Origin of the sequence: Streptomyces sp. IBSNAI002 (genome assembly GCF_052244475.1) — a bacterium.
GTDB lineage: Bacteria > Actinomycetota > Actinomycetes > Streptomycetales > Streptomycetaceae > Streptomyces.
Genome location: NZ_JBQPXG010000002.1, coordinates 8496940 through 8552351, shown reverse-complemented (window position 1 = coordinate 8552351; position 55412 = coordinate 8496940). Strand labels below are relative to the sequence as shown.

51 protein-coding genes and 15 pseudogenes (2 of these 66 only partly in view) are annotated in these 55412 nt (G+C 66.3%); 24 read left to right on the top strand and 42 right to left on the bottom strand.

Features of this window, described 5'->3' with window-relative positions; genetic code table 11:
- Window positions 1-1202, top strand: the 3' portion of a protein-coding gene (locus tag ACTVZO_RS39715; RefSeq protein ID WP_443297370.1) for an IS1634 family transposase. The gene continues 565 nt to the left of window position 1, outside the view; 1202 of the gene's 1767 nt are visible here — the last part of the coding sequence; its start codon lies off the left edge, out of view; it ends in the stop codon at window positions 1200-1202.
- 433 nt (window positions 1203-1635) lie between these two features.
- On the opposite strand, the gene ACTVZO_RS39710 is transcribed toward ACTVZO_RS39715, so the two are convergent.
- Together ACTVZO_RS39710 and ACTVZO_RS39705 are read right to left on the bottom strand one after the other, a co-directional pair.
- Window positions 1636-1854: a hypothetical protein gene (locus tag ACTVZO_RS39710; RefSeq protein ID WP_443302996.1), complete on the bottom strand. Its 219-nt coding sequence runs from the start codon at window positions 1852-1854 to the stop codon at window positions 1636-1638.
- 222 nt (window positions 1855-2076) lie between these two features.
- A complete protein-coding gene (locus ACTVZO_RS39705; RefSeq protein WP_443302995.1) occupies window positions 2077-2238 on the bottom strand; it encodes a hypothetical protein in 162 nt (53 codons plus the stop codon).
- 30 nt (window positions 2239-2268) lie between these two features.
- Here ACTVZO_RS39705 and ACTVZO_RS39700 point away from each other — a divergent pair, with 30 nt between their 5' ends.
- Complete coding sequence (locus tag ACTVZO_RS39700) at window positions 2269-2466, top strand: hypothetical protein (protein ID WP_443302994.1); 198 nt, start codon at window positions 2269-2271, stop codon at window positions 2464-2466.
- Between the two features lie 422 nt (window positions 2467-2888).
- Here the strand turns inward: ACTVZO_RS39700 and ACTVZO_RS39695 are convergent.
- From ACTVZO_RS39695 to ACTVZO_RS39670, 6 genes and pseudogenes are all read right to left on the bottom strand, one after another.
- Window positions 2889-3274 (bottom strand): annotated as a pseudogene (locus ACTVZO_RS39695) (IS6 family transposase); the annotation flags it as partial.
- A 667-nt stretch (window positions 3275-3941) separates the two neighbouring features.
- A complete protein-coding gene (locus ACTVZO_RS39690; protein WP_443302993.1) occupies window positions 3942-4685 on the bottom strand; it encodes a hypothetical protein in 744 nt (247 codons plus the stop codon).
- Between the two features lie 929 nt (window positions 4686-5614).
- Complete coding sequence (locus ACTVZO_RS39685; protein WP_443303421.1) at window positions 5615-6640, bottom strand: GNAT family N-acetyltransferase; 1026 nt, start codon at window positions 6638-6640, stop codon at window positions 5615-5617.
- On the bottom strand, window positions 6627-6797 hold the full coding sequence (locus ACTVZO_RS39680; RefSeq protein WP_443303420.1) for a DUF5133 domain-containing protein: 171 nt from the start codon (window positions 6795-6797) through the stop codon (window positions 6627-6629). Before ACTVZO_RS39680 ends, ACTVZO_RS39685 begins: the two co-directional genes overlap by 14 nt.
- Before the next feature lie 32 nt (window positions 6798-6829).
- Window positions 6830-7254 (bottom strand): annotated as a pseudogene (locus ACTVZO_RS39675) (IS6 family transposase); the annotation flags it as partial.
- 105 nt (window positions 7255-7359) lie between these two features.
- The gene (locus ACTVZO_RS39670) at window positions 7360-8502 is read right to left on the bottom strand and encodes a hypothetical protein (RefSeq protein WP_443302992.1); all 1143 of its coding nucleotides are present in this window, start codon (window positions 8500-8502) and stop codon (window positions 7360-7362) included.
- 388 nt (window positions 8503-8890) lie between these two features.
- Between ACTVZO_RS39670 and ACTVZO_RS39665 the strand changes: the two genes are divergently transcribed.
- The 5 genes from ACTVZO_RS39665 (at window position 8891) to ACTVZO_RS39645 (ending at window position 13626) form a co-directional block, all read left to right on the top strand.
- Window positions 8891-9613: an IS6 family transposase gene (locus ACTVZO_RS39665; protein ID WP_443302991.1), complete on the top strand. Its 723-nt coding sequence runs from the start codon at window positions 8891-8893 to the stop codon at window positions 9611-9613.
- A 471-nt stretch (window positions 9614-10084) separates the two neighbouring features.
- On the top strand, window positions 10085-10279 hold the full coding sequence (locus tag ACTVZO_RS39660) for a hypothetical protein (protein ID WP_443302990.1): 195 nt from the start codon (window positions 10085-10087) through the stop codon (window positions 10277-10279).
- A gap of 104 nt (window positions 10280-10383) precedes the next feature.
- Window positions 10384-11637: an IS21 family transposase gene (gene istA / locus ACTVZO_RS39655; RefSeq protein ID WP_443302989.1), complete on the top strand. Its 1254-nt coding sequence runs from the start codon at window positions 10384-10386 to the stop codon at window positions 11635-11637.
- A gap of 3 nt (window positions 11638-11640) precedes the next feature.
- Window positions 11641-12444, top strand: coding sequence for an IS21-like element helper ATPase IstB (gene istB / locus ACTVZO_RS39650; protein WP_443302988.1), 804 nt, complete (start codon window positions 11641-11643; stop codon window positions 12442-12444).
- A gap of 249 nt (window positions 12445-12693) precedes the next feature.
- Entirely contained in the window at window positions 12694-13626 is a 933-nt protein-coding gene (locus ACTVZO_RS39645; protein WP_443302987.1) for an ATP-grasp domain-containing protein, read from the top strand.
- A gap of 8 nt (window positions 13627-13634) precedes the next feature.
- On the opposite strand, the gene ACTVZO_RS39640 is transcribed toward ACTVZO_RS39645, so the two are convergent.
- A protein-coding gene (locus ACTVZO_RS39640) for an IS5 family transposase (RefSeq protein ID WP_443302986.1) occupies window positions 13635-14440 on the bottom strand; the annotation gives its coding sequence in 2 pieces (ribosomal slippage) (window positions 13635-14096 and window positions 14099-14440; 804 coding nt in all).
- Between the two features lie 12 nt (window positions 14441-14452).
- Window positions 14453-14920, bottom strand: coding sequence for a hypothetical protein (locus ACTVZO_RS39635; RefSeq protein WP_443302985.1), 468 nt, complete (start codon window positions 14918-14920; stop codon window positions 14453-14455).
- A gap of 113 nt (window positions 14921-15033) precedes the next feature.
- Here ACTVZO_RS39635 and ACTVZO_RS39630 point away from each other — a divergent pair, with 113 nt between their 5' ends.
- On the top strand, window positions 15034-15798 hold the full coding sequence (locus ACTVZO_RS39630; protein WP_443302984.1) for a DUF998 domain-containing protein: 765 nt from the start codon (window positions 15034-15036) through the stop codon (window positions 15796-15798).
- Window positions 15799-15899: 101 nt separating this feature from the next.
- On the opposite strand, the pseudogene ACTVZO_RS39625 reads toward ACTVZO_RS39630, so the two are convergent.
- The 3 genes and pseudogenes from ACTVZO_RS39625 to ACTVZO_RS39615 all read right to left on the bottom strand — a co-directional run.
- Window positions 15900-16668 (bottom strand): annotated as a pseudogene (locus ACTVZO_RS39625) (transposase family protein).
- A 66-nt stretch (window positions 16669-16734) separates the two neighbouring features.
- Entirely contained in the window at window positions 16735-18129 is a 1395-nt protein-coding gene (locus ACTVZO_RS39620; RefSeq protein WP_443302983.1) for an IS30 family transposase, read from the bottom strand.
- 49 nt (window positions 18130-18178) lie between these two features.
- A pseudogene (locus ACTVZO_RS39615) lies at window positions 18179-19082 on the bottom strand (IS3 family transposase); the annotation flags it as partial.
- Window positions 19083-19361: 279 nt separating this feature from the next.
- Between ACTVZO_RS39615 and ACTVZO_RS39610 the strand changes: the two are divergent.
- The 4 genes and pseudogenes from ACTVZO_RS39610 to ACTVZO_RS39595 all read left to right on the top strand — a co-directional run bounded on the left by ACTVZO_RS39610 (window position 19362) and on the right by ACTVZO_RS39595 (window position 21617).
- Window positions 19362-19658, top strand: coding sequence for a hypothetical protein (locus ACTVZO_RS39610; RefSeq protein WP_443302982.1), 297 nt, complete (start codon window positions 19362-19364; stop codon window positions 19656-19658).
- 156 nt (window positions 19659-19814) lie between these two features.
- Window positions 19815-20039: pseudogene (locus tag ACTVZO_RS39605) on the top strand (integrase core domain-containing protein); the annotation flags it as partial.
- 25 nt (window positions 20040-20064) lie between these two features.
- Window positions 20065-20214 (top strand): annotated as a pseudogene (locus ACTVZO_RS39600) (IS5/IS1182 family transposase); the annotation flags it as partial.
- 242 nt (window positions 20215-20456) lie between these two features.
- Window positions 20457-21617, top strand: coding sequence for a low temperature requirement protein A (locus ACTVZO_RS39595; RefSeq protein WP_443302981.1), 1161 nt, complete (start codon window positions 20457-20459; stop codon window positions 21615-21617).
- A 168-nt stretch (window positions 21618-21785) separates the two neighbouring features.
- Here the strand turns inward: ACTVZO_RS39595 and ACTVZO_RS39590 are convergent, their stop codons facing one another.
- A complete protein-coding gene (locus tag ACTVZO_RS39590) occupies window positions 21786-22460 on the bottom strand; it encodes an IS6 family transposase (RefSeq protein WP_443302980.1) in 675 nt (224 codons plus the stop codon).
- Between the two features lie 160 nt (window positions 22461-22620).
- Between ACTVZO_RS39590 and ACTVZO_RS39585 the strand changes: the two genes are divergently transcribed.
- Both ACTVZO_RS39585 and ACTVZO_RS39580 read left to right on the top strand, forming a co-directional pair.
- The gene (locus ACTVZO_RS39585; protein ID WP_443302979.1) at window positions 22621-23115 is read left to right on the top strand and encodes a hypothetical protein; all 495 of its coding nucleotides are present in this window, start codon (window positions 22621-22623) and stop codon (window positions 23113-23115) included.
- 156 nt (window positions 23116-23271) lie between these two features.
- Window positions 23272-23808 (top strand): annotated as a pseudogene (locus ACTVZO_RS39580) (transposase family protein); the annotation flags it as partial.
- Here ACTVZO_RS39580 and ACTVZO_RS39575 read toward each other — a convergent pair.
- A pseudogene (locus tag ACTVZO_RS39575) lies at window positions 23785-24948 on the bottom strand (IS110 family transposase); the annotation flags it as partial. The pseudogenes ACTVZO_RS39580 and ACTVZO_RS39575 overlap by 24 nt on opposite strands.
- A 133-nt stretch (window positions 24949-25081) precedes the next feature.
- On the opposite strand from ACTVZO_RS39575, the gene ACTVZO_RS39570 reads away from it, so the two are divergent.
- Both ACTVZO_RS39570 and ACTVZO_RS39565 read left to right on the top strand, forming a co-directional pair.
- Entirely contained in the window at window positions 25082-25381 is a 300-nt protein-coding gene (locus tag ACTVZO_RS39570; RefSeq protein WP_443296350.1) for a transposase, read from the top strand.
- Window positions 25357-26307, top strand: a complete 951-nt coding sequence (locus tag ACTVZO_RS39565; protein ID WP_443297474.1) for an IS3 family transposase — start codon at window positions 25357-25359, stop codon at window positions 26305-26307. The genes ACTVZO_RS39570 and ACTVZO_RS39565 overlap by 25 nt, the downstream gene beginning before the upstream one ends.
- 383 nt (window positions 26308-26690) lie before the next feature.
- Here the strand turns inward: ACTVZO_RS39565 and ACTVZO_RS39560 are convergent, their stop codons facing one another.
- From ACTVZO_RS39560 to ACTVZO_RS39550, 3 genes are all read right to left on the bottom strand, one after another.
- Window positions 26691-27113 (bottom strand): transposase, encoded by a 423-nt coding sequence (locus ACTVZO_RS39560; RefSeq protein ID WP_443303419.1) that lies wholly within the window; start codon window positions 27111-27113, stop codon window positions 26691-26693.
- Window positions 27050-27898 carry a transposase gene (locus ACTVZO_RS39555; protein ID WP_443303418.1) on the bottom strand — a complete coding sequence of 283 codons (849 nt, stop codon included), beginning with the start codon at window positions 27896-27898 and terminating at the stop codon, window positions 27050-27052. Before ACTVZO_RS39555 ends, ACTVZO_RS39560 begins: the two co-directional genes overlap by 64 nt.
- Before the next feature lie 150 nt (window positions 27899-28048).
- Complete coding sequence (locus ACTVZO_RS39550; RefSeq protein ID WP_443303417.1) at window positions 28049-28315, bottom strand: transposase family protein; 267 nt, start codon at window positions 28313-28315, stop codon at window positions 28049-28051.
- Window positions 28316-28609: 294 nt separating this feature from the next.
- On the opposite strand from ACTVZO_RS39550, the gene ACTVZO_RS39545 reads away from it, so the two are divergent.
- Window positions 28610-29086 (top strand): allene oxide cyclase barrel-like domain-containing protein, encoded by a 477-nt coding sequence (locus tag ACTVZO_RS39545; RefSeq protein ID WP_443302978.1) that lies wholly within the window; start codon window positions 28610-28612, stop codon window positions 29084-29086.
- Between the two features lie 560 nt (window positions 29087-29646).
- On the opposite strand, the gene ACTVZO_RS39540 is transcribed toward ACTVZO_RS39545, so the two are convergent.
- Both ACTVZO_RS39540 and ACTVZO_RS39535 read right to left on the bottom strand, forming a co-directional pair.
- The gene (locus ACTVZO_RS39540) at window positions 29647-32817 is read right to left on the bottom strand and encodes a hypothetical protein (protein WP_443302977.1); all 3171 of its coding nucleotides are present in this window, start codon (window positions 32815-32817) and stop codon (window positions 29647-29649) included.
- Window positions 32818-32997: 180 nt separating this feature from the next.
- Window positions 32998-33189 (bottom strand): hypothetical protein, encoded by a 192-nt coding sequence (locus tag ACTVZO_RS39535; RefSeq protein WP_443302976.1) that lies wholly within the window; start codon window positions 33187-33189, stop codon window positions 32998-33000.
- Here ACTVZO_RS39535 and ACTVZO_RS39530 point away from each other — a divergent pair.
- A pseudogene (locus ACTVZO_RS39530) lies at window positions 33188-33717 on the top strand (IS6 family transposase); the annotation flags it as partial. The gene ACTVZO_RS39535 and the pseudogene ACTVZO_RS39530 overlap by 2 nt on opposite strands.
- 31 nt (window positions 33718-33748) lie before the next feature.
- Here the strand turns inward: ACTVZO_RS39530 and ACTVZO_RS39525 are convergent.
- Genes ACTVZO_RS39525 through ACTVZO_RS39510 form a run of 4 tightly spaced genes read right to left on the bottom strand, consistent with a single transcriptional unit; the run spans window position 33749 to window position 35603 of the window.
- Window positions 33749-34015, bottom strand: coding sequence for a hypothetical protein (locus ACTVZO_RS39525; protein WP_443302975.1), 267 nt, complete (start codon window positions 34013-34015; stop codon window positions 33749-33751).
- 25 nt (window positions 34016-34040) lie between these two features.
- Entirely contained in the window at window positions 34041-34991 is a 951-nt protein-coding gene (locus tag ACTVZO_RS39520; protein WP_443297474.1) for an IS3 family transposase, read from the bottom strand.
- Window positions 34967-35266, bottom strand: a complete 300-nt coding sequence (locus ACTVZO_RS39515; protein WP_443296350.1) for a transposase — start codon at window positions 35264-35266, stop codon at window positions 34967-34969. The genes ACTVZO_RS39520 and ACTVZO_RS39515 overlap by 25 nt, the downstream gene beginning before the upstream one ends.
- 31 nt (window positions 35267-35297) lie before the next feature.
- Window positions 35298-35603 (bottom strand): hypothetical protein, encoded by a 306-nt coding sequence (locus tag ACTVZO_RS39510; protein WP_443302973.1) that lies wholly within the window; start codon window positions 35601-35603, stop codon window positions 35298-35300.
- Window positions 35604-35660: 57 nt separating this feature from the next.
- On the opposite strand from ACTVZO_RS39510, the gene ACTVZO_RS39505 reads away from it, so the two are divergent.
- Window positions 35661-36014 (top strand): hypothetical protein, encoded by a 354-nt coding sequence (locus ACTVZO_RS39505; protein WP_443303440.1) that lies wholly within the window; start codon window positions 35661-35663, stop codon window positions 36012-36014.
- Between the two features lie 56 nt (window positions 36015-36070).
- On the opposite strand, the pseudogene ACTVZO_RS39500 reads toward ACTVZO_RS39505, so the two are convergent.
- Together ACTVZO_RS39500 and ACTVZO_RS39495 are read right to left on the bottom strand one after the other, a co-directional pair.
- A pseudogene (locus ACTVZO_RS39500) lies at window positions 36071-36370 on the bottom strand (transposase family protein); the annotation flags it as partial.
- Between the two features lie 374 nt (window positions 36371-36744).
- Window positions 36745-38586 carry a hypothetical protein gene (locus ACTVZO_RS39495; protein ID WP_443302972.1) on the bottom strand — a complete coding sequence of 614 codons (1842 nt, stop codon included), beginning with the start codon at window positions 38584-38586 and terminating at the stop codon, window positions 36745-36747.
- Between the two features lie 393 nt (window positions 38587-38979).
- Here ACTVZO_RS39495 and ACTVZO_RS39490 point away from each other — a divergent pair, with 393 nt between their 5' ends.
- Window positions 38980-39747, top strand: a complete 768-nt coding sequence (locus tag ACTVZO_RS39490; protein ID WP_443302971.1) for an ISAs1 family transposase — start codon at window positions 38980-38982, stop codon at window positions 39745-39747.
- 19 nt (window positions 39748-39766) lie between these two features.
- On the opposite strand, the pseudogene ACTVZO_RS39485 reads toward ACTVZO_RS39490, so the two are convergent.
- From ACTVZO_RS39485 to ACTVZO_RS39460, 6 genes and pseudogenes are all read right to left on the bottom strand, one after another.
- Window positions 39767-40024, bottom strand: a pseudogene (locus ACTVZO_RS39485) (helix-turn-helix domain-containing protein); the annotation flags it as partial.
- A gap of 6 nt (window positions 40025-40030) precedes the next feature.
- Complete coding sequence (locus ACTVZO_RS39480) at window positions 40031-40429, bottom strand: hypothetical protein (protein ID WP_443298644.1); 399 nt, start codon at window positions 40427-40429, stop codon at window positions 40031-40033.
- The gene (locus ACTVZO_RS39475; protein ID WP_443298645.1) at window positions 40426-41280 is read right to left on the bottom strand and encodes an IS5 family transposase; all 855 of its coding nucleotides are present in this window, start codon (window positions 41278-41280) and stop codon (window positions 40426-40428) included. The genes ACTVZO_RS39480 and ACTVZO_RS39475 overlap by 4 nt, the downstream gene beginning before the upstream one ends.
- Window positions 41281-41374: 94 nt before the next feature.
- Window positions 41375-41653: pseudogene (locus ACTVZO_RS39470) on the bottom strand (IS30 family transposase); the annotation flags it as partial.
- A gap of 49 nt (window positions 41654-41702) precedes the next feature.
- Window positions 41703-42564: pseudogene (locus ACTVZO_RS39465) on the bottom strand (IS3 family transposase); the annotation flags it as partial.
- A 216-nt stretch (window positions 42565-42780) separates the two neighbouring features.
- On the bottom strand, window positions 42781-44070 hold the full coding sequence (locus ACTVZO_RS39460) for a hypothetical protein (protein ID WP_443302970.1): 1290 nt from the start codon (window positions 44068-44070) through the stop codon (window positions 42781-42783).
- Window positions 44071-44893: 823 nt separating this feature from the next.
- Here ACTVZO_RS39460 and ACTVZO_RS39455 point away from each other — a divergent pair.
- A complete protein-coding gene (locus tag ACTVZO_RS39455; protein WP_443302969.1) occupies window positions 44894-45082 on the top strand; it encodes a hypothetical protein in 189 nt (62 codons plus the stop codon).
- Window positions 45083-46301: 1219 nt separating this feature from the next.
- Here the strand turns inward: ACTVZO_RS39455 and ACTVZO_RS39450 are convergent.
- The 6 genes and pseudogenes from ACTVZO_RS39450 to ACTVZO_RS39425 all read right to left on the bottom strand — a co-directional run bounded on the left by ACTVZO_RS39450 (window position 46302) and on the right by ACTVZO_RS39425 (window position 49539).
- Window positions 46302-47033 (bottom strand): hypothetical protein, encoded by a 732-nt coding sequence (locus tag ACTVZO_RS39450; RefSeq protein WP_443303439.1) that lies wholly within the window; start codon window positions 47031-47033, stop codon window positions 46302-46304.
- Window positions 47034-47226: 193 nt separating this feature from the next.
- A pseudogene (locus tag ACTVZO_RS39445) lies at window positions 47227-47373 on the bottom strand (hypothetical protein); the annotation flags it as partial.
- An 81-nt stretch (window positions 47374-47454) separates the two neighbouring features.
- A complete protein-coding gene (locus tag ACTVZO_RS39440; protein ID WP_443302968.1) occupies window positions 47455-47961 on the bottom strand; it encodes a GNAT family N-acetyltransferase in 507 nt (168 codons plus the stop codon).
- The gene (locus ACTVZO_RS39435; protein ID WP_443302967.1) at window positions 47958-48377 is read right to left on the bottom strand and encodes an arsenate reductase ArsC; all 420 of its coding nucleotides are present in this window, start codon (window positions 48375-48377) and stop codon (window positions 47958-47960) included. The genes ACTVZO_RS39440 and ACTVZO_RS39435 overlap by 4 nt, the downstream gene beginning before the upstream one ends.
- Window positions 48377-49153 carry an aquaporin gene (locus ACTVZO_RS39430; RefSeq protein WP_443302966.1) on the bottom strand — a complete coding sequence of 259 codons (777 nt, stop codon included), beginning with the start codon at window positions 49151-49153 and terminating at the stop codon, window positions 48377-48379. Before ACTVZO_RS39430 ends, ACTVZO_RS39435 begins: the two co-directional genes overlap by 1 nt.
- Complete coding sequence (locus ACTVZO_RS39425) at window positions 49150-49539, bottom strand: ArsR/SmtB family transcription factor (RefSeq protein ID WP_443302965.1); 390 nt, start codon at window positions 49537-49539, stop codon at window positions 49150-49152. Before ACTVZO_RS39425 ends, ACTVZO_RS39430 begins: the two co-directional genes overlap by 4 nt.
- Window positions 49540-49621: 82 nt before the next feature.
- Between ACTVZO_RS39425 and ACTVZO_RS39420 the strand changes: the two genes are divergently transcribed.
- Together ACTVZO_RS39420 and ACTVZO_RS39415 are read left to right on the top strand one after the other, a co-directional pair.
- A complete protein-coding gene (locus ACTVZO_RS39420) occupies window positions 49622-50131 on the top strand; it encodes an ArsI/CadI family heavy metal resistance metalloenzyme (RefSeq protein WP_443302964.1) in 510 nt (169 codons plus the stop codon).
- Window positions 50132-50228: 97 nt separating this feature from the next.
- A pseudogene (locus ACTVZO_RS39415) lies at window positions 50229-50363 on the top strand (IS110 family transposase); the annotation flags it as partial.
- Window positions 50364-50457: 94 nt separating this feature from the next.
- Here the strand turns inward: ACTVZO_RS39415 and ACTVZO_RS39410 are convergent.
- From ACTVZO_RS39410 to ACTVZO_RS39395, 4 genes are all read right to left on the bottom strand, one after another.
- The gene (locus ACTVZO_RS39410; RefSeq protein WP_443302963.1) at window positions 50458-51258 is read right to left on the bottom strand and encodes a maleylpyruvate isomerase family mycothiol-dependent enzyme; all 801 of its coding nucleotides are present in this window, start codon (window positions 51256-51258) and stop codon (window positions 50458-50460) included.
- Window positions 51259-51504: 246 nt separating this feature from the next.
- Window positions 51505-51705: a hypothetical protein gene (locus ACTVZO_RS39405; protein ID WP_443302962.1), complete on the bottom strand. Its 201-nt coding sequence runs from the start codon at window positions 51703-51705 to the stop codon at window positions 51505-51507.
- A gap of 583 nt (window positions 51706-52288) precedes the next feature.
- Complete coding sequence (locus tag ACTVZO_RS39400) at window positions 52289-53632, bottom strand: putative adhesin (RefSeq protein ID WP_443302961.1); 1344 nt, start codon at window positions 53630-53632, stop codon at window positions 52289-52291.
- A gap of 321 nt (window positions 53633-53953) precedes the next feature.
- The gene (locus ACTVZO_RS39395; protein ID WP_443302960.1) at window positions 53954-54442 is read right to left on the bottom strand and encodes a hypothetical protein; all 489 of its coding nucleotides are present in this window, start codon (window positions 54440-54442) and stop codon (window positions 53954-53956) included.
- Between the two features lie 958 nt (window positions 54443-55400).
- On the opposite strand from ACTVZO_RS39395, the gene ACTVZO_RS39390 reads away from it, so the two are divergent.
- A protein-coding gene (locus ACTVZO_RS39390) for a hypothetical protein (protein ID WP_443302959.1) crosses the window boundary here: on the top strand, window positions 55401-55412 show its start. 492 nt of this gene lie beyond the right edge of the window; 12 of the gene's 504 nt are visible here — the first part of the coding sequence; its start codon is at window positions 55401-55403; its stop codon lies off the right edge, out of view.

The window sequence follows — 55412 nt, the reverse complement described above, 5'->3', positions numbered from 1 at the left end:
TGCTCAACCTCGAAGTCGACCTGCTGTTCTTCGACACCACCAGCACCTACTTCGAACTCGAGGACGCCGACCTGCCCGTCGCCCGCGACGAAAACGGCCTCCCCCTCCCCGAAACCGGCGACGGCGACGGCGACAGCGACAGCGACGGCGACGGCGACGGCGACGGCGACGGCGACGGCGTGAGCATGGGAGGGTTCCGGACCTGGGGGAAGTCGAAGGACTCCCGCGACGACCTGCCGCAGATCGTGATCGGGATGGCGGTCACACGTGACGGGATCCCGGTGCGGGTGTGGTGCTGGCCGGGCAACACCGGCGATTCCGCGTTGATACGCCAGGTCAAGGACGAGATGCGGGACTGGACCCTGTCCAAGATCGTGTGGGTCGCCGACCGGGGCTTCGCCTCCGCGGCCAACCGCCGCTACCTCCGCTCGGGCGACCACCACTACATCATCGGCGAGAAGCTCCGCTCCAACTCGCCCGAGATCAAGGCCGCCCTCTCCCGGCAGGGCCGATACCAGGACATCTCACACAACATGCGCGTCAAGGAAGTGAAGGTCTCCGAGAACGAACGCTTCGTGATCTGCCACAACCCCGAAGCCGCCACCCGGGACGCAGCGATCCGTACCCAGCTGACCGCCCAGCTCACCGAGCTGATCGAAGACAGCGACGCACTCTCGGACTACAAACGCGGCGAACTGCGCGGGAGAATCGCCGCGAAGCCCGGCCTGAACCGCTATCTGCGGACCACCCCGGCCGGCAAACTCCGCATCGATGCCACCAAGGCCAAGGCCGAGGCCAACCTGGACGGCAAGTACCTCCTGCGCTGCAGCGACCCGAAACTCTCGGCCGAGGACATCGCGCTGGGCTACAAGCAGCTCCTGGAAGTCGAGCGCGGCTGGCGCGACATGAAGCAGATCCTCGACCTCCGCCCGGTCTACCACCGCCTCGAAGAACGCATCCGTGCCCACGTCATCCTGTGCTGGCTCGCCCTGCTGCTGATCCGCATCGCCGAGACCACCACCGAGACGACCTGGCCCACCATCCGCCGCGAACTCGACCGGCTCCACCTGGGCACCTTCACCGGCCCCGCCGGCACCTTCCGCCAGCTCACCGACCCCACCAAGGCGCAACGCGACCTCCTGGCCAAGCTCCGCATCCCCACCCCGAAGAAGATCATCGAGGCCAGCACCACACCCCGCTGACCAGCAGCGATACCCCCGCCTAGAGAAACGCCTCACCGGCATGCTCAGGCACGTTTCCCCAGCTCAGACCCACAATCAAGCCTCTAGCCACGCTGAATTATGCGGAACGCAGGTCTTGCGGTGTGGGTGTACGCGACGCGTCGCAGCCTGACCCAACCCCGCCCCGGCTGCCACGAGACTCGCGCAGACCCCTCACGATCAGACCACCCCGTCACCCGCCCGGGCCCCACAGATCCTCAGAAGCCCGATGGTGAGCTGGCCCCGGTCGCAACGGCCGCCCCTGCGGCGGGAGCGCGAGCAGCAGCGTGGGAGCGCGGCCAGCACCATAGGAGCGGGGCTAACCGGTGACGATCACCTGGGTATCTGCCCGGTGATGGTGAGGACCCGGCAGGAGAGAGCCTGCCGGCTGCGGCATTGCGGGTGGCGCGGTTGTTCACCACTTGTGTCGTCTGCCGTGGACGGCCCTGGTCATGTGCCGCCCCGTCCCCGTCTCGATCCACGTGGTCGGTGAGAATCCGAAGCGGGTGAGTTCGGTGGTTGCTTCGGTGGGGTCGAATCCGGCAGTGGCGTACGTGACGGTGAGGGTGATGAGGCGGTCGGCAGTTTGGATGACCGTGAGGTCGATGCCTTCGGGCACGGGCTCGGCCAGCACCACATATACGGCACTCCAGCCGCCTGTGTCTGTGCTAGATCGTCCGCGGCTCAGTGACCCGCATACATGCGTTTCATACTGGCACATGAGACACGAACCAGCGGATTCTAGGCGCAGAGCCCACAGAGGGTGTGATTGCGGCTGACGGTTGTCGGAGCAGCTGCTGGCACATCGGCGGCTATCAAGGACTGCCAGCGGCCGGGCCCGGCGCCATGAAGTCCGTCAGCTGTGGTGCTGGTGTGCCTTCTCCTTCAGGAGGCGGCGGAAGCCGGGCAGGGCGTAGCGTTCGCCGGTCATGGTTCTGGGGCCGGGGATGCCGACGATGGTGGCCATGCACTGCTGGGGCTGGGTCTGCCAGCCTGCGACGCGGACACGCAAGCGCATCTGCTCAGCGTGTCGGTGAAGGTCCAGGAGGTGGAGCAGGCCCTCGACATCCATGGTGACGGCGTGCAAGTCCACCAGGAGATCGCGTTCCTGGATCGTCACGCGCCCCAACGCGCGCCGCAAAACCTCTCCCGCACCATCGTCGAGCTGCCCGATGACGCTGAGCAGCATCGAGCTACCACAGTGCTGGACATCCACCTCGATCAAAGTACCGCTCCCGCCATGTGAGGCTCCGAACCCAGGAGGACATACTGGCGCGGTACGGCGCGCGGGCACGTGCGCGGCACGCTGCAACCACAGATCCTCGGTCACCTCGGTGATCTGACGAGCCTGATCCGAGGCTGGCAAGGCAGCCGGAGCACACGAGAGCCCCGTACACGATGACATACGGGGCTCTCGCCGTGGGCGGCGATCTAGTTCGGTCCGCTGGCCGGGCACCGGAGGAAGAAGCCTTTCACGTTACGGCTTCCCTCAAGCACCGCCCCACGCCCGCAGCTCCCGCCCCGCCCGGCCCCGCACACGAACGACACCACCCCACCAGCCCCCGCCCAAGCCTGAGCCGTCAACACAGACGAGGGCGTTGTCACATTGTTGGCAGCAGATCGTTTGATGGTGCGTCAGGGCCTGATGGGGTATCGCCGACCCGTTGCTCAGGCCGTGGCGAGCACGCCGGTGGTGCCAGTGATCTGGTTCCAGATGGTGAAGCGGATGCTCATTTCGAAGCGGTACCGTCCGGCGGTCACGAGGTGGCGGTGGGGGTGGAAGTGGGGTGAGATCCCGGTGAACGCGGACAGGAACCGTTGCGCCCCGCCGACGCTGCGGAATCCTTTCATCGCCCGTTCCCGCTGCCTCGTCGGCTGATGAGAGTTCTCCGCCCGGTTGTTCAACCCCTTGTGGGAACGTGTTCCACCGAGGGCGTCACCTCACGGTGCGCAGCCCCGTACGACTTCAGCTTGTCGGTGACGATCACCCGGGGCACCTGCCCGGTGGTGGTGAGGAGTCGGCGGAAGAACCTGCTGGCCGCGGCCTTGTCCCGCGGATCCGCCTGCCGGTTGAGCACGGGCTGGTACAGGACGCTTGAGCCTGCGGCGCGACGTTTCCGGTCCAACTGCTCTTCGGTCCCATGCCCGTTGCGCGCTACGAGCGGGACGGGGCTCAAGGGGTCCCGCGGTCAAGGGTGCCGAGAACAGCCACGGCCTACGCACCCGTCAGACGGCGCGTTGAGGTTGCAGAACCCGCAGGCAGTGGGGTGGTGCCAGCGCTTCTCAGCGCCGCAGCGCTCGCAGGCCTTTCACATGGCGACAGGGGCCGGGTGCGCCCCCGGACACCGCCTTGGCGTCCTCGGCGGCCGCGGCGCTGGTGGAGCAGTCGGGCTTGCTGATGTGCTCGGATCCCGTCGGCGGCACTGGCGGTGTACATACAAGTGGGAGCCGCGAGGCGGGGCGGGCGCATGTCGTGTCCTTCCCGAGCCAGCTGACGGGAACTTAGACTGAGAAAGCGCGTGAGAGCGCGCAGCGCTCGGTCCGGGCGCAGCGAAGCGGAGCCCGGCACGCGGGGTTGGGGTGGCGCAGCGCAGCGGAGCCGCCCCAACCCTGGGCGGCACCGGGCCCGCAACGCCCGCCACCCACCGGGCTGAAATGCTTTGAGGGGACCGCAACCGGACGGGCTGCGGCCCCTCGGGGCAAGTTCGGCGCCCAGGGGCGCTAGGAAGCGTCGAAGAGCTCCTGAGCAGCCTTCAGTACCGTCCGACGGACCGCCAACGGATAGCCGAGACGGTCCGCCGCTCCTTCGGCGCCGAGCCCCGGCTCCGTGCGCATCAGCGCAACGATGCGCACGGCGCGCTCCTGCTGCAGATGCTTCTGAGCCGCAGAAGTCGAGACTCCCAAGACATCGACCGTGTGGGCGGAGGTCACCGCGGGGTCGGCGTCGAGGAGTTCGGCGATGCGGCCGGGGAGCAGGTCGCGGGGAACCATGTCGCCCGACCCCTTCGGCCGTCCTCTGGGGGCGGTCATGGTGCCGCGGCCGGCCGCGTAGGCGAGCACTGCGCACCTCGGCCAGTGCTCGACGCCGCCAACGACCACGGCATGGTCGGCGAGGCGGGGGTCGGTCCTATATGTGTCCACGCTGCGCGGCTTCACATCGAGCAGGACGGCCGCCTCGCGGCGGTCAAGCAGATCCTCCCCGTGCTCTACGTCCGGGAGGGCCGGCTGCGGCCGGCCGTCGCGGTACGCCTCCACCTGCTCCAGATCCCACAGCAGGACCTTGGCGCCCACGGAACTCACAGGCTCGGGAAAGCCCTCCGCGCTGTAGGGCTTGGCACGGCGGAAGGCGGCCCACTTCATGCCCAGGACAACGGCGACTTCCTCCCGGCCGACGGCTGTTCGTCCAGCGCGGATCACGGAGCCGACCTCCCGGTAGATGTGGCGCGCCGGCGAACTCCAGCGCACGGAGAAAAAATATACCGCACTATGGGAGCAGTGTGTGATGTGCGTGCCGTCGGATCAGCCGAGGGCTATGCTCTCCCTGATGACGCAGGCGAATTCTCTCGCAGTGTGTTCTTCGGTCGGCCGGCGCCCTTGCCACCCGCCTTCGGCGGAAGTGGGCGTCGGCCACATCTCCTTCACCCACACCCGCCCCTCTCCCTGCCTCCCCTTCTCTTTCCCTCTTTCCCTCGTGGCGCCTCCACTCCAGCCCAACTCTCAGACCTCCACAGCAACCCTCATCAACACCCCGCCACCAAGTCGACCCCAAACAGTCGCCCGACCAACCTCTCTGATCCCCTCTCCCCACGCCCATACCTAAAGTCTGAACTGTCACCAGAGCCGAAAGGCCTGGCTACCAGGGCAAATGCAGAATCGCCGGCGCTGCACCTTCCCCCCATGAATCCCCTCCTAGGGTCCCCCCACGCATCCCCCTTGGGCATCCCCCGATACTTCCCCCATGTTCGGAAAGCGCTTCCGGCAGGCGACACATCCACCAAAGCCAGTACGCAAGCAACGCTCGGGGCATCCAACACATCCCCCAACCCGGACCACCGAGGTCCGTTCCAGGGCAGGGGCAGCTTGAGCGCGCCCCGCCCCGCCGATGTAGTGGGGCTCCGAGGGCCGGCGGCGTTGCCGCTCCGGCAGGCTTGGATTCGGGCGCAGCACCGTGTCGGCGACGGCTCGGCGTCGCGGTATCTCCGGAGGGCGAGCGCGCAGCGCGATATCTGCCACAGCACCGTCGGAACGGCCGTCCAGACCGGGGGCTGGGCGAGGAGACCACTGCGGAGCTGGCAGCCGTCGGTCAAGCGGGGCCTGGTTGGTCTGAGCCCGAACGTACGCGGCCCTGGGAGTACCGCGCAGTGGCGGTGCTCCCAGGGCAGGGTTCGTTCCAACTAGAACTGGTCGGGCAGCCAGGGTTCGAGGGCTGTCGTGCTGCTGATGAGGGTGGTGAGGGCCTTCTCTGACAGGGACTGGAGTCCGGCCAGGCGGGCGGAGGTGGCGGTGCGGTAGCCGCCGGCGTACCAGACCGCGAGCTGCCGCTGGGTGAGGGTGACCTGACCGTGGATGGTGGTAGGGGTGATGTCAGCGCTGCCGTCCTTGATGTGGAGCATCCAGCGGTCCCAGCCGTCGTGCGTGGTGTTCTCGATCTCTATGGGGACTGTGGCGGTGAGGTCGTTGGGCCAGCCTCGGAGTCGGATGGCGTCGGGGATGTCGAGGATGCGGAGCATCCAGGGGTGCCAGGCTTCGGCAGTGGTGCGGTGGTGGCGGAGGCCTTGGAGGAGGGTGTGGTAGGGCGGGAGGGCGCCGCGTCGGAAGGTGATGGTGCGGGCGCGGGTGTTGTGGCGGCCGAGAAGGGCGAGCATGGCGGCCGCGGTGGGCTGGCTGGCGGCCCAGAAGTCGTGGACGACCAGGCTCATGCCGTGGCGTTCGTGTCGCTTCGTAGCGAGGGTGAGCAGGCCGGCGGTGGGGTGGCCGGGCCGGGCGAAACGGTACGTGGTGAGTGTGCTCTTGTCCTGCTTCCATTTGGTCCACCAGGTGGGCCGGTGGACGGGGCCGTTCCACTGGCGTGCGAGGTCGCGTTGGAGGGCTTCGGCTTCGTCGGTCAGGCCATGCTCGATCTCGAAGTCCTCGCTGATGAAGGACTGCTTGAGGTCGTCGGTGCTTACCGTCCAGGCGAAGACGTCAACGGGGGCTTCCCAGCCGAGGCGGCGGGCATAGCCTGTGGAGGAGGTGGTGATGGTGGAGATCACCGCTCCGCGTTCGATGAGGGGGCGCAGGCGTTCGATGGCCATGGTGGTGGCCAGGTGCTCTCCGCGTTCTTCGGGGGCGACGCAGCCGTCGCCGCCTCGTGCCTCGTCGCTGCCTGCGTCGGGGCGCGGTGGTGCCTGCTGACGGCTGATCCGATCAGCGAGTGGCAAGCACGGAGTCATCGAGGGGGCCCGTGCCAGGCAGGTAATGACGGGCGGCGATGAGGGCGGCGTGCACATCGGTCGTGCCGGTGGACACGCAGAGCGCTCGCTCGACGTCCTGGATCTCCCTGCGCACAGGGGAGCCGCCTGCCGCGGCGTCGAGCACGGACAGCGCCCAGTACCGGTCGACGAGGCCGGGGATCGGAGCTTGTCCGTGATGATCACCCTGGGCACCTGCCTGGTCGTGTTCATCAGCCGGCGGAAGAAACGCCTGGCCGCAGCCTTGTCACGACGGCTCTGTACCAGGATGTCGAGGACGTTGCCGTCGGCGTCGACAGCCCGCCACAAATACTTCCGCATCCCGCTGATCTTGATGAAGACCTCGTCGAGGTGCCATTTGTCACCCGGCCTCGGCCGTCGCCGGCGCAGAGCGTTCGCATACGCCTGCCCGAACTTCAGGCACCACCGCCGGACCGTCTCGTACGAGACGACCACGCCTCGCTCGAGCATCATCTCCTCCACCTCACGGAAGGAGAGGGGAAGCGGAAGTACAGCCACACGCAGTGCGCGATGATCTCGGCGGGGTAGCGGTAATTCGCGTACGACGGCGTGCTCGACGACACGAACAGACCCCTCCCCGGACGGACAACCCGAAGATCATCCCACCCCACCACCGACAACGTGACAAGGCCGACGCGGAGTCCTCGGGGCGTCTCCTTGGGGTGGCCTCAGGATTCATTCGATGTTTCATCGCTGTCAGAGAGCTTCTGCGGAGGGACGTAGCCCAGTGTTCGCATAAAGGTCTGCACTTCATCGCCATAATCTTTCCAGGTTTCCAGCTTTGTGTCCTCGGAGAGGCTTGAAAAATCCCCGTTCAGCCAGAATGCCAGCTTGAGATCTTCCTGCAGACTGCTGTACTGCATGGTGGCCGCATTGTCGTCCGGGAGCGGGGAGAACAGAAAGCTTCTGCAGGTTTCGGACAGGGTCTCGGGATTCGCGTGCCCAAAACTGCACAACAGCCCCTTCAGCCCGAATTCCTTCTGTGCGCGAATTGCGCCGTCCGCTGCGAGCCGTGTATGGCGGCCCACATAGTCTCTGACGATGGGCTGATTGAGAATATAGTCTTTGATGTCACCGTCCAGTCGGTCGACGGCGTCGGAGAACAGAATTACTTCGGATACGAGCGGAGTCTTCAGGTGCTCGATGATGAGAGGGGTCACCTCCATGATCGCATCGATGTCCAAGTCCGTACGAAGGAGCTGCCGGTACTTTTTGTTCGTATTCTGATAGAGGTCGCGTACCTGTAGGGCGTCAGGGGTCTGAGAGCTGATCCAGGATCGGAATTTCTCTTTATCATCAGTCAGTAGCGAGTTCAGAGCAGCAAAGGGATTCACGGCTGCCTGGTCCATGGTGACCGTGGGCTTAACGCTCTTTCCCGTCTGCTGCGAGCAGGCCAAAAGCAGCCATTCCTTCCCTTGCATTTTTGACAGTATGCCATCGCAAAAATGCATGTTTGCGCCCGGTGGACACTGCTGAGGCGAACTGCAGAACGAACTGGAGGGGAAGTTGCTATTCCACTCGGGCGAACCAACGAGTAGAATGCGCGCACCCGCTGGGGTGAACCGTTTGAGCTTCTTTCTTATCTGCTCCTGGAGGGGTGAGAGCGTGTAGTTTTCGACGATGCGGTCTTCATGCTTTCCAGCACCCAGGGTTCTCACCGCACCTTCGCCGCCCGTTTCCATGGCGATCAGCAGATTTTGGAGCGGGAGTAGCGCACCGCGATGCGTTTGAAGGAGCAGCTTCTGAGGCAGCGGATGGAGGGGAACGAATGTTTCCCCACTAAACCCACCATGGCCAATGATGATGATCATTGATTATTTCTCCATACCGGTGAAACGTTGAGCAGCTTTCGAGTCCCAATAATGCTGGCTCGCTCGGACATCAGGACCAATCCCGGCAGGTCAACCGAACGGGAACGACATGTGCGCCACCGACCCTGACGGCAGGCACGGCCGAAAGAACCGGGCGGGGTTCGTATCGCCTGTGGTGCCGTCGTATGCGAATCACCGTTACCTGGTGACGCTTGAGCGCGGCGTCATCGTCTCCTGCGAGACGTTTACTGGACAGACCCAAGGGACGAAGGCGTCGTGGAGTTCGGTGCGGCGTTCTCAGCGGACGAGTCGTTTGAACGGTGCTGTCACGTTGCCGGTGGCGGGGTGGGATGATCTTCGGACTGTCCGTCCGGGGAGGGGGCCGCTCGTGTCGTCGAGCACGCCGTCGCAGAAAAGCCACCGCTACTCGGCCGAGATCATCTCCCATTGCGTCTGGCTGTACTTCCGGTTCCCGCTCTCCTTCCGTGAGGTGGAGGAGATGATGCTCGGGCGCGGCATCGTCGTCTCGTATGAGACGGTCCGGCGGTGGTGTCTCAAGTTCGGTCAGGCGTACGCCAACAGCCTGCGCCGCAGGCGCCCGCAGCCGGGCGACAAATGGCACCTGGACGAGGTCTTCGTCAAGATCGGCGGGGTGCAGAGGTACTTGTGGCGGGCCGTCGACGCCGACGGCAACGTGCTCGACATCCTGGTCCAGAACCGGCTCGACAAGGCTGCGGCCAGGCGTTTCTTCCGCCGGCTCCTCACCACGACCGGGCAGGTGCCCCGGGTGGTCGTCACGGACAAGCTGAAGTCGTACGGGGCTGCGCACCGTGAGGTGATGCCCTCGGTCGAGCACCGCTCTCACACGGGATTGAACAACCGGGCGGAGAACTCCCACCAGCCCACCAGGCAGCGCGAACGCGCAATGAAAAGCTTCCGCACCGTCGGCGGAGCGCAACGCTTCCTGTCCGCGTTCACCGGGATCTCACCCCACTTCCGCCCCCACCGCCACCTCATGACCGCCGGCCGGTACCGCCTCGAAATGAGCATCCGCTTCACCATCTGGAACCACATCACCGGCGCCGCCGCCCGCGTGCTCGCCACGGCCTGAGCAACGGGTCGGCGATACCCCACCAGGCCCTGACGCGCCACCAAACGATCATGCTGCCAACAATGTGACAACGCCTGGAAGCGGCGATCAAGCTGGGGAAGTCCGCCTGCGGACTGGCCGACTACGAGGTGTGCGGTCCTTCCATGGCTGGTAGCGGCACATCAGCCTCGCGCAGCTGGCGGCGGCGTCTTGGCCCGTCAGTGATGCGCAGGCCGCGCGGGAGGAGGGCCCCTTGTCCGTCAGCCGGTTCGGCGGCGACCAGCCTGTCGGCCCCACGGAGCAGAGAGGGGGCTCCGGCTGACCCCACCAGCCCCGTTGACCCCATACGGTTCACCGCGTTCGAGATCCAACGGCTGGTCGTGCTGGTACAGCCCCTGCTCCCACATGAGGAACGGATCCGGCGCGGGCTGGCCTGGTACCTGTGGCGACGGCTCCACCAGGCTGTTGCGCGGGCCTGCCACCGGCGCCAGCGTGCCGCTACCCGAGCGGCCTCGCGTCCACCGCCACACGGACCCGAAACCGAACCACAGCAGGCCTCCTGATCTACAGCTGAAGGGACGGATCGCCCGCCTCGCCGCGGACCCCCGCATCCGGCGCTCCGTCGGCCTCACCGGCGTCTACTGGGACAACGCGCTCGCCAAATCCTTCTTCGCCGCTCTGAAGTAGGAACTCGGCGCCCAGCACGCCCCGCCCGCCCGCCCTGTCGTTGCTCCCGTAAGAATGACCCCCAGGTGCTCCCGCAGAATTAACCCCCCTTGATCATTTGGAGGGTGCTGAAAGTGGAGGACTGGGCCGAGATACGCCGTCTGCACCGGGCGGAGGGTGTGCCCATCAAGGAGATCGCGCGGCGGTTGGGGGTGGCCCGGAACACGGTGCGGGCCGCGTTGAACTCAGACCGTCCGCCTGTGTTCGAGCGGGCCCCGCGGGGTCATGTCGCGGACAGGTTCGAGCCTCAGATGAGGGCTCTGCTGCAGGAGTGGCCGACGATGCCGGCGCTGGTGATCGCCGAGCGGATCGGCTGGCCGTATTCCTCGGCGCCACTGCGTAAGCGGCTGGCGCTGATCCGGCCGGAATACCTCGGGATCGACCCGGTCGACCGGGTCACCTATGAGCCCGGCGAGGTTGCCGAGTGCGATCTGTGGTTCCCGGAGACGAAGGTTCGGGTCGGCGCCGGTCAGGAGCGGGTGCTGCCGGTGCTGGTCATGACCTTGGGGTTCTCCCGCCATATGTCCGCGGTGATGATCCCCTCGAGGCAGGCCGGCGACATCCTCTCGGGCATGTGGCAGCTGATCCACGAGATCGGCCGGGTCCCGAAAACGCTGGTCTGGGACCGGGAAGCGGCGATCGGCGGAAGCGGGAAACTCACCTCACCAGCTGCGGCGTTCGCCGGAACTCTGGCCGCCAGGATCAAGCTCGCGCCGCCCCGCGACCCTGAATACAAGGGGATGGTCGAGCGGAGCAACGGCTACCTGGAGACCTCGTTCCTGCCCGGCCGGCAGTTCGCCTCCCCGGCGAACTTCAACCAGCAGCTGCAGGAGTGGCTGGTCAAGGCGAACTCCCGCACCGTCCGCTCGATCCAGGGCCGCCCGGTCGACTTCCTCGAGCGGGACTACCTGTCGATGACGCCCCTGCCTCCGGTCGAGCCGCCGGCCGGTCTGAGCTCGAGGATCCGGCTCGCCCGTGATTACTACGTCCGGGTCGACACCGGCGACTACTCGGTCGATCCGCAGGTCATCGGCCGGTTCGTCGACGTCACGGCCTCTCTCGAGGAGGTGGTGGTGTTCTGCGACGGCCAGGTCGTCGCCCGGCATGAACGGTCCTGGGCCAAGCAGGCCGTGGTCACCGATCCCGCCCATGCCGCCACGGCCAAGCGGATGCGCCAGGCACTGGCCGAGGACCGGAAACGACGCCAGACGTCAACCCGCCGGCATCCCGACGGCCATGCCGTTGCCCTTCGTGCCCTGCCCGACTACGACGCCCTGTTCGGCGTCGACTTCGATCAGCCGTCAACGAAAGCAGAGTGACACGTGAGCTCGACTGCCCTCACCACGGCGACGAAGGACGGCCTTCCGTCCATGATCGCCTACCTGACCCGGGTCCTGAAGACCCCGACGATCGGCGCTTGCTGGGAGGACCTGGCCGCCCAGGCGAGGGATGAGAACTGGTCCCACGAGGAGTATCTGGCGGCCCTGCTTCAGCGGCAGGTCGCCGACCGGGAGTCCAAGGGCACCGTGATGCGGATCCGCACCGCCCACTTTCCGCAGGTCAAGACGCTCGAGGACTTCAACCTGGACCACCTGCCCTCACTCCGCAGGGACGTCCTCGCGCACCTGGCCACCGGGACGTTCGTCTCGAAGGCGGAGAACGTGGTCCTGCTCGGGCCGCCCGGGATCGGCAAGACGCACTTGGCGATCGGCCTCGGGGTCAAGGCCGCTCACGCCGGGCACTCGGTCCTGTTCGACACCGCGAGCAACTGGATCACCCGCCTCGCCACCGCCCATCAGGCAGGCCGCCTCAAGGCCGAGTTGAAGAAGATCCGCCGCTACCGGCTGATCATCATCGACGAGGTCGGATACATCCCGTTCGACCAGGGCGCCGCGAACCTGTTCTTCCAGCTGATCGCGTCCCGATACGAGCAGGGCTCGGTGATGGTGACCTCGAACCTGCCCTTCGGACGTTGGGGAGAGACCTTCTCCGACGACGTCGTCGCAGCCGCCATGATCGACCGACTCGTCCACCATGCAGAGGTCCTCACCCTCACCGGCGACTCCTACCGCACCCGCCAACGACGCGAACTCCTCGCCAAGGAGAACCGCACACACCGCGACTGAACCAACCCCAGGGGGTCAATTCTGCGGGAGCAGAGCGTGCTCAATTCTGCGGGAGCATTGACACGCCCACGCCGCCGCCGCCGCCGGAAGGACGATCTTCGACGCCATCGAAGGCCGGTGCAAACACTCGTCGACGCTCGGCGAGGGCCCGGGAGCCTGGCCCCGCGAGCTGCCCGAATGTCCCTGGGCAGCTGTCCAGGGACATCTGAGAATGGAACTACAAAGTCGGGCAGGGTGCAGGAGGTCAACATGGTGAGCATCTCCGGAACCAAGGGCGTCCGCCCTGACGTGTGGCTGCTGCTCGGGCCGAGCCGCTACAGATGCGGCTACCCGGATCGCGATGTAGCTGCCTTCCGTGCCGCGTTCGGGTCCGAGTGCGTTGTGACGTGCGACCGGCTGGTGATGGGCGTCGAGGGAGGGCGGCTCGTGCTCCGGGACGTGGAGGGGCGGCCGTTGCTGCCCCCCAAGGTGGTCTACCCTAGGATCCGCGCGGACCTGGACGGCGGGCTGGCCCTCGTATCCCATCTGCAGGCCATGGGCAGTGTCATTTTCAATTCGGTCGAGGCCCGGCTGAACTGCGTCAACAAGTTCCGCCAGCTGCGGCTGCTGACGCTCGCGGGGATCCCAGTCCCGGACACCTACGGCAGCGTGCACGCCCCGTTCACAGACATCCTGGGCGCGGGAGTCCCCGACCCGTGCGTGGTCAAGGCGGTGCGTGGTAGCAAGGGCAGCCGCGTCTTCCGGGCGACACACGACATGCTGGAAGACCTCCACGGCAGTCTCCGGGACGACGTCCCCTACATCTTCCAGCGCTTCCATGCCTTCCGTGCCGGCCAAGACCTGCGCGTGGTCGTCGTCGACGGCCGGGCGGTCGCTGCGAAGGTCCGGTCCAGCGTTACGGGGTTCAAGTCCAACATCGCACTGGGCGGGACATCGCAGCCGTGCCTCGGCCTCTATCCGGAAGGGGAACGGCTGGCATGCCGTGCGGCCGAGGCCGTCGGAGCGGGCCTGGCCGGCGTCGACCTGCTTTTCGAGCCCGATGGCACCTTCACTGTCTGTGAAGTCAACACCAGCCCGGGCACGAAGGAGCTGCCCGAAGTCACGCCTGCGATCATCGAGGCCTGCAGGGCACGCATCGAGACGCCGGCCGACCGGCCTACAGCCCTGCGCATCGCCGCTTAGGCGACATCTCATTTGGTGAGCCTGCGGTAGCAGATGAGGGTGCAGGCGATGCTGGTGAAGGCGAGGAAGTGGTCGGCTTTGCGTGCGTAGCGTCGGTGGAGTCGGCGGCAGCCCGCGAGCCAGGCCATGGTGCGTTCGATGGTCCAACGGTGGCGGCCCAGTCGTTGGGAGGACTCGACGCCCCTGCGGGCGATGCGGTGGGTGATGCCGCGTCCACGTAACCATCGCCGCAGGTGCGGGTAGTCGTAGCCCTTGTCCGCGTGGAGCTTTCCCGGCTTGCGCCGTCGGCGTCCACGGCGGGAGCGGACCGGAGGGATGCCCTTGACCAAGGGGATCAGGGCCTGGCTGTCGTGCAGGTTCACGCCCGAGATTCCGACGGAAATGGGCAGACCGGTCCGCTCAGTGATCAAGTGGATCTTCGAGCCGTACTTGCCCCGGTCGACAGGATTCGGACCTGTCAGGTCCCCCTTTTCAGGGCCCGCATGTTCACCGAGTCGATCGCGCAGCGGGACCAGTCCAGCTCACCGCGGGCACCGAGCTCGTCGAGCACCACGCGGTGGAGCTCGGCCCATACTCGCGCCTTCGACCACTCGCTGAACCGCCGGTGGGCTGTTGCCCCGGACAGTCCGAACGACGCTGTCGGCAGCTGCTGCCACGTGCAGCCCGACGTGGCCACGAACACGATCGCCGCCAGAACCTCCCGGTCACCATGCCGCCGCCGACCACCACCCTGAGGCCGCGACGGCGCCTCCGGCACCACCCGCTGGAACAGCTCCCACAGCTCATCCGGCGCCAGCCGCTCAACGATCCCCATGACCCGTCGCGCTTACGACTCGCTTGAGGAGTCGGCCTCGGTCCAGGTCGCCTGGAGGTCACGGCAGACAACCGTGAGTGTGCCCTCCCAGCAGGCGATCTCGTGGCTGCAGCCGTCTCTGTGCGGCAGGATCTCGTCGAGAATCACAGCCCCGAGGTCCGTCCCCCGGCCCTCATCGGCCGGGTCGATGAAGAAGCCGGACACCCCTACGTAGCGGATCAGCAAGTCCTGGTCGTGCTTCCAGCAGTTGTGCTGGAACTCGACCTCCATCTCCTCGCCGCCGGCTCCCCGGACGACCCGAAGCGTCAGGTCCTTCACGCATCGCAAGCTGCGGAAGTCGTAGTGGTCCGCGTCCGTTGCGAAAGCCCTGGCGCCTGGCGGCAGGTCACCGGAGATCGAGGGCAGGTGGCTCAGGTAGCGAGACGGGTCCAGGGTCCCTGGCAGGTCGCCGACCTGCGCATCAAGATTGACGTACTCCATCGGCCTTCGCCCCCGCCCCTGGATTCCTACTAGCCGATGAATCGTCGCACAGACTCGCCAAATGAGATGACGTCTAAACAGGCGTCAGAGGGACTGACTTGCGACGATTCAGGATGAAGATGCTCAGTGGGAGACTCTCCCTCGTGCGTCGACCGGCTGTGGCGGTCGCCGGTGGCATGCCCTACCGCGACTTGGAGGAAAGGCTTCTCGTGCAACGCAGAGTATGGCTTTCGGGCGCGATCATTTTGATAGTCAACGCTCTACAGTGGGTGATTGCCGAGGCAGTCACCGCCGCCGCCTGGGATAGCCCACCGCACAGCTATGCCACGAACTACATCAACGACCTTGGTGTGACCGAGTGTGGAGCTAGGTTCCAGGGGCGTGAGCTGTGCTCGCCCATGCACACGCTGATGAACGTGTCGTTCGTGGCAGAGGGCATCCTGTTTGCGACCGGTGTGGTGCTGCTCGCTCAGCTGCTGGACGGGATTGCGCGCCGGGTAGTGATCATTCTCGGGATCGCTCACGGTGCCGGGATGGCCGTCGTCGGCTTCTTCCCCAGCACACCCGACCCCAGTTCAGGGGCTGTGTTTCAAGCCGGGGCCGCCGGAGTAGCCATTCTGTGTTCCAACCTCGTCGTGATACTGGCCGGCGCACTGAAAAACCTGCGGTTGCCCGCCGCGTACCGCATCTTCAGCATTGCGGTCGGCGTGCTCGGCATCATCAGCGTGCTCCTTGTGGGAGTGTCCGAGCGCACGGTTGGGACGTTCGAACGGGGCAGCGTCTATGCGTGGCTGCTGTGGAGTGTGGTCACCGGCATGCTCTTGCTCGTTCGGGGGGCGCCACAGCCTGCCGTGTTGGGTCACGTCCGCGTCAGCTGACCGGCGGCGGCGTACGCGAACCACCTCCAGGGCACTGTGACGTGAACGATGCATGGCGTGTACACGCCATGCATCGTTCACGTCACAGTGAGCCTTTTACATCATCGTTCTGAGCTGGCCAGATGGAGGGTGAGAGCGGCCTGGACGATGCTGGTGATGCGGGTGGTCGAGCATCGCACTTTGCGGAGGAGCCGCCAGGCTTTGAGGGTGGCGACGGCCGGCTCGACGAGGGCCCGGATCTTCGCGTGGGACCGCTTCACCGCCTGCTGGCCTGCGGAGAGGGTCTCCCATCGTCCCCGGCACGGGATGCGGACCGGGTCGCCGGCTCCTCGGTAGCCCATGTCGGCCCAGCACCGCATGCCGGCCTGTGCGAGGGCGTCGATGATGCCGTGGTCGCAGGCTGCGCGGATGTCGTGGACAGCGCCGGGCAGGGCCGGTGAGGCCCACAGCAGCCGGCCGAAGGGATCGGCGAGGATCTGCACGTTCGTCCCGTGCTTCTTGTGTTTGCCGGAGTAGAACGGCCGGTCCGCGGCGATGCGGTCGATGGCCAGCAGCGTGCAGTCCAGGAGCAGGTACGCCTTCGCCGACGCGGTCCGCACCGCGTCCGCCAGACTCGGGGCGAGAGCGGCCAGGAGATTGACCGCCTCGGTGATGTACCGGTAGGCCGTCGTGGTTCCGATGCCGAAACCGGCCGCGAGCTGGGGCGTAGGTATGTCTTATCCGCAGATGGGCGAGGGTGAGCAGGGCCTGGCGGCCGGCGGTCAGACGTCGCCACCGGGAGCCGATGGCGCGGCGGTGGCGCCGCAGCTGCTGCGTGAGGAAGCCGAGGGCGGAGCCGGACACGTCGACGCCCGACGGGTAGACAAGCATGCGAAGCCTGTGGTGGAGCCGGTTCCCTTGGTCGAAAACCCATCTACCAGGGGCTTCACCACGTTGTCAGCCCAACGGCCGCACACCAGAGGCAGGTTGGAAAAGGCTCAGTAGCTGCTGGTTGAGTGCCTCGGCCGGGGTTTTCCAGCCGAGTGTCTTGCGCGGCCTGGTATTCGGTGCGTGGGCGACGGCCTCGATGTGTTCGGCGGACCACCGCGAGAGGTTGGTGCCCTTCGGAGAATACTGGCGCAGGCGTCCGTTCGTGTTCTCGTTCGTGCCTCGCTGCCATGGGCTGTGGGGACCGGCGAAGAACACGGGAATACCGGTCTCGACGCGGAATTGCGTGTGTGCCGACATCTCCTTGCCCCGGTCCCATGTCACGGATCGCCTCAGCTGCTCGGCCCGTTTCGACATGGTGTTGGCGAATGCCTTCTTCATGGAGATCGCGCCGTAGCCGGCCAGTGCGGGGCCGTTCTTCGTGCGAGGGATTGTTCCGTATCCCTCTTCGCGGGGCAGGTGGACCAGCATCGTGAACCGGGTCGACCGCTCGACTACGGTGCCGATCGCGGAACGCTCCAGCCCGATGATCAGGTCCTCTTCCCAGTGGCCGGGAACAGCGCGGTCTCCGGCCTCGGCGGGCCTCTCGCTGATCAGTGCTTCTGGTGTGACGTGAGCCCAGGTCTTGCGTCGTGAACGCGCTCGCGGCGCACGCAGAGCGCGACGAAGGCACAGGATGAGCTCGCGTTTCAGCGCTCCGCGGCCCTGAATGTAGAGGGCCTGGTAGATCGCCTCGTGGCTGATGCGCATGGACTCATCATCCGGGAAATCCAGCTTGATCCGGTTCGCGATCTGCTCCGGACTCCATGCCTGGACCCATGCCCGATCCTGGCGATGAGGCTTGTTCCGCCCCGTCCACGCGCCTGTCACGGGTCCTGCGATCGTCTTGCCCCCGGGCGGGCTGATCTGACCGGACAGTCGCTCTTGGACGTAGGCGTACAACCGCGGATCGGCGACCAGCTTCGACGTCTTCGGCCGACGTGCGGCCACGTCCGATTTCCATTGCGCGACCGATGCCCGATAGTCGAGCTTCCCACCCCGGGTGGCCGCGTTGCGCCGCAATTCACGGGAAACCGTCCCCGGATCACGGCCGACCTGCCGAGCGATTTCACGAACGCCCTCACCCCGGGCATTGAGGAGCGCGATCTCCTCCCGCTCAGAGAACGACAAGTACCTGCCCGAATGCGGCTTCGGATCGAACGGTCGCATTCCGCGACACTGCCGAAACCAGCGCGTGGCCACCGCCGGCGCCACGCCGATAACCCCAGCTGCTTCCTCCGCGAGGAGACCCTTGGCTATTTCATCCCAGAACGCCGCTTCGATAGGACGCTGGTACTGCGGGTGCCCCGGAGACCTCAACCTCGGCCGCACCGCCCGATCGGCTGCCTGCTGACGACGAACCATCCCACACCTCGCTGATCATGAGGTGTTGCGGCGACCGATTGAATCCGCCCTGCGAGCCCCTGTCGGTGTGGAACACGACGCCGTCCACCCGGCTGCCGCGGGCTGACACCGCCATCTCGATCGCGTCGGTGACCAGCGAGGTCCGCATGTGATAGGCGATCGACCAGCCCACCACCCTCCGTGAGCAGATGTCGATCACGGTGGCGAGGTAGAACCAGCTCCCGCCGACGGCTATGTAGGTGTTGTGGCCGCACCACCTGGTGTTCAGGGTGTCCGCGGTGAATTCGCGCATCACCAGGTCCGGCACGGGCGGCGCGGCCTTGTCCGCTTCTTCTTCCGCAGGTGCCGGCTGACGATGTGGTTGACCCGCATCAGGCGGGTCACGCGCTTGCAGTTGATCCGCCGTCCCCTCGCCCGCAGCTCGGCATGGACGCGCGGGGCACCATAGGCACCATCGTGCTCGGCGTGGATGGTTCGGATCTCGGCCACGGTCCGCTTCTCCTCGGCCTGGCGCTCGGCGCGGGCCTGCCCGGTGGCCAGACGGCGGCAGAAGCCGGCCCGGGACACACCGAGCACCTTGCAGATCCGCTTGACGCCGAAGTCGGCGCGGTGGTCAGAGGTGAAGTCCCAGCGGCGGGGGATCACTTCACCTCCCGTGCGAAATCGGCGGCTGCCCGGCGCAGGATCTCACGCTCGAGGTGCCACTCCTTCTCAGCCTTCAGCAGCCGGACGTTCTCGGCCCGCAGCCTGGCCAGCTCTTCCGCCTCGCCGCCCGTGTCACGGCGGCCGGGCACGGCCTGATTCTCGTCCTCGCGTACCCACGTCCGCAGCGACTCCGCGGTGATGCCGAGATCCGCGGCCATTGCCGCGTACGTCCGCTTCCCGGCCGCGGCACGGTAGAGCGCGACCGCGTCCTTCCTGAACTCCTCCGGATACGGAGACCTGCGTCCCACGTGGACGTCCCTCCCTGAATCATCAAGATCCATTGACAGGATGTCCACTCCAAAGGATCAACCTCAGTCATCGATTCGACCTGCCCGATGGACTGCGCCTTCGGACGAGCGGTCCGATTGGTGCAGGTACGAGCATAGGGAGACGATGAAGAAGAGATTCATGACCATTTCCGCGCTGGCGGCCCTCTTGGCGGCTACGGCGACCCCCGCGCATGCCGCGGAAGAGACCACGCGCTCCAAGGAGACCGAGGTGGTGATCTTCTCAAGCACCGCCGGTTGGTGGAGCTCGGGAAGTTCAGCGGCCACTGCCCGAACGGCACGTACCTGGACGCACGAAGCGACTACGCTCCCGGGCGGAAGAACCCCGGCGGGGTGAAAGTGTTCGAGCCTGGGGGCGTGGGCGTAACCACGTTCGGAACCCAATACGACTACCGGTCGGAGGGCCCCTTTACCTATCGGAGTACCCGGGTAGTACACGGAACGTACACGAACTGGACTGTCTACAACCACCCTCTCGAAGTACGACTCGTGTGCACCGACGACTACCAGCGCGCCAAGCAGCGGGTCTATCCCTGATCCTGGCCTCCTACAGAGCATTGTCACGTTTGTCCGCGGCGTGATCGTCTGATGGCGGGTCAGGGCGCGCCGACGCCCGGTGGTGGTCCGGGCACAGGCCATGGCGGGCAGGGCCGGTACTGCCTGTGATCTGGGGCCTTGACCCCTGATACCAATAGCGCGGACAACGCACTCGCCGAATCCTTCAACGCGACCTTCAAACGCGAAACCCTGCAGGGACGAAAGAGCTGGCCAGGCGAACACGAGGCCCGGCTCGACGCCTTCCGATGGCTCCACCGCTACAACACCCGGCGCCGGCACTCCCGCCTCGGACAACGATCACCGATCGCCTTCGAGAACACCTTCCACCCCACACCAGCTACGCTGGCACCAGCCGCATAACCCGTGTTCAGGATTCGGGGTCAAGGCCCCCCACGCACGCATCCGAGCCTTCGTCCAACGGGCCATCGCCACCCTCAAAGCCCGGCGCCTCCTACGCAAGCTCCGGTGCTCGACCGCCCGCATCACCAGCCTCGTCCAAGCCATCCTGACCCTGCATCTGGCCAGCTCAGACTGAGGATGGAAAAGGCTCAGTATCCGCTTCACCATCTGGAACCACGTCACGGGTGCCGCCGGCATGCCCGCCATAGCTTGAACCGGGGCCAGACCGGGCCCTGCCATGCCCTGACGCTCCATCAGGCAGCCGCATCACCGACAACGTGACAAGGCCCTGACAGTCGAGGTCCTTCCCTAACAAGCAACCCGAAATCCCATTACGCTGCCGAGAACGTAACATTCACCCACTTTGGAGAAGTTGCCATGACTGAACCGCCTGGAGCGACCTCGAGATCTCACCACCGACGCGTTAGATGGCTAGAACTATTTTTCGACCTGGCATTTGTCGCCTTTGCCTCACAACTATCTCACACGCTGCACGGGAATCCGGACTTTTTAGACTTTACACTGTTTCTCGCGCTATTCTTCCCTCCCTGGTGGTTGTGGATCAGTTACACGGTCTCTTCGAATATCGTTGAAGACGATAGCCCTAAGCGTCGGCTAATTATGCTGGCGGCGATGACATGTCTAGTCTTCATGGCTGCTGCCGTTCCTATGGCATCCTCGAGCACGGGGGCTGCTTATGCTCTTGGGTACGCAGGGACAAGGTTTTTGCTGCTTGGCATGTGGTGGCCAGCAACTCGTGCAACCTCACCCCTTAGGGTTCCGAAGTGGCAGCCATTGGTCTACTGCCTTTCCTTTGGATCCCTATGGGCGACGTCCGCTTTCGTCCCCGAGCCGTGGCGCTATCTTTTGTGGATATCCCTCATGGTGGCCGAGGTCACGTTGGTGCTATTCGACCAGGGCGGCAGAATTACGAAGCGACTTCACATAGGCCACCTCGTGGAACGAGTCGGACTATTTGTGATTATTATGCTTGGCGAGTCTATCCTGTCTTTGGTTAAATCCATGGGAGTATCTTGGTCGTTCACGTCTGGCGTGGTCGCCGGAGTTGGTTTCGTACTACTGGCCTCCCTCTGGTGGTCCTATTTCGATTTCGGCTCGGCATCTCTGGAAACAGTTCTTGGAGCTTCAGGCGGGCGGTCTTCCTACCCCCTTGCTCGAGACGTAACCGGACTATTGCATTTTTTTGTAACCGCTGCAGTTATGTGCATCGCCGCAGGCCTCGCTACTGCAGTGGAGGAATCAGAGCACGCGCATCTACCCGGTGGTGCAGTTATTGCGCTTGCGGGCGGCCTAGCGCTCTACCATCTAGCCCATGCTGGAATCGCGCTGAGGATAGGCATACCGCTGAAAAAAGTCGCCCCTTGGGTGCTACCGGGCGTTGCAATACCTGTCCTCATCATCGCGTTCAATGAGCACTTCTCGCCCTCGATGGTCGTATTGATACTCGCAGCCGAATCAATTCTTCACCTGCTCTACGCACAATACAGTGTACGCAAAAATAGGGTAGTTGAACCTTGATGTCGACATCCTGATGCTATTGATCAGAAACTCCAAGGGTCCCGTCGAGGACGTAGCGGACGTGGGGCTGTGTCTTGAATTTGGGTGTAGCCGGGCGTTGTCACATTGTTGGCAGCATGATCGTTTGGTGGCGCGTCAGGGCCTGGTGGGGTATCGCCGACCCGTTGCTCAGGCCGTGGCGAGCACGCGGGCGGCGGCGCCGGTGATGTGGTTCCAGATGGTGAAGCGGATGCTCATTTCGAGGCGGTACCGGCCGGCGGTCATGAGGTGGCGGTGGGGGCGGAAGTGGGGTGAGATCCCGGTGAACGCGGACAGGAAGCGTTGTGCTCCGCCGACGGTGCGGAAGCTTTTCATTGCGCGTTCGCGCTGCCTGGTGGGCTGGTGGGAGTTCTCCGCCCGGTTGTTCAATCCCGTGTGAGAGCGGTGCTCGACCGAGGGCATCACCTCACGGTGCGCAGCCCCGTACGACTTCAGCTTGTCCGTGACGACCACCCGGGGCACCTGCCCGGTCGTGGTGAGGAGCCGGCGGAAGAAACGCCTGGCCGCAGCCTTGTCGAGCCGGTTCTGGACCAGGATGTCGAGCACGTTGCCGTCGGCGTCGACGGCCCGCCACAAGTACCTCTGCACCCCGCCGATCTTGACGAAGACCTCGTCCAGGTGCCATTTGTCGCCCGGCTGCGGGCGCCTGCGGCGCAGGCTGTTGGCGTACGCCTGACCGAACTTGAGACACCACCGCCGGACCGTCTCATACGAGACGACGATGCCGCGCCCGAGCATCATCTCCTCCACCTCACGGAAGGAGAGCGGGAACCGCAAGTACAGCCACACACAGTGCGAGATCACCTCGACCGGGTACGCAGCTCCTCTATTCGGGCGACCATGCGGAGCGGCGCAGTGTCACTCCTTCTCCTGTCCGAGAAAGTGGTGGAAACTGAGGATGGGACAATACGCAATGAAGCGACATGTAGCCGTTGGTGCCGCGAGTGTTCTGGTGGCTCTGAGTGTGCTGACCACACCGGCCGCCGCGGCTTCCGGAAGCACCGGATCGTCAGGATGTGCTCGCGAGGCTGCAGACTTCATCCACGCCCCCAAGGGCCACGGCAACGCCGCGTTCACGATCTCAAGCCCGGTGACGAATGACGGGTCGAAGGTGGCGACCGTGCGTTTCCTGAAGGACAACAAGCTCGAGATCACTACGGTGAAGTCCAACGAAACCACCTACACCCCCGTCCCGGGGAATCCAGAGGCCCCGGAGTGGGAGTTTGAGCCTGCGGGACGGCCAGGGAACCCGTCCCCTGGGACCATGAACTTCGCCACCGTGGTCCAGGACAGTGAAGGAAACCTTTATGTCACCGCGTTCGCGGTGACCATTCCGGTATGCCAGAAGGGCAGTAGCCGAGTGGCTGAACTGCGCGGGACCCGAACCACCCTGTTCGTGACGGCCAATGGCGGCCAGGAGTTCGAGGGCCTGCCTGGCGCGTACTCCGCCAGCAGATAGACAGGGCTTGACGAGCGAACACTGAGCTTCACTCTGAAGCTTCTATAGATCGTCAAGCTGTAGGAGACGGCCCGATAGCGCGGGTGTGTCCAGTTAACGGCTCTCTCTCACATTCGGTGGCAATGCTGAGTGGCGGAGGTCGTTGTTGTTGATGTGATGGATGTCAACGAGCTTGTGCAGATGGCGCTTTCGGGGACATCGCCGCTGGTCATCGAGGATGTAGCCGATGAGGGCGGGCGGGTCGTGGTGAGGGCGCGGGCTCCGAGAGAGCCCGCGCCCTGCCCGGTGTGCAGGGTGCTGTCGGGGCAGGTGCACGGGTATCACTGGCGGACGGTGGCCGATGTGCCGGTCGACGGCCGGCGGGTGGTGCTCCGAGTACGGGTGCGGCGCTTGGTGTGTCCCACGCGCGGGTGCCGCCAGACCTTCCGCGAGCAGGTGCCCGGGGTGTTGGAGCGCTGTCAGCGGCGCACTCCCCGTCTGGCCAGGCAGGTCAAGGCGGTGGTGAAGGAGTTGGCGGGAGTACGGTTGCTGGCGGCACTGGCCATTGGCCTGTCCCGTAACACGGCCCTCCGCGTTCTGCTGGGCATCCCGCTGCCGGACGGACGGGTGCCGAGAGTGGTTGGTGTCGACGACTTCGCTCTGCGCCGGCGGCACCGCTACGCCACCGTCGTAGCACCGTCGGTCACGGATCAGAGCCCATAGGACGCTGACGCGTCGGCGGGCAAGGGCGAGTACCGCCTGGACGTGTTTCTTCCCTTCAGCTCGTTTGCGATCGTAGAACTTCCGGGAGTTCGGATCGCATCGGACGCTGACCAGCGCGGACGTGTAGAAGACACGCTGAAGCCGCCGGTGGTAGGTGACTGGTCGGTGGAGGTTGCCGCTGACCTTGCCGGAGTCGCGAGGCGCCGGTGCGACGCCGGCGAAGGCCGCCAGGGCGTCCGGGGAGTCGAACTCGTCCAGGCTGCCGCCGACGGCGGCGAGGAACTCCGCGCCCAGCACGGTGCCGATGCCGGGGACGCTCAGGACGATGTCGGCGAGCTCGTGCTCGCGAGACCGGCCCTCTATGAGCTTGTCCATCTCGGAAACCTGCTCGTTGAGGGCCATCACCTCCTCGGCCAGGGTATGGACCAGCTTCGCGATGGTCTTCTCCCCGGGGACAGCGGTGTGCTGCCGCTCGGCGGCTTCGACGGCCGCTTCAGCCAGGGCCCTGGCGTTTCGGACCTTGCGGTTGGCCAGCCACTTCGCCAGCCTCGTGACTCCGGCGCGCCGGATCGCGGCCGGGGCCTGGTAGCCCGTCAGGAGTCGGAGCGGACCGGTGTTGGTGACCTCCAGGGCCCGCTCCAGAGCCGGGAACATGCTCAGCAGGGTGCCGCGCAGGCGGTTGACACTGCGAGTACGGTCCTCGACCAGGTCGGGCCGACGGCCGGTCAGCATCTTCAGCTCGATGGCAGCCTCGTCGCCGGGGCGGATGGGCCGCAGGTCACGGCGCATTCTGGCCTGGCCGGCGATCACATAGGCATCGCGGGCATCGGTCTTGCCCTCACCGCGGTAGCCGTCGGACGCCCGGTTGACCAGCCGGCCGGGCACGTAGAGGACTTCCTGGCCATGGCTGATCAGCAGAGCCAGCAACAGCGCGGGCTCGCCGCCGGTCATGTCGATGGCCCAGGTGACCTCGCGACCATTGGCCAGCTCAAGGACGTCGCCGATCAGCTGCAGCAGCTCGGGCTCGTCGTTGGCGACCCGCCGCGACAGGAGTGTCTTCCCGTTCACGTCCAGTGCAAGGCCGTGGTGGTGCCCCTTGCCACTGTCGACCCCCGCCCATATCCGGCTCATCGTTCTCCTGAGGTGCGTGCTCGTTCTGTTCGTACCACGGACGACCTCGCCGGCATTGCTCTACTCAGCGACTTGTTCGCACTTCTGTGCTTCCCCTCGTAGCGTGGAGTCGTGACCCGATAAGGAGTTGAGGGTGGGGAAGCGACGTAGCTACGACGCGGAGTTCCGTGAGGGGGCCGTGCGGATCGTGCTGGAGACGGGCAAGCCGGCTGCGGAGGTCGCGCGGGATCTGGGTGTGCACGAGGGCACGCTGCAGACCTGGGTGAGCCGGGCCCGCGGGGCCGCGGAGACGGGTACCGGCCCTCTGGAGGAATCCGAGCGGGAGGAACTGGCCCGGCTCCGGGCGGAGAATCAGCGGTTGCGCAAGGAGACCGTCGAGCTCGGGATGGAGCGTGATGTCCTCAAGCGATGCATGGTCCTGTGGGTGAAGTAGCTGATTGGGACCCGGCGGTACTCGTCGGGGTGATCAGCGACTGCAGGACCGAGGAGAAGATCCCGCACACCGTGGCCTGCCGCGCGCTCGGTGTGTCACCGGCCTGGTACTACAAATGGCGTGGCAGGCCTGCAAATTTGACGAAGCGTGAGGTCAGACGGGCCGCGCTGACCGAGAGGATCAAGCACTTCTTCGACGCGTCGGGTCGGACCTACGGCTCGCCCAGGATCACGCTTGACCTGTGGGCCGAGGGCTGGCAAGTGTCCGTGAACACGGTCGCCGAGATCATGTCCGAGGAGGGCTGGTACGGCCGCGAACCGAAAAGGCGCAAGGGCCTGACTCGCCAGGGCAAGCGGAAAGCAGTCCGCGACCTGGTCGGACGGCACTTCGACGCGATCGCTCCCGACGTGCTCTGGGTGGGTGACATGACCGAGATCGACACCGGCGAGGGCAAGCTCTACCTGGCCACCGTCATCGACCTGTTCTCCCGCCGCTGCCTCGGATACGCCATGGACGCCCGCCACGACGCCGCCCTGGTCAGCGCGTCCCTGCAGATGGCCGCCGCGACCCGCGGCGGCGACGTGGACGGAGTGATCTTCCACTCCGACAGGGGCAGCGAATACGCCTCCGCCGCCTACAACAGCCTGTGCGACCGACTCGGCGTGGTCCAGTCCATGGGCCGCGTGGGGTCCTGTTTCGACAACGCCGCCGCCGAGGCGTTCAACTCCACCGTCAAGACCGAGTACATCCACCGGCACCGGTTCACCACCCGCGCCGAAGCCCGGATCAAGATCGCCACGTGGATCGCCGACTTCTACAACACCAGACGCCGACACACCCGTGCCGGCGGACTTCCACCCGTGGAGTTCGAACAGAAGATCAGCCAGCAACGCAGCCAAGCCCACCAGAGGGCCGAAGCCGCATAGAAGAGGACTCTACGTTTCCAGGGGATTGACACTTCCTCATCGGCGGCCGAGTCGTCGTGGGGTGCCGGGCGGCGAAGGGAGGGCAGCCACGATTCGGCAGCGGCCTGATAGCCACACCCAGCACCCCTGGGCGACCCAACCCTCCGAATGGCTCGATCAACCCGCTCAAGAAGGTAGAGCGGCCTGAACAACCAGCCGTTGAAGGCCCCTTCCTACCTCCCTCAATCACACCCCCGACAACGTGACCGTGCCGTCCAAACAGCACGCAGCGCAGCAGCCCGCCGGCTCCAAGCCGAGCTCAGAGCCGCCGAGAAACTCCGCCGCCGTCGCGTGTCGGCGTACACATGAACGGACTCTGTCGCTGATCTTGTGATCGGCTGGGTTCAGGTTCTGAGGAGGATCCGGGTTCGAAGGAGGTCGAGTCTGGCCCGGCCGTAGCCGGCTCGCTTGATCAGTTTGACGCGGGTGACCTGGCCTTCGACCTGTCCCGAACTCCAGGTTGAGGAGAGGCCGGCGACGACGGCGTCCTGGTCGTGGAGGAGGCCGCGGGCGAACTGCTGCAACGACGGCAGGTCGCTGTTGTGGACCTGCTCGATCCATTCGAGGACGTCCTGCCCGCGCCGCTCGTGCATGAGGACGGCGAAAGCGCGGACGTGCTCGACGGCCGTGTCGAGTTCGGGGCAGGCGGCCCGGACAGCCTTGAGGGCGACGACTTCGTGCGGCCGGAGCCGGTCGGTGTGGGTCATGACCCAGCGAAGTGCCCGTCTCGGTTTGGGTAGGGCCGGAGGTGGCGGGGCGGTCTCGATGCCCTGTTTGAGCTGGCGAACGTAGTGGTTGACGACGGTGCGATCACCGCGGAATCCCTGATCCCGGACCTCTCTGAAGAGCTGGCTGGCGTTGCGGCAGCCCTGGATGAAGCGTTTGTAGAGGTAGGGCTTGTAGTCGTCCAGAAGGGTGCGCCGCTGGGTGGCCTTGACCAGCAGCTGGTCAACGTCCCGGGTTTGGACGTATCGGCGGACGGCAGTAGTCCAGGTCGAGGTCGCGGCTGATGCCGCGCAGTGAACGGCCTTGGGCCAGCAGTTCGTGGACTTGGCGATGCCGTTCGCGGATCCGGGCCGACGATCCGGCGTGGGCGCCCGTTGACATCGAGAGTCCCGTCCGGCGGGGGCGCCGAGGCCTCCTCTCGAGCTTCCCCAGCGGTTTCGTGGCCAGCGCGGATGCAAGCGTAGTGGCTGGTCAGAGTCCTCTCGACGGCCTTAGCAAGGTTGTTCCACAGGTGCCACACGTCTGCGATCTGGACCGCTTGCGGCGCGGCCGCTCTGGCTGCCTCGGCATAGGCGGAAGCCCGGTCACGGCAGACGATCTCCACCTCCGGATGCTCTGCGAGCCACCGGGCGACCGTCTCGGCTTCCCGGCCGGGCAGGACGTCGATGGGTCGGCGGGCTTCAAGGTCGACCAGGATCGTCGCGTAGTTGTGGCCCTTGAGCAGGGCGAACTCGTCCACTCCCAGGACCCGCACCGCGCCGGGTTCCTCCAGGTCAGAGGCACGGAGAAGCCGAAGCAGGGTATCCTTCGCCACCAGTATTCCCATCCGCCGGGCCAGACGGGCTCCGGCCCGGCCGGCCAGGGCTTCGGCGACCCGGGCCAGCATCTTGCGCAGGACTGGGGTGTGTCGGGCGTGAGGACTGGTCAGTCCCGGTATCTGTTCGGCGAACGTCACCGTCGGGCATCCGGCACTGAGTCACTTGAACCGGCGGACCGTAAGCCGGATCACCACCGGTGCGGTCCCGACGGCCGCATCCGCCAGCCGTCGCTCGTACCGGCCGTGCACCCGCCACGACAGAGACCTGCACCGCGGACACCTCACCGCGTCGGCGCGGGCACGCGCACGAAACGTGACCACACCCGCGTCCCGCGAGATCGACTCCACCACCACCTCCCAGGCCGAGGAAGAACTGAGCGCCACCACGCAGGCAGACCGACGTGCCCTGGCCCGCCCCGACTTCATTCCCCACGGCGCCGCACCGGGTGCTACGCCGACTCCGTTTGTGGTGAAGGCCAGCCGGCGGACCGCGTCCTCGACCGGCATCAGTCACCCTTCGGGCCGCGACCGGCTCTTCAGACCGGTGTAAATCCTCACCCGGATGGAGACGACTGAGCGCGGAAAGACTGGCGCCATGCCACCGTGACGGGAGCAAGGCATATTTCCCGGGACCGGAATCGACACCTCAGGGTGTTCGCCATACGCGATCCAGGATGCATGCCGATAGCTCCCCCGAATGCTAACGGAGGACGAATTTCGATGGCTGTGACGAAGGGTATGGCGTGGGGGACCGCGTCCCTGCTGTTCGCAGGCTGGGCTGCGTGGAGTCAGGCGGCACCGAACAACTCGGTGGAAACCCACCACGTGATCGCGGAGGTAACTCAAGATTACATGATCGACACGGGTGATAAAGGGAGAGGGCCAGGGGATGTACTCACCCGCAGCGCCGACATCCTTCAGGATGGAGAGAAGATCGGGGTCAGCGGAGTGCAATGCACGATGGTGGCTATCGATAAGCAAACCAAGGGAATCGGAACGCAGTGCGTCGGCACGCTTCTTTTGGATGACGGGAAAATCACTTTTCAGAATCTAGATTTCAACCCCGGAGGGCCGCCCAAGGAGTCCGATTCCGCGATCACGGGAGGAACACAAGAGTACGAGGGGGTTCGGGGGTCTCTACACGTTGTTCGCATTTCGCCGACCACCGAGGAAGTCACTCTGCGTCTGCGCCGCTAGGTTTTCTCCGCAAATGTCCATGAGGAGGTGCTGTCACGTTGTCGGTGGTGCGGCTGACTGATGGCGCGTCAGAGCATGCCGTGCTCCGGTCTGCTCCGATGCTCAGGCCGTGGCGTGCACGCCGACGGCGGGCAAGCCCCAGTACGACATCCCGGACGTGCCGCATGCCATGCGCCCGACCGACTCTGGGACCTTCGTGCTTGGCGACTGCTGCGCTGCTCCACAAGTGTTCGGCCAGCAAGACACCAGCCACGGCTGCATCGGGCTCGCCGACGCCAAGGGTGGTAAGGACCCGAACACCGCGGCCGCGGCCGCGTGGTTCGACGACAACTCCCAGGTCGGCGACGTGGTGATCGTCAAGGATTCGGGCGGCACAGCCGTTCGGCCGGATCAATGGGCTGAACGACTGGAACCTGGACTGGAGCCAGTGGAGCAACGATTCGATTCCGGGCTGAGCCATGGACGTGACACGGGCCGGCCCCGGGAGCGACCGCCCCGCCTCCTTCATGGAGGGTGGGGCCCTCCCGACTCCGGCCCGCGTCCGTTCGACGCTGTCGCGGTCAGCGGCGACGCCGGGAAGCGATCATCAGGGCCGCGCCGATACCGGCCGCGCCCAGGGCTCCGCCTCCCCACCACAGGGCGTTGCTGCCCGTGGAGGCAAGGACCTGGTCGACGAGCGACTGATCGCCGTCGTCCTTCTTGCCGCCGTCGCCGGCGGGCGGGTTCTGCCCGTCGCCGGGCGGCGGGGTCGGGTCACCGGGGTTGTCCGGGGTGCCAGGGTCACCGGGCTTGCCTGGGTCATCCGGGTTGCCGGGGTCATCGGGCTTGCCGGGGTCATCGGGCTCGTCGGCCGTGACCTTCACGCTGGTACTGCCGCAGATGTCCTGGCACTCCTGGGGGTTGGCCGCGTCGGAGCGGGCCGCCAGTACGTCGAACCGCAGGTCCTTCGCCTCCTCCGGGGTGAAGGTGAGCGTCAGCGACTTCTCCTCCCCGGACTTCAGGTCGCCGACCTTCCAGGTCCCGAAGCCCTCGCCGCCCGGCTCACCGTTGAAGTCCGTGCCGCCGTCGTGGGTGAGGCCGTTCACCTGGGGCAGGTCGACCTCGACGACCGTGTTGCGGGCCGTCGAGGGGCCCTCCTTGTTGGCGACCGTGACCTTCACCTTGGCCTGCTCGCCGACCTTGACGGCGTTCTTGCCGTCCACCGCCGCGATGGACACGTCGAGGCCCGCGACCTGCTGCACCTCGACACTCTTCTCCACAGAGTCTCCGATCTTGCTGCCCTTGCTCTCGTCCAGCCGCGTCTTCGACTGCTTCAGGGTGGCCCGGTAGTCCAACTTGTCGTGGTCGGGGAGCACCGTACCGGTGAGCGTCAGGACGGCCTGGCCACCGATCGGCACATCGGCCGGCTTCCAGAGACCGTCCTCATACGAGCCCCCGTTCGACCCGGGCGTCGCCTCGGCATCACCGACACCAGCGGGCACCGGGACCTCGATCTCAAGCCCCTTCGCCGTCGACACACCGGGATTGTCCGTCTTCACCGACCACGTGACCTGCTGACCGGGCAACGGCCTGCTACTCATGTCCCCCTCCGGAGTGACCGTCATCCGCGCCGCGGCCCGCTGGACCACGTTCAGCTCGCTCACGGCCATGTGACCCTCGATGTCGTTCGCGTCGTCACACGATTTGTAGCCGCGGGAATCGGGGATGGCGGGGTCGGCGCCCTTGACGCAGACCCGGTGAATCGTGGTCCCCTGGTCCGCGGGTAGGACCCCTTCCACGGTCAAGTCGACCGTCTCGCCGGATCTGACGTTGGGGATCGTCCACACTCCGTTCTCGTAGTAGGTGCCCTCCGGGCCGGTCCACTTGCCCTGTGTCATGCCATCGGGCATGACGTGCGTGATCTCCACGCTCTTGGCGTTGGAGGGTCCCTCGTTCGTCACGGCGATCTTGTACGTGACGCGATCACCCGGCGAGTACTCCTCCGGAGCACCGGCTGCGGGAGGTACCACCGATACACCGACCTTGAACTTCGCGTTCCGATCGATGCCGAAGGTCTCTTCGGAGGTGTTGTTTCCGGGATTGATTTCCGCCAGGCCCTCGTACGAAGACGCATCGAGCGTGGCCTCGACATGCAGGGTCGGCTCGTCGGAGGGCACGACGACGGGCAGCGTCAGCGTGGCGCTGTCGTTGGTCTTGAGCACGCCGACGGTCCACAGCCCCTTGTCGTAACCGTCAACCTTCTCGGCCAGTTCGGTGCCACGGGGAAGAGGAACGTGCACCTTGACTTCCCGGGAGGTCGCCGGGCCGTTGTTCGTGGCCTCGACTGAAATCCACACCTTCTCCCCCGGCTTCAAGGCGTCACCCTCTTTTATCGGCCCACTGGCATTACGTACATGAGCCTGGACCGCGAGATCGATCTGGTTCGTGGAATCTTTCTCGTAGAGAATTTCCTTATTGTTAGAATTCGTATCGAGACTCCCGGATGAAATAGATGCATGGACCCGCAGCGGGCCCGTGCCGAGCACCTTGCCAGAAAAGACAATTTCTTTGGATTCTCCGTTCTTCAGCAACGGAATCGAGCATTCGAGATAGCCTCCGACCTTACTGCATCCATCTGCCGAGAATCCTTCGATGCCCGACGGATTAGGAATCTTCAGGAGCACCTGGCGAGCGTCTTCCGGGCCGCCGTTCTTGACGGCTACGACAACGTCAGCTTGCTCCCCCACCTGGTATTCAGATTTCGTGAATCCGCCACCCGCAGCGAAACCGACGTCGACACGAGCAATTCCTACGTTTGACGCCTTGATGGAGGTCTGCACCTCGTCGAGAGAAAGAACCGGGGACTGTAGGAACGCTTGGCCAAGCGCTATGGCCTTCTGCTTGTCGGTGATTTTTATTTTATAGGAGACCCTGTAGTGGTCACCCGCCTTCAAATCGCCTCCACGGCCCCCCGAAGCCCCTTGACCGACCGGGATCACGAGCTTCCTCGTGTTCGCATCGAACGTCACACCACCGACAGGGACGAGCACTGGCGTATTTCCCGGATCCACGCGAACAAGCTTCGCCGAATTCTGCTCGTACTCGACACCATCCGGGAGGGTCACCCCAAACGTGGCGCCATGCCCCGGTATTCCGCCCTCGTCAACGAGGTCGTACGAGACTTCACTGGGTTCCCCAAGCTGCAGTGGTGCAACGGCTGCGGGAGTGCCGCTGATCGCAGGAAGGTACTCGACCTTCACATTGTCAATTACCACATCCCGCGTTCCACCCATCGGCGAAGAGAGAGTCAGCCGCACATCCGTCGGTGAAGCAACATCAAGTTGGGTGGTGATCGTTTTCCAATTAACCCCCACCTTATCGTCCGACCCCTTCGCCTGACCTAGGCTGTAATTGACTACGGCGTTCTGAGTGACCGCTGCAGCCTTTACGTCGAAGCTGAGTCGAATTTTTCCGGCTTGTACGTGAAAAATTTGATAAAGATCACTCTTATGGAGGGCGACGGTCTGATTCCCAGCCGTAGGTTCGTAAGAATTGCTGAGTGTCGGAGTTATGAGCCTTTCATCCTTCCAGCCAGTCGGAAAGATGTTCGTGGGGGAAGAAACCACAGGGTCTTCAAAGCTGCCGTTTTTGAAGCCGGGCGGCGCCACGGGAACCGATGCAGAATCTGCACTCGTCTCGGCGCTCGCATACTGGAGCGTGATCGCGGACGTGAGAAGCGAAGCGGTCGCCATCCCAGCCAACACCATTCTTCTTGAGGTCCGATATTTCCTGCCACCCATGCGTACGGCCTTCCATTCTAAATGCCAGTGGTTGTATTAGAGGAAATGCTGGAATACCCGCGCGGCCCTCGCAAGGGCCGGAGGAGCAGTCGTCCGGACCAACGGTGAAGGGCAAAGTCGTTGATCATGCTGTCAGGAGCAGGTTGACGGGGCGGTTGGTGTCGCGGACGTGATGTCGTAGAGCGGCGGCGATGCTTCGTGGCCGTGAAGGCCCAGGAGGGTGATCGCGGTGTTGCGGAGACCTGCCATGACGCGGGGTGCGTTGCCGGTGCGGACCTGGGAACGGTCTTCGTCGTAGGTGACGTCGCGGACCGGTGCTGTCATGTTGCCGGTGGTGGGAGTGGGATGCTCTTCGGAGTGTCCGTCCGGGGCGGGGCCCGATCGTGTCAACCACTACTACCCGGCCGAGGTCATCGCCTACTGCGTGTGGCTGTACTTTCGCTTCCCCCGCTCCTTCCGCGAGGTCGAGGAGACGAGGCTCGAGCGCGGCATCGTCGTCTCGTACGAGACAGTTCGGCGGTGGTGTCTGAGTTCGGCCAGACCTACGCCAACGCCCTGCGCCGCAGGCCCCCGCAGCCAGGCGACACATGGCATCTCGACGAGGTCTTCATCAAGATCCGCGGGGTGCAGAAGTACTTGTGGCGTGCCGTCGATGCCGACGGCAACGTCCTCGACATCCTGGTGCAGAACCGCCAGGACAAGACCGCGGCCAGGCGCTTCTTCCGCCGGCTCAGCACCACCACCGGCCAGGTACCCCGGGTGATCGTCACGGACAAGCTCCGCTCCTACGGGGCAGGGCATCACCACCCCGTTCAACTCCGGCGTCAACGAGGGCCGCATCACCGATGCCAAACTCCAGAAGCGGGTCATGGCCAGGGTTTGGTCAAGTTCCGTAGGAGTTCGGATCGTGGGTAATGCCCAGGATGCGGAGTGCTCGTTCGGGTTCGTTTCGAATCGCTCGCGTGGTCTTGGCGTTGTTGTTGGCTCCGATGGTTTTCAGGGCGCCGATGGCGAGGTTGCGGAGGGTTGCCATGGCGCGGGGTGCGGTGTCGGTGTGGACGGTGGATGCGTCCTCGGCGAAGGTGACGTCTCTGATGTGGTGCGAGGAGTTCTCGATCCCCCAGTGCCCGCGGATCGGGATGGCTGTCAATCCCCTGGAAACGTAGAGTCCTCTTCTATGCGGCTTCGGCCCTCTGGTGGGCTTGGCTGCGTTGCTGGCTGATCTTCTGTTCGAACTCCACGGGTGGAAGTCCGCCGGCACGGGTGTGTCGGCGTCTGGTGTTGTAGAAGTCGGCGATCCACGTGGCGATCTTGATCCGGGCTTCGGCGCGGGTGGTGAACCGGTGCCGGTGGATGTACTCGGTCTTGACGGTGGAGTTGAACGCCTCGGCGGCGGCGTTGTCGAAACAGGACCCCACGCGGCCCATGGACTGGACCACGCCGAGTCGGTCGCACAGGCTGTTGTAGGCGGCGGAGGCGTATTCGCTGCCCCTGTCGGAGTGGAAGATCACTCCGTCCACGTCGCCGCCGCGGGTCGCGGCGGCCATCTGCAGGGACGCGCTGACCAGGGCGGCGTCGTGGCGGGCGTCCATGGCGTATCCGAGGCAGCGGCGGGAGAACAGGTCGATGACGGTGGCCAGGTAGAGCTTGCCCTCGCCGGTGTCGATCTCGGTCATGTCACCCACCCAGAGCACGTCGGGAGCGATCGCGTCGAAGTGCCGTCCGACCAGGTCGCGGACTGCTTTCCGCTTGCCCTGGCGAGTCAGGCCCTTGCGCCTTTTCGGTTCGCGGCCGTACCAGCCCTCCTCGGACATGATCTCGGCGACCGTGTTCACGGACACTTGCCAGCCCTCGGCCCACAGGTCAAGCGTGATCCTGGGCGAGCCGTAGGTCCGACCCGACGCGTCGAAGAAGTGCTTGATCCTCTCGGTCAGCGCGGCCCGTCTGACCTCACGCTTCGTCAAATTTGCAGGCCTGCCACGCCATTTGTAGTACCAGGCCGGTGACACACCGAGCGCGCGGCAGGCCACGGTGTGCGGGATCTTCTCCTCGGTCCTGCAGTCGCTGATCACCCCGACGAGTACCGCCGGGTCCCAATCAGCTACTTCACCCACAGGACCATGCATCGCTTGAGGACATCACGCTCCATCCCGAGCTCGACGGTCTCCTTGCGCAACCGCTGATTCTCCGCCCGGAGCCGGGCCAGTTCCTCCCGCTCGGATTCCTCCAGAGGGCCGGTACCCGTCTCCGCGGCCCCGCGGGCCCGGCTCACCCAGGTCTGCAGCGTGCCCTCGTGCACACCCAGATCCCGCGCGACCTCCGCAGCCGGCTTGCCCGTCTCCAGCACGATCCGCACGGCCCCCTCACGGAACTCCGCGTCGTAGCTACGTCGCTTCCCCACCCTCAACTCCTTATCGGGTCACGACTCCACGCTACGAGGGGAAGCACATGGCAAGGCTGGCGGGGTCGGTCTGGTGGGCGTCGAGGCTGGTGACGGCGTAGACACTCTCCCGGGTCTCGCGCTGGCCGGTCTGCTTGCGGCGGCGGCGGACACGGATGGCCAGGCGGCCGTGGGGGAAGGCAATCCCGCCGAGTTCGTCCGGGACCGCGCAGGTCTTGATCGAGCGGGACTCGCGCCTGCCGTGCCCGGTGGTGGAGACGGTGTGCTGGACGGGGATGTCCCGCCAGGGCAGGGATGCGAGCTGATGGTGGGTGGTCGGCTGGTTGGCCTTGATCACGGTGGTGTAGCGCGCCTTCTTCGTCTCGACCAGCCAGGAGACGTTCGCCTGGACCGAGTGCAGCGCGTCGAAGGTGACGACGGTGCCGGCCAGGTCCAGCGGCGTGAGGAGCGGTTGGAAGTGTGTGGTTTCGTTCGTCTTGGCACCGACCTCGACCTGGGCGACGGTGACGACCGGGTCGTGGGTGACGACCGGGTCGTGGGTGACGACCGGGTCGTGGGTGACGACCGGGTCGTGGGTGACGACCGGGTCGTGGGTGACCGCGGAGAGCAGATGCCGGCACGTCGCGGTGAGACGGCTGATCCCTTGAGTGCTTCGCCGTCGACAGCGATCACACGCGGCCGCCCGGACGTCGAGGGCGATGGTCTGTGGGCCGGCTCGGTGGCGACCCGGTGCCGATCGGCCAGGTAGGTGCCCACCGCCCGGTCCAGGGCGTCACCGTCAACAGCCCCCAGCATCCGGCGGATCGTGACCGGCGAAGGAGCACGCCGCCAACCGAGCAGGTGACGCCGGATCCCGATCACTACCAGAAGTGCGTTCGAGGCACGCTGGCCCCACTCGGCGAGTTCCTCGATGCTCCTCGCTCCCGAGACGACCGCGCAGGCACACACCAGCAAGATCGCGGTCAGCGAGTACCACCGGCCCCGCCGCGAGCGCGGATCAGGCACCGCATCAAAGTACGGGCGCAGATCACGGATCCGGCCGGGGTCCAGTGGCCCCAGCTTCACCAGCACGGCAGGGACTGGAGAAGATATGGCAGCAGGCATGGGCCACCTCACGATCAACTGGCGTAGACACCCAAATGAGCACGAAGCTCGTGCCTGCTCCTCCATCCACCCCAACCCGACCAGCTCCCATGCCCCCGGAACTAGCAACCGCCCTGGTACAACGGCACCTTGGACGACACGAACGGACCCCTCCCCAGACGGACAACCCGAAGATCATCCCGCCCCGCCACCGACAACGTGACAGCGCCGGTCTTACGGGAGACGGGGGCAAGCAGTCCGCGCAGGCATGCCCAGCGGTTACCCACACCGCGAGATCAGCGAACTACAGCAGACCTGCCGATCTGCAACTGAAGGGTCAGTGCCACCGAAACGGCCCGCCGAACAAGCCGACGGACCGTCACGAAAGATCGACGTTAAGGAGTAGGGAACTTCAGCAGGAAGTGAGTGGCAGCTCGCTCGTAGAGCTTCTTCTCTTGGTCGGAGGCGGCGGACGAAAGTATGGTGTCCCACTCGTCCTTCGCCGTCTTGATAGCCAGCTTCGCCTCGTCCATAGCCTTCTTGAACGCGGGGTTAGACCCCTTACCTGTCTTCATATGCGCCTGTTGCTTCAGGTCCGCCGCCCTATGCTTCTTCTTAGCCGAATTCACTCGATCCGCAAGATTCTTCACCGCCGTCTTTTGGACGTCAGGGACTCCGTGAAGTGGATCACCGTTCACCAGGTACTGGTCGATGTTCGGCAGGTCGTCATCGGCGAATCCTCGGGGGCGGGATATCCTTTCATCCTCGGGCGCCTCCGGGTTATTCCACCTTGCCTTTTTGCGCTCCGCCGGGGTGGGATAGGCGGCAAGCTGTTCGCTTCTATACTTTGGGTCGGTCTGTTCGAGGAGATGCTGCCCGAGCCGGTTCGACGATCCCGAGACTCCAAGTCGCTCATATCCTGGAGCATCTCCACCCGAAGGGGTCTTTCCATCGGCGTCGCCATGCCACACGGCCATCCGGTCGCCACCCCAGCTGTCCGGCTCCTCCATGTACCTGACGTCGAACCCCAGCATGGCGATCGCTTCCAGATTTCCGCTGCGGAAACCGAGGTGCCGCGCCACGTCGTACTTCCGGTGCAGGTAGTCGAAGAGCAGGAATTGGCCCCTTCGGTCGTTTCCGCCCCAGGACTTAACCCCGTCTTCGTTCCAGAACTCGGTCATCACTATGACCTTGGCGCCGAAAGTGTCGTCTTTCCCGTCGCCCGGAATTTCAACCCACTTCCTCCTTCTCCCTCTACCCACCCACTTTCCATTGCCCCCCCAAGGGCTTTCGGGATCGCTGCCCCCATAATTGTTGAACGTCTCGGCGATTTTCTCGTATTTCTCCCGGCCTCCAGTCTTGCCCTTGGGCTGACTATCACCCACGATGAGTACCGCGTCCATGTCCTTGCAGCCCGCGATTATCTGAGCCATACCGTTGTAGCTGGTGTCGTGCTCAGTGTGAGCATTCCCACTCTTTCCGCTAAATCGGGACCAAAGGATCGCGACCTTTCCGCTCTCCGGAACCCCCTTGCTCTGCAGCCATTCCTTGACCTGCGGGTCCCGATCGTGTGCTGCGCTGCCGTCGCCCTGTAGGCTCATTGCCTCGCGATACTTCTCGCGCTTTGCCGGACTGAAAGTCTTGGCTACCTGGTAGGTACCTTCGTTGACGCCACGAACACCAGATTCCGACTTCGGGGTCCTCTTGTTCTCCCCTGTTACAGCCTTGATGGCCGCCGTCGCCTGCTTACGATCTACGTTCATGTGAATGCGGTGATCTGCGACGCCGAGCGCCTTGTAATACTTTGCGCTGGACTCTCCCGTGCTTTCGCCCGGCGCGGTGGTCAGATAGACTTCGGAGTGCGGGTCGTTGACGAGCGTAAAACCGATTCCGAACTGATCGCCGGACGCATAGCCCGGCTGCACGATTCCGTAATATAGCTTGTTGCATGCTACGAATGCCGGGAGCAGGCGATTAACAAGGTCACTCGCGAATGTTACATGATCTGCCCTGTCGACGGCCGTAATGATGGTGTCGTCGAAATTCCCATCCACCGTGAGTGCGACCACGTAAGAGTCGAGCCTCAGGTCGTCGACATCCAGTATGGATTTGAAGTCTTCCCCGTCATTCTTGGGATAGGTGACCGCGAAAAGCTTTGCAAGCGAATCTGCGACTTGCAGGTCATCAATATTTTCCCGGGCAAAGTTCTTTATCTTGAGCGTGCTTTCGAGTTCCATCTTTTCTCAATCCTCGGTAGTTCGGGACGTCTGTGTCATTCTCGGGCCTGGGTGGCAAGGGCGCCTGGGTCTCATGGACAGGCGAAGAGGCCAGCCTTTGCCCGCCCGGTACACCGAAGCCGTGCCAGGGCTGAAGCATTCTCGTCTCGCGAGATGTTCGGTCGGTCCTGATTGTGGATGTTCGGCCTGATGAGGGGCCTGGTGGACGCACGAAGGACGCGACCTCTGATGATCAAGGTGTCGAAGCCATCGATCGTTCAGGGGTCGCGTCCCTATGCCATTTTCCGTGGTCGAAGTCCAGTCCTGCCACCGTGCTCGTGTAGCGGACCTGCCGGCCGTCGGGTCCGAGGAGCTGGGAGATCTTGCCGAGTCGATGGACTGCGGGCCCTGGCCGTGAACGGTAGGTCCCTGCGCGGCTCACGCACCCACGATCACACCGCGGTCCACCTGCTCGCCGCGGTCTTGCACGGCGAGAAGACACTGGTTGCCCAGCGTCAGGTCGACACCAAAAGCAACGAAATCACTGCGTTCCGGCCCCTGCTCGCCCCGTTGGAGCTGGCCGGCATCGTGGTCACCTTGGACGCGCTGTTGACGCAGACCGATCACGCCCGTTTCCTCGTCGAAGAGAAGAGGGCCCACTACATCGCCGTGGTCAAGGGCAGCCACCCGTCCCTGCAGGCAATGCTGAAGAGGCTGCCCTGGCGGGACGTTCCCCTCCTGGACAAGACCCGTGAGGCAGGTCGCGGCCGGGACGAGATCCGCCGGCTGAAGGCCGCTACCGTCGGCGGACTCACCTTCCCGCACGCGGTCCAGGCCCTCCAGATCGTGCGCCGACGCCGTGACGTCCGCACCGGCCAGGTGACCCTCGAACGCGCCTACGCGGTCACCAGCCTGCAAGCCGGGCAGGCCACCCCCGCCCAGCTCGCCGCCGCCGTCCGCGGGCACTGGCAGATCGAGGCCCTGCACCACATCCGCGACACCACCCTCCGCGAAGACGTCTGCCGGGTGCGTACCGGAAACGCTCCACGCGCCCTGGCCACCTTCCGCAACCTCGCGATAGCCCCGGCCCACCTCGTCGGCTGGACCAACCACGCCCAAGCCGTAGATCACTACCGGTCACACCCCGACCACGCACTCGACCTCATCACGCCCACCAGCTGAGAACGCTTCAGCCCTGTGCGATCACCCTGCCGCGTGGCGTGCTGATCTGACCGGACAGCCGCTCCTGAACGTAGGCGTGCAACCGCGGATTGACAACAAGTTGCGCCGCTTTCGGGCGGCGTGCAGTCATGTCGGCTTTCCACTGGGCAACTGATGCCCGATAGTCACGTCTGCCAGCTCTCGTGGCCGCGTTGCGCCGCAGTTCACGGGAAATCGTTCCGGGATCACGGCCGACATCCCGAGCGATCTCGCGTACTCGCTTGCCCTGGGCTCTAAGAGGGCGTTAAGTCCGTTTCTGGTAGCGGCCTCGTCCGGGCTGGGTGAGGAAGCCTTGACGGGTGAGGCGTCCGAGGCGGCTGCGGGTGATGTTGACGGATGCCTCGTCGGTGGGCATGCCGAGGAGTTCGTGCAGGTCACGGGCTCGGAAGACCTGGTCGGGGTGCTGGTTGAAGGTATTCACGATGGCCTGGTAGGCGGTGTTCGTCTCGGGCGGATCGGGGTCGCCTCCAGCTGGTGCGAGTTCGGTGATGACCTTCCGGGTGGTGGCCAGGTCCCCGAGTCGCGCTTCGGTCTCGGCGAGGGCGGCGGTCAAGTGCACGATCTGGTCGCGTAGTTCAGAGGCCCGGGCTGTGGTCTCGTCGTGCTGGGCCTGGAGGCCGGCCATGAGCTCGGTGACGTTCACGCGGCCAGCTCGAGGGTGTCGCGCCAGGCCGGACTCGGTGTGGTGAGGCGGCGGCCCATGTTCGCGATCGAGGCCCAGTAGACGCGTGAGGCGGAGGTGTCGGGCCGGTGGTCGTACTCACGGGCGAGGCGGCGGTGCAGCATCAATGTGCCGTTGACCTGCTCCACGATCCACCGCTTGGGCTGCGGAATGAAGCCTTTGCCCTGGTCGGCGGGGTTGCGGCGGACGATCTCGATGTCGATGTCCAGTAGGGCGCCGTGGATGAGGACCTCGTCCTTGAAGCCCTGGTCCACCAGGGCCTTCTCCAGGCGGTTGCCGCACCGCTCGGCGGCCTGGTCGAGCAGGGCGGTGCCGGCGGCGTTGTCATGGGCGGAGGCGGCCAGCACGACGACGCCGATGATCAGCCCCAGGACGTCGACGGCCAGTCCCCGCTTGCGGCCCGACACCTTCTTGTTGGCGTCCAGTCCCGTCGTGGTCTTCGGGACACCGGCGGCCGCGCGGACGGACTGGGTGTCGATGATCACGAGGGACGGGTCCTCTAATCGCCGGGCTCTCTCCCGCACCTGGCAGCGAAGGAGTTCCTGGATGCGCTGGTCGAGGCCGTCCTGGCGCCACAGCGTGAAGTAGTAGAACACCGCTGACCAGGCCGGCAGGTCGTGGGGCAGGTAGCGCCACTGGCAGCCCGTTCGGTTCTGGTAGAAGATCGCGTTCACGACTTCCCGCAGGTCGCAGGCCCCGGGATCACCGGTCGCCGACCGTGCCACCCGGTCCTGCTTCCACGCCGTGATCATCGGCTGGATCAACGCCCACTGCTCGTCCGATAAGTCGCTGGGGTACGGCTTTCTCTCCATGGCTCGCATCTCAGCATGAACATGACCAGCAGGTGGCCGGCGTGGCGATCAGTACCACGATCGAGCGATCACGAACCGAGGAAGATCGGACTTAACGCCCTCTAAGAAGCGCGATTTCCTCTCGCTCGCGAAACGACAGGTATCTACCCGAAGGCGGCTTCGGATCGAACGGTCGCATGCCGCCACACTGGCGGTACCAGCGCGTCGCGACGGCCGGCGCCACGCCGACAACGCCCGCGGCCTCCTCGGGGAGAAGGCCCTTGGAGATCTCAGTCCATAACGCCGCCTCTACATGCCGCTGGTACTTCCGATGTCGCGGAGACCTCACCTTCGGACGCACCGCCCGATCCGCTGCCTGCTGACGTCGGACCATTCCACACCTCCACGATCACGAGGTGTTGCGACGACCGGTTGAATCCACCCTGGGCGCCCCTGTCGGTGTGAAATACGACGCTGCGGACCCGGCCGCCGCGGGAAGCCACGGCCATCTCGAGTGCGTCGGTGACCAGCGAGGTCCGCATGCGGTCCGCGATCGACCCGCCCACGGCCTTCCTCGAGTAGATGTCGATCACCGTAGCGAGGTAGAGCCACGTCGAACCGACGGCTATAGGTGATGTCTCCGCACCACCTCGTGTTCAGCCTGTCCGCGATCGTCGTCCGCTTCTTCCTCCGCAGGTGCCGGCCGACGATGTCGTTGACGCGCATCAGCCGAGTCACCGCTTTCGGTTGATACCCCGCCCCCTCGCCCGCAGCTCGGCATGGACGCGCGGCGCGCCATATGCCCCTTGATGTTCGGCACGGATGGCCCGGATCTCGGCCACGGTCCGCTTCTCCCCGGCCCGGCGTTCCGCGCGTTCCTGCTCGGTGGCCAGGTACCGGTAGACGCCAGCGCGGGATGCCCCCAGCACCCGGCAGATCCGCTGGACGCCGACATCGGCGCGGTTCTCGGAGGTGAAGTCCCAGCGGCGGGATCTCACTTCACCTCCCGCGCGAAATGGGCGGCGCCCGGCGCAGGATCTCGCGCTCCAGGCGCCACTCCTGCTCGGCCTTGAGCAGCCGGGTGTTCTCCGCCCGCAGCCGGGCCAGTTCCTCGGCCACGCTGACGCCGACGTCACGGCGGTCGGACGTGGCCGGGGCCTCATCCTTGCGGACCCATGTCCACAGCGACTCCGCGGTGATACCGAGATCCGAGGCAACCGCAGCGTACGTCCGCCTCCCAGCCGACCTGCGTCCCACCTGGACATCCCTCCCTGGACCACCAAGAGCGATTGTCGGAGTGTCCACTCCACGGGGTCAGCCTCACCCTCGAGCTTGGCCCCCACCGCCCCTGGGGCTGTGACCCCACCCTTTCCCCGGGGCGGTGAACCGACCGGGCCGGTGTCCCGCGTGCCGCACCGGGCGAGGTCCGCAGCATCCTGGGTCGTCCCCGGACAGCAGAGTGCGGACCGGCCGGCCGGAGGATATCCCCGACCTGCTGGCCCGCACCGAGGGCGAGCGGGCTCACTTCCTCGCTGCCTGGACTGCTTCCTTGCGCGCCCAGAGCTGCTCGAAGAACGCCGTGAACGCAGTCCACCACGGGTCCAGGCCCGTGAGGCAGGTCTGCCGGACGATTTCGAGCGCGGTTGCCGCGCGGTACTCCGCCTCACGAGTCCTGTCGGCGTAATAACCGGCGTCGCCCGCCACCGTTTTCGCCAACTCCGACCGGTCACAGCCGTACAGGTCGGCGAGCAGGTCCGAGCTGCCCTGCCCCTCGGCCATGGCGATGGTCCGCCGCTCCTGGAGGGCGTCATCGAACTGGTTCACCGCATCGGTGCCCCACAGACCGGACACCCCCTGGATGCACTCCTGGAGATCGAGCTCGAGGACGAACCGGCTCTCACCCCCCTGCTGCCGGAGCTCGTCGATCATCTGGACCACGGTGACGAGGGACCCGGACCCCGGCGGCGCCTTGCTCACGGACTCCAAGTTCAGATACGCAGTGAGGGCGAAGCGCACATCGTCATGGGAAAGCGCCTCCTGGAGGGCCGGAAAGGCCACCCTGCTCAGAAGGCGTGGGAAGAGGGACGTCGCCATCTCCAGGTATTCGCGAGGGCCATTGGGCGAGAGCGCCACATGACGCATGGCCTTTTCGTCAAATTTCAGGTCGAGCTGAGCGCGGGTCGACTTCCCCACGTTCCGCATCGTGCGCTGCGGATCCTGCTTCAGGTCGTCATGGATCTGATCCCTCTTCCTGCGCAGCGACGGATAGTACCGGTGGTCCCACTCGGGGAAGGCGTGACGCGGATCCGCGTCGTACGTCGTCTTGTGCTCGCTCCCCACGGCAATGGTGTCCCGGTCGCCACCCGCCGGGACCTCGGCATCGTGCAGACAGCACAGGAGATGGACGTCCAGGTTCCCCGAGTGCTTCGTGCCGAGCTCCAACAGCAGCTTCCGGACCGAGTACGTACCTTGGGGAGCTTCGAGGGCCCTGACCCCCGGGTGGTCGACGTCGTTCCCCAGGATGTAGACCGGGCCGCCGGTGGCCGAGCTGACCGAGTCCACGAAGCGCTTCACTTCGTCCTTCTTCAGCGGGGTCAGTGTGTAGGACGGGAGGTGCCTCCTGCCCTTCACTGCGCCATCGATCACCTGACGCGCCCCGATCCCGCCGCCGGAATTGATCGCGGCGCAGGCATTGTTCATCAACGTACCCTCACCAGGGTCCGCATAGAGCGACACCTTGAAGTAGGGCGGTAGCTTCAGAGGACTGTCCTCGTCGGACACGCCATGTGAAACCACGAAAACCTTGGTCATTCCAGATTCCTTTCCATCGTTTCCGGATGGCCGGAACCTATCCCGGCGGCCTAAGGGACGAATGCCCCAATGGTCAGGAAACCGGGCTGCCTGTCGCCAGCCTGCCGGCGGAGGCGTCGCGGAGCACGGCCGGGGGGGCGGTGAGCCGTCCGGAGATCTTCTCTGGATCTTGGAGGGGCGCAGGTCGCGTTCGGCCTGGTTCGAGGTCGGCGGGGTGCGAGGTCGGTGGTGGAGCGCAGGAAGTCGTCCTCGCGCTCGCGCAGGGCCTCCACGGGCGTGAGTAGTCGGCGTACAGGAACCCTGGTGAGAACGATCATGGTCACGAGCTGAGCGCTGCGGCGCCGACGTGATCACGTGGTTCAGCCTGCACACCACCGGCCCAGGTGCACGGTAGTGCGGACAGCGCCGGGTTGCAGGGCGCAAGCCCTCGTGCAGGAAGTGCTCGTCGCAGTCGTCCGGGCGGCCGTCCACTCGACCTCGTCACGGCTCGGCGCGAAGAACGGGCATGACCCAGATACGCAGGAAGGCCGCCACGGGATGACCTTGCGGCCCGGAGGACTCCTACAGGGTGTTGCTCGCGAGACCGGTAACGCGGTTCTCGTATTCGCGGCGCGCCTTGCCCTGAGCTGGAATCGCAGGGGGCCCGGGGTGCCATCGAGGGGCTGGCAGTGGATGAGGAGCCGGCGGTGGACCGCGGGTGTGGCGCTGACGCGCACGGTGTTCTACCGGGGCCTGCGGGTGGTCGCGATCGACGGGACCACCTTGGGTATCCCCGACGAGAAGGCCCTGACCTGCCGCTTCCCCAAGCATGTCGGCAAGGTGGGTGCGCCGCCCACTGCCGGACGGCTCCCACCTGACCACTATCTGCGCCGGAAAGTACAAGGCCGGACGCGGCTACGGGCAGCTGGAGGTGCGGATCCTCAAGGCCCTCATGACGGCCACGCTGGCCGACGGCACCTGCCGCAGCGAGCTGTGGCGCGGGATGACCAGCCTTCTGGACGCCGAGCGCTAACCGGCCCACGAGCTGATCGAACCGCATCACCGCAGGTGGCAGGCCTAGACATGCCATTTCTCATTGAACTCGACCATCCTCGACGGACGCGTGCTGCGCTCACGCACAGTCCCCCGGGATGGAGCAGGAGGTCTACGCCCTACTCACTGTCTACCGAGCACTCGTCCGCGTCGCAGGCGACCTCGTCACCGCCCGGCCAGACCTCTCTGCGGAGCGCGTCAGCTTGATCGTGCTGCTCAGCGCCCCTGCCGACCAGCACGTCGCCGCCAACGGCATCTCATCGACCGAACCAGTGGCTCTCACCGGAGCGATCGGCCGCGGCCTACACCCTCGGCTTCACAGTGCTCGGGGACGAGCACCTTGACAGCGCCAAGCTCACCTAAAAGCAACGGTGTTGCCTTCTCGTGGCGCAGCCGGTCAAGCCTGCAAAGGCACAGCTCACAACCGGGATCGCGGCTCCGCGGGCCGCCGACATCCTGACGTTGCGTCACCCTGCGACTTCAACGCGAAGGCGTGACCCAGCCTGTCGATGGTCAAGGATTCGTGAAGACCTCAAGCTTGATCGGGCTACACCACGAGAAGGGACGCGACCCAAGGTCGTCGGTCCCTCACTCGTTCGCCCTGTACCGATCGCCGTCCGCGTGTCCGAGTCGTAACGTCCGGTACACGGTGCGGGCCGAATCCGCATTGCGCAGAGGAGGCCGAACCCATGCCAGCCAAGCAAATGGCGCCACCGTCCCTCACCACCTGTCGTCTGCTCGCTGTCACGGCCGCGGCGCTCACAGCCACCGCTGCCTCGCTGGTCACCCTCGCCCAGGCAGCCTCCACCGTCTCGGTCTCCCCGGCCTCCGTTACTCGCGGCTCCTCCGTCACTCTGGCCATGGAAGGGTGCGGCAGCAGCACCGTCCAGGCGGTATCCAACGCCTTCGGCAGGGTGAGCCTGGCCCCCGGGACGACAGCCAACTCCTTCTCTGGGCACGCCACCGTCATGCACAACGCCGCTCTCGGCAGGCACGAGGTCACTTTCGAGTGCGGGACGGGTACGCAACACCTCCTCGCCTCCTTCCAGGTGGTTGCCGGCCCAGCACGTGGAGGGGTCGGCGGCAGTATCGGGCAAGCGAACCCGAGCGCGATCGCTGTGGGGGGCGCTCTCGTCGCAAGCGCTCTCGGCGCCGGCACCTGGGCCGTGTATCGCCGACGCCAACGCCGTTGCACCTAGCTAGTAGTGCTTGGCCAGGTTGCTGTTGATGCTGGTGCCCTCACCCCGGCTGTAGCGGATCTTCTGGTTCCAGCCGACGCCGCCGGGGCGGCTCGCCGTTTTCCTGTCGCCGCAGCCGGCTGGGCTGCCGCACCAGTTCCGGTGGTCCGTCCGGGCGTAGGTGCGGAGGTAGCCGGGCTTCTCCTCGGCAGCCCGCCCGTCGAACGTCGGCGACAGCGCGCTGTTGGGGTAGCCGACGTAGTTCTGCACCGTGAAGTGCGGCCGGTCGGCGGAGTTCCCGTAGCGCTCCGCGGCGACCTGCACGAAGTGGGCACCGTACATGTGGTCCTGGTGGTCGGCGAGGACATCCGCTGCCGGGTCAAGTAGGTGTGCACGTCGTGCGGGGTAGACCAGCACCCGCCGCCCCACCAGCGCCTGCGCCCGCGCGATCATCGCCGCGCCGGCGTCCGTGTCGCCACGGTCCGTACAGATGGCCGGCTCCGGCTCGCCCGAGACGTTGCGCAGCAGCAGCACGCCGCGCGTACTCGAGTCCTCCACCGTGATCCCCAGCAGCGTCGCGGGGAACCCGGTCGCCGCGGACAGCCGCTGAACGTCCCGGGCCACGACATCACCCAGCACGAACAGATCGACGGACAACGTCCGAACCCGCGCCCGCCAGGCCGACTCCTCCCCCACCGGACAGGGACCGGCCGCCTGCGCCGCGGCGAGGACAAGAGACCGATGACTGCTCATGCCCCCATGATGGCCCCGGGCGCCGCGCCCCGTTCGTGACGGGTGCATCCGCAGGGGTCCTGCCAAGGCAAATCCGAGACTCACGACGCGACCTTGGTGAGGCGGCGGTGCAGGTCGGCGTTTGAGGCGGATCCCCGGGATCGTCCAGCTCCATGGCCATCGCGTCCTTGGAATCGATGCGGCAGCGAACCGCCGCGGCGGCCTGCCGGTCCGACAGCCCGAGAACGAACTGCAGCACACAGACAGTGGCCGGCTGAGCGGGCGAGAGACCCGGACGCCCGTCACGCGGGTACCGGCCGATGAAGTCCTCGTCACACCACACGCGACCTCCGGCGGCCATCACCGACCCATCACCGAGTTGACCAGCCGGCCTTGTCGGTCCCCGGGGCGCCCGGTGCTGATCCGGCCGCGGGGCGGCAGGTCAGGTGATGGTGGGGCTGCGGTGTTCGACGAGGACGACGTCGCGCCATGTGCCGTGGTGGAGGCCGATGCGTTCGCGGGTGCCGATGACGCGGAACCCGGCGTGCTGGTGCAGAGCGAGGCTGGCGGTGTTCTCCGGGAAGATGCCGGACTGCACGGTCCAGATGCCGGCGGCGTCGGTGGAGGCGAGCAGGGCGGTCAGCAGCGCGGATCCGATGCCGCGGCCGCGCGCGTCGGGGTGGACGTACACGGAGTGCTCGACAACGCCGGCGTACGCGCACCGGTCGGAGACCGGCACCACGGCGGCCCACCCCAGGACCCGGCCGTCGTCGAGGGCAACCAGGCGGTGGCCCGGCAGTTTGGCGGCGTCGAAGGCGCCCCAGGTGGGGGCGGTGGTCTCGAAGGTGGCGTCGCCCTCGTCGATGCCGAGCTGGTAGATCGCCAGGACCTGCTCGGCGTGCTCCGGCCGCAGGGGTGCGATGCGCACGCCTGTCTCGGTGGTGCTCATGGCGTGGGCTCGATGCGGAGTTCGGCCAGCAGACCGCGGATGCGGCGTTCGATTTCGTCACGGATCGGCCGGACCGCGGCGACGCCTTGTCCTGCGGGGTCATCGAGCTGCCAGTCCAGGTACCGCTTGCCGGGGAAGTAGGGGCAGGCGTCGCCGCAGCCCATGGTGATCACGACGTCCGAGGTCTGCACCGCCTCGGTGGTGAGGATCTTCGGGGTTTCGGCCGAGATGTCGATGCCCGACTCCCGCATGGCCTCGACCACGGCCGGGTTCACCGCGCTCGCGGGGGCGGACCCGGCCGAGCGGACCTGGACGCGGTCTGCGCCGAGGTGGGTGAGGAAGGCGGCGGCCATCTGGGACCGGCCGGCGTTGTGCACGCAGACGAACAGTACGGACGGGGTGGCGGAGGTGCTCATCAGGCCAGGGCGCTTTCTTCGGCGGAACGGGCGGCGGGGTGGCGGCTGCCGTGGGGGACGGCGGCCTCGTCCTGGCCCGCGGCGGGCGGGCGGGCGAAGCAGACGGCGACCAGGCCGAGACCGGCAAGGGCGCCGATCAGCTGGGCCGCGAGGAAGGGCAGTACGGAGGTGGGGGCGATGCCGGCGAAGGTGTCGGTGAACGCCCGGCCGAACGTGACGGCCGGGTTGGCGAAGGACGTGGAAGAGGTGAACCAGTACGCCGCGCCGATGTAGGAGGCGACCAGCAGCGGCGCCAGGTGCGCGCGGCTGGTGCGGGCCAGGCCGAAGACGAGCCAGACCAGCCCTGCGGTGGCCACCGTCTCCCCCAGCCACAGCTGGCCGGCGAACCGGTCGTGGGTGGAGAAGTCCAGCGACGGCTTGCCGAACATGGCGTCGGCCAGGACCGCCCCGGCGATCGCTCCGGCCACTTGGGTGGGCACGTAGGCGGCGACGTCGCGCAGGGCGGGGCCGTCGCCGGTGCGGCGGCCCGTGAACCAGGCGGCGAGGGTGACCGCCGGGTTGAAGTGGGCCCCGGACACCGGACCGAGCAGGGCGATCAACACGCCGAGGCCGAACACGGTGGCCAGGGAGTTGGCCAGCAGCTGCACCCCGGCATCTCGGGTCAGTTCGGTCGCCTGGATGCCGGAGCCGACCACCACCGCGACCAGCGCGGCGGTCCCCAGCCCCTCGGCTGCCGCCCGCCGCAGCAGAGGGACGGGCGGGGCGGGCGCGCTCATGCGGGCGAGTTCGCAGACACCGCGGGGATCTCCAGCAGCGCGGACAGCGTCGCCAGGGCCGCGGGCAGCACCCAGTAGTACACCCAGGTCCCGCGCCGCTCGGAGCCGACCAGCCCGGCCTCGCGCAGCACCTTCAGGTGGTGGGAGATGGTCGCCTGGGAGACGTCGAAGGGGCCGATGAGGTCGCACACGCACGCCTCGCCGCCCTCGTGGGAGGCGATCAGCGACAGCAGGCGCAGCCGGATCGGGTCCGACAGGGCCTTGAACATCCGTGACAGCTCTGCCGCGGCCTCTTCGCCGAGCGGCTCGCGGACCATCGGCGCGCAGCACGCGACGTCGTCTTGTCCGAGTTGTCCGAGCAGCGGCAGACCAGCTTGTTTCGACATTCTTCTATGTTGACAGTCATCCAATCCGGTGGCAAGGTCGACTGTATCGACAGACATCGAAACAAGTAGCTGGGAGACCGCCATGTCCCGTGTTCAGCTCGCCCTGCGCGTCGCCAACCTCGAAGCCTCGATCGCGTTCTACTCCAAGCTCTTCGGAGCCGAGCCGGCCAAGCGTCGCGAGGGCTACGCCAACTTCGCCATCACCGAGCCCCCGCTCAAGCTCGTCCTCATCGAGGGCGAGGCCGGCGAGGACACCCGCCTGGACCACCTCGGCGTCGAAGTCGCCTCCACCGGGCAGGTCGACGCCGCCGCCACCCGGCTCAAGGACGCGGGCCTGGCCACCTTCGAGGAGAACGACACCTCCTGCTGCTACGCCCTCCAGGACAAGGTGTGGGTCACCGGCCCGGGCAAGGAGCCGTGGGAGGTGTACGTCGTCAAGGCCGACGCCGACACCCTCGGCAAGAGCGCCGACAGCGCCCCGGACGCGTGCTGCGGAACCACCGCCCGCCGTACGCCCGACGGACAGGCCGCCGACCCGACGAGAACCCCCGCCGAGGCCAAGGCCGCAGCAGGGTGCGCCTGCGGAAACTGACACTGGACGCTCATCACCGCTCCCCCGGCACTCAGGGCCGCGGCCCTCGTCGAGCCGGCCTGCAGTCCGTACCCCGGTACAGGGAAGAACGTCCAGAGCCAGCGCCCACCACCGCGCCCGCCGCGAACACGGAAACGGGCACGCCGCCGCCCAACGCCGTCTCTTCAACCGTCCGCTCGGACAATTGCGCCGCTGCCTCGAGCACCACGAACGGTTCGACGAGAACCCCGCCGTTCCCACACCAGCCCGACGTGGACGCGTTCGAGGCAGACCAGGTCTGCCCCTGCCCGCCGACCTGCGGGCCTGGCGGCTACCCGTGCTACGTCCTACTTCTCCTCCGGCTCCCAGGCGCGGAGCAGGTCGAGCAGCCCTGCGTCTCCGTCAACGTGCAAGGAGTCGGCCTGGATCCGGTCGTACAGGTAGAGGACCAGCTCACTGGCCGTGCCGTGGACGGAGGCGCCGGCCGCGTCCGAGTCCTCGCCGGTCGCGGCGGTGGGCGCGGGGATGCGAGTGGTGCGTGCGCCGACGCCGTCGACGGTCAGGCGCCAGGAGCGGCCCTCGGCGGCGTGGAAGTCGAAGGCCGTGGGCTTGTGCGGCCAGGCACTCGGCGTTGCGCAGACAGTGAACAGGAACTCCTCCACACCGTCGAGTGCCGGCTCGACCGGCAGCGGTTGCGGGGCGCCCGAGGCGAGCTGGGCGTCGTAGGTGTGCACCGCGGTCTCCTGGACCCGATGGCGGGCGGTGCCGCCGGCGGTCTGCGGTGACTGCGACGCGGGCCACCACGTCCAGCAACCGCTCTCCGCTCCCGCCGCGCGCAGGGCGCCCAGCAGAAGCTGCGTCGACGCCTCCAGCCAGGCCAGCAGGGCCTCACGCTCCCGTGGCACTTCCAGCGCGGCGCGTGCGGCGACGGCCTCGGCCGGGGGCGCGTCGGCGGACCCCGCGCCGACGATGGCGGCCCAGAACCGGTCTCCCCCGCCCAGGTGCTTCACCAGATCGAACAGCGTCCAACCAGGGCACGACGGCACCTGTGCGTCGAGACCGGGCGCGGCGGCGACCACGGCGCGGAAGGCGGTCGACCGTTCATCGATCAGTCGCAGCAGGTCGGGGAACTCAAGATTCTTTTCCACGCCGGATGTCTATCACCGCGCTCCGGTGATCGGACAGCGATTTTCACAGCCGCCGGTCGGCCCTTGCGGACGTCGCCCTCGCCTCCCGCCACTCGGGGGACCAACCGCGCACTGCTGCGTGGACGCTGGTGGTGGCGGTACGCCATGCCTCATGCCTGGGGGGCGCCGGCCTCGCCGCGCGGCCGGGCACCTCGCGACAACGCGACAACGCGACAACTCACCGGCGTTTGGTGGCGCACCCCAGCTTCACGAGAATCTTGCCGGTGTCGCGTTCACGTGTACGCCGACATCCTCCGCCCTGGCGACCGGGGACACGTGACCGAGCCTCACCACGTGGTCGAAGTCGGTCCTGCGGGCCCGCATCCGCACCGCCGCCTGGTCTTGGCCGAGGGGCACGTGCCGGTCCAGCATCGCGGCCAGGTCCCGCCCGACCGCCGAGGCTGTCACCCTCGCCGCCGCGACGGCAACGAATCGCCCAAGCCCTCGGTCAGCCGGTCCGCCGACCGCCACGCCGCTCGCGCCCGGAGTCGGCCCGCAACCTCGCCCTCGTCATGGCTCTCACGCACCGAACGCACCCTCTGGACCGCACTCCGATCACACACCGCGCGGCCCGGCGATCGGGCCGCGCCGGAGACCGTGCGGATGGCGGGGGCTGCGTTCCCGAAGGACAGTCTGGCGATCCGGATCCGCGATCAACCTCATCCGCCTCGACGCACACCTCACGTGCACGCCCCTGGCTCAGACCCGCACCAGCCACTGCTCGTCCGCCTTGATGCGTTCGGTGTCCGCCCGGCGAGGCCGTCCGGGCGCGTCGACGTATCGCCAGGGAGAACCTGCGGCCCGTCCACCACCGCCTCGACGAGCGGATACGCGCCCAAGTCCTGTTGTGCCGGCTCGCCCTGCCCTCGATCCGTGTCGCCGAGCGCCGCACCGGGCTCGGCCGGACCCGCGAAGCCGTGGGCAAACGGCCCCGGACCCCCGTCACGCCCATCGCCGCGGGTCATCGACGCGAGAACACTCATGAAGTCGATCAGATCATCACAATGTCGCGCTCGGTGAGGGCGAGCAGGGCCGCGCGGAACCGGCGGTGGGCGTCGTCGCGCCAGGCGAGTACCTCGCGGGCCACCAGGAACACGGCCGTGGCGGCTTCCTTCAGGCTTTTGGCCCTGGGGTCACCGGAGGCCACCGCATCGGGCCGACCCGTCTGCGCCTCCCGCAGCTCCGCGTCCCATGCGGTGAACGAGGCCAGGCAGTCCTCGCCCTGGGTCAGGAGCTGGGCCACCGCGGGCAGGAAGCGGTCGGCGTTCGTCTTCCTGACCAGCTCGAAGAAGCCGCTGAGCGCCCAGAACGCGCCCGACAGGGCACCCTCATTACCCGGATCGCATTCGAAGTCGCCGACCAGCAGGTGGCGTACGGCGCGGACCTGCGGTAGCTCGTCGAAGCGGAGCAGTGGTTTGGATATCGCCGTGCCCCTGTCATGCCAGTACCAGGAGACGAACACCGGGTACCAGGCGCCGTCAACGCACTGGGCGACGCTGCCCGGGCAGTCCGCAGTCGTGATCGACGGGAAGGCTGTCAGGGCGTAGGGCATGCGCACCGTCGCCTTGTGGTGGTACTTGCGGTGGATGACCTGCCATGGGCCGGGCAGCGTCTCCAGGTGGCCGGGGTCGAGCCAGCCGCCGCCTCCGCGGATCCGCGTCATGGCCTCGTCCAGCTCCTGAATCTGTTTCTGGAGCTGCTTGGAGCTGTTGAGCGTCATGGCCTGGACGGCCGGGGTCAGTTGCTGCAGTTCGTCCGCCGCCTGGTGCAGGCCGCCGGGCCGGAGCGCCAGCTGGTGCAGTTCACCGGCCTTGTCGTACGTGTAGTGGGTGTACTGGCCGTGTCCGGGACCGTACTCGTCACGCATGATCGGCGGGGTGTTGCGCAGCAGGTCGCTCACCACTCCGCGGCAGGCGATCATGTGGACCTTGCGGCCGACGATCCGCGCGTCCCCGAGGACGCCCGTACAGGTGTGCAGCGGCGGGCGACAGGAGTTGGGGGCCTCGCACAGCTTGATCAAGTCGTAGAGGCCCGGCTGCCCGACGAACAGGTGTTCCTGGTCGGTGCCCCAAATGACGTGCAGCACGTTGTTGACCTCGGTGCCGGAGAAGGCCCCGAGGCGGTGGTTGGGGACGGGGCTCCCGGCGGCGTACTCCTGCGCTTCGGCGAACTGGCCGAGGCCGTGGACTGCGCCGTGGGCCGACAGCTCGGCGAGACCGTTCGGCATGTTGTTCACGAAGCCGGCCTTGACGAAATAGCCGAGCGTCGTGCCTGCCGGCACGAAGGTCTGCTCCCCTCGCGGCTGCTCACCGTGTCCGATGACCCACAGTTCCACGCTTCACTCCGGAATCCGCCGGCAGCCTTTCCGCCCGCACCTCGGAGTCTGCGTTCGTGGTCCGGCGGGCACAAGAAGCGGACGGGCAGGGAATGCGGCCGCCGGGCGTCGTCACACTATCGTCGGCGTGATCGGGGAGCCGGGCCGCACCACTTCGACTTCGACCTGATCGAGTCCCAGTTCCCTCACCTGATGCGGTGGCCGTCTCCGTACGCGAGGTCGGCCGCGTCATCCGCACCGTCCGGCTGCTGCACTACCTCTCCGACGCCCCGCTTCGCCGATGGGTCGCTGCCGCCGCGAACAACGTGGTGCGCCGGCGTGTCAGCGCTGCAGGTGAACGATGTATTCGCCTTCCGGTTGCAGGGAGGTGCGGACGGTGTGGATGTAGCCGCGCACGGTGGAGTAGGCGCCGGTGCCGCCGGTGATCGCGGCATCGAAGTCGGTGGGCGGGGCGGTGTGGGGCGGCGCGAAGTGCTGCCAGCTGATCTCGCCGTCGCGGAGGCTGAACGTCCCATGGCACAGCTCGGCGACGGTCGGTGTCACCTGAATGCACGCGGTCGCTCCCTTCCCGTACTCGGCGTCGCCATCGCGGGCAAGGTCGGAGGTGACCAGGAGCTGGCTGCCGATGCCGTTCGGCTGACTGCTCGCGATACGGGTGCTGACCGAGTTCGTCGCGGTCAGCGTGAACACTTCGCTACCCGGCTTCGCCTTGCCGGTCCCGCCTTCGCCGTCGGCCGCGAAGGCCGGCCCCGCGAGGGTGACCGTGGACAGAACGAGCGCGGCGGTGCCACGTGTCATGACAGAGAACATGATCCTCACCTGGTCCGTGCCCGCTGCCGGGCAGCACACAGCCCTCGCACGAGCCGCGAAAGGAGCAGAACAGCACGCGGGGCGGGGGCTCTCACGTGCCGAGTTTCCCGATGTCGTCGGCGGGCGACGACCCGGGAGCCGCCATCCGCAGTAGTCCCGCCCTCGGCAGGGAACGGCGTGAGACGGGGCGGAGCGCGCTGGGGCAGGGGATCTGCCGGCGGATGCAGGCGGGTTGAACCGGTGGCATACCGCGCCCGTCCGCTCTCGTCTCACGGAGGCATCCGGCGTTGTGGTCGAGCATCTGGCCGCGCAGCTCGGCATTGAGGACGTGTCGTGCGTGAAGCGGGGGGGGTGAGGAACATCCGTGACGGATCGTGCGCTCAGGCCGGATCGGCGATGGTGGGGACCTGGCGGAGCGTCGGCGCCAGGCCGCTGGTGGGCTCCGCCACGGACAACGCCCTCATCGTCCGGGGAACGACTTCACAGGTGAGCCGATGCCGGTGGGCCCCGCGGCCGCTCACCATCGGCGCTCGCGCTCAGCGCCGGTTCTCGTTCCGATGCCCTCGACCCCCAACAACAGGCCGGCCGGTACTCCACCATGCCCTGACGCACCATCAGACAATCACGCCCCCAACCAGGTGACGACGCCCGCCTGCCGCACATCAGCCACCTACAGTCGGCCTTATGGGTATTCACCCGCTCAGGCTCAACGAGGGTGCCGGGTACCGGCGTGCAGGGACTCCAGATACTACCGGCGGGTTACTTGTTCTCCCGTGTCGGAACTAGGGACTTCGGGGCCGGCACGGCTCGGGACGTCCATCCGACGGCCGCGTCCAGTCGCCGTCGGCCAGTGGCGCGGGGAGGATCTGTCGGAGAGCCCTCACCGCTGCCCCGCCACCGGGACAACGCCGTAGGGACGCCAACAGCCCGAATGCGGGCAAGAGCGAAGGTGAGGATCATGATTTCTGTC

Excerpts from the sequence above, each read along its gene's own strand:
- ACTVZO_RS39535 (WP_443302976.1), bottom strand. The coding sequence starts at position 33,189 with ATGACAGCACCGGTCCGCGACGTCACCTACGACGAAGACCGTTCCCAG.
- ACTVZO_RS39620 (WP_443302983.1), bottom strand. The coding sequence starts at position 18,129 with ATGGTTCGTCGTCAGCAGGCAGCCGATCGGGCGGTGCGGCCGAGGTTG.
- ACTVZO_RS39555 (WP_443303418.1), bottom strand. The coding sequence starts at position 27,898 with ATGGGAATACTGGTGGCGAAGGATACCCTGCTTCGGCTTCTCCGTGCC.
- ACTVZO_RS39495 (WP_443302972.1), bottom strand. The coding sequence starts at position 38,586 with ATGGAACTCGAAAGCACGCTCAAGATAAAGAACTTTGCCCGGGAAAAT.
- ACTVZO_RS39440 (WP_443302968.1), bottom strand. The coding sequence starts at position 47,961 with ATGAGCACCACCGAGACAGGCGTGCGCATCGCACCCCTGCGGCCGGAG.
- ACTVZO_RS39435 (WP_443302967.1), bottom strand. The coding sequence starts at position 48,377 with ATGAGCACCTCCGCCACCCCGTCCGTACTGTTCGTCTGCGTGCACAAC.
- ACTVZO_RS39420 (WP_443302964.1), top strand. The coding sequence starts at position 49,622 with ATGTCCCGTGTTCAGCTCGCCCTGCGCGTCGCCAACCTCGAAGCCTCG.
- ACTVZO_RS39705 (WP_443302995.1), bottom strand. The coding sequence starts at position 2,238 with ATGCGCTTGCGTGTCCGCGTCGCAGGCTGGCAGACCCAGCCCCAGCAG.
- ACTVZO_RS39395 (WP_443302960.1), bottom strand. The coding sequence starts at position 54,442 with ATGTTCTCTGTCATGACACGTGGCACCGCCGCGCTCGTTCTGTCCACG.
- ACTVZO_RS39595 (WP_443302981.1), top strand. The coding sequence starts at position 20,457 with ATGACTGAACCGCCTGGAGCGACCTCGAGATCTCACCACCGACGCGTT.
- ACTVZO_RS39425 (WP_443302965.1), bottom strand. The coding sequence starts at position 49,539 with ATGTCGAAACAAGCTGGTCTGCCGCTGCTCGGACAACTCGGACAAGAC.
- ACTVZO_RS39670 (WP_443302992.1), bottom strand. The coding sequence starts at position 8,502 with ATGATCATCATCATTGGCCATGGTGGGTTTAGTGGGGAAACATTCGTT.
- ACTVZO_RS39565 (WP_443297474.1), top strand. The coding sequence starts at position 25,357 with ATGCATGGTCCTGTGGGTGAAGTAGCTGATTGGGACCCGGCGGTACTC.
- ACTVZO_RS39540 (WP_443302977.1), bottom strand. The coding sequence starts at position 32,817 with ATGGCGACCGCTTCGCTTCTCACGTCCGCGATCACGCTCCAGTATGCG.
- ACTVZO_RS39645 (WP_443302987.1), top strand. The coding sequence starts at position 12,694 with ATGGTGAGCATCTCCGGAACCAAGGGCGTCCGCCCTGACGTGTGGCTG.
- ACTVZO_RS39475 (WP_443298645.1), bottom strand. The coding sequence starts at position 41,280 with ATGGAGAGAAAGCCGTACCCCAGCGACTTATCGGACGAGCAGTGGGCG.
- ACTVZO_RS39630 (WP_443302984.1), top strand. The coding sequence starts at position 15,034 with ATGAAGATGCTCAGTGGGAGACTCTCCCTCGTGCGTCGACCGGCTGTG.
- ACTVZO_RS39460 (WP_443302970.1), bottom strand. The coding sequence starts at position 44,070 with ATGACCAAGGTTTTCGTGGTTTCACATGGCGTGTCCGACGAGGACAGT.
- ACTVZO_RS39450 (WP_443303439.1), bottom strand. The coding sequence starts at position 47,033 with ATGAGCAGTCATCGGTCTCTTGTCCTCGCCGCGGCGCAGGCGGCCGGT.
- ACTVZO_RS39545 (WP_443302978.1), top strand. The coding sequence starts at position 28,610 with ATGGCTGTGACGAAGGGTATGGCGTGGGGGACCGCGTCCCTGCTGTTC.
- ACTVZO_RS39430 (WP_443302966.1), bottom strand. The coding sequence starts at position 49,153 with ATGAGCGCGCCCGCCCCGCCCGTCCCTCTGCTGCGGCGGGCGGCAGCC.
- ACTVZO_RS39520 (WP_443297474.1), bottom strand. The coding sequence starts at position 34,991 with ATGCATGGTCCTGTGGGTGAAGTAGCTGATTGGGACCCGGCGGTACTC.
- ACTVZO_RS39635 (WP_443302985.1), bottom strand. The coding sequence starts at position 14,920 with ATGGAGTACGTCAATCTTGATGCGCAGGTCGGCGACCTGCCAGGGACC.
- ACTVZO_RS39550 (WP_443303417.1), bottom strand. The coding sequence starts at position 28,315 with ATGAAGTCGGGGCGGGCCAGGGCACGTCGGTCTGCCTGCGTGGTGGCG.